Consider the following 45,367-nt stretch of genomic DNA (forward strand, 5'->3'; position numbering starts at 1 on the left):
GGTTGGCAACATCCAAATGGAGACCCTGGCATGCGATTGTCTCTTGCATAGGAGACAATATGCCATATATGGATTTGGAAGTCCAGCAAAAAATGAAACCTTACTTTAGGCGGGGGAGACCTGAGTAGTTACTATTTTTTAATATAAGTTAGCGGGGTTAGGGGTAGTTTTTGGTGAAGATTGAGAAGACTGAAGTACGGATAACCTGTGAAAAAGCCTTGGAAGAAAGCGATGGCACAGCCGTTCTGGTTGGATTCGGGATTGTTAGGACTTAAAGTTTTGTCTGAAATATTCTGCGAGGGAGGTTTTGCTGATTTTGCCTTGGGCGACGCCCAGGACAGTTTTGACGAGGGCGGCATTTGTGACTTGAATATCGATGCCGCTAAGCTTCAGGAACACCAATGCTGCAGCAGTGCCAACACGCTTGTTGCCGTCCACAAATGGGTGGTTCTGTACAATATGAAAGAGGTACGCTGCGGCCATCTCGAAGAGATCGGCATGCAAATACTGACTGCCAAAGCCGGCCTGGGGTGTAGCGACAGCCGATTCCAGGAGAGAAAGATCACGGATGCCAGGGCTTCCACCATACCGTTTGATTTGATCGGCGTGGATTTGGAGAACTTCCTCAAGACTCAGAAAAAGCGGTTCCATTGGTCAGTCTGCGAGTTTTTTGAGAGCCCGGCCATAGCGTTTGTTGACATCAGACAGAACCGCGCGAAAGGCCTTCTGCTTCTTTTCATCCCGGACGGGGCTGATGATCAGGCACTTTCCGTCGGTGGTGACTGAAAGAGGGGTGTCATTATTAATTTCCAGAAGGTCGAGCACAGGCCGGTCGATCACCAGCGCCAGGCTGTTGCCATGTTTGGTCAAACGTTTGATCATAAGAAAACCTCCAGGGAGGATGAAGTAATGTATATCCATTGTAGTACCTCTTTTTCAAGAGGTCAAGAAAGAAACTTTATGGGTTCAGGAAAGAAAGTGCATGCCAGCCAGCAATTAAAGGTTTTAAAAGGGGGGAAGATTCAGTTAGATTTGAATGTCGCGGTCACCCCGGAGTTTACGCAATGGGTTCTGGGCTTCGGAGCGGGGGTAGAAGTCATCAAGCCTCTGGAAGATTATGGGAATTTATCAAAAAATAAATCCCCGTAAGATTTTTTCTAAAGAAAAAAAACAAGAATTTTTGACCTCGGATGTCAAAGGGGTGGAATAAAATAACCACAATTCTATTGTTTTTCTTTCAAGTAGAAAAGTATGGAGAGAAATAAATGACAAAAAAATATGAAATCCAACTTGAAATTTCAGGTCCTACTGCTATTTGGACAAGACCGGACTCTGGGGATTGCCCCGTGAGTTATCCGGCTCCTACGTACTCTGCGGTCAAAGGAATTTTCGAGGCAATTCTATTCATCCAAGCCGTGGAGATAGTGCCGTGCAAAGTCGAAATATGTGCGCCCATCGTATATCACACTTACAACACCAACTACGGTGGTCCACTCCGTAAGTCCGATCAGATCAACAAGGGCGCAAGCTACCAGCTATTATCCTCAGTGCTTGTCAACCCCTGTTATCGATTGTACGCAGTTGCTCAATCCAATGTGAAGACGAATGGCAGAGTTTCAGAAAAAACTTTGGCTTGGCTGAGTCGTACCACTTCTGCCCCTCACGCATATCAAGAAATGTTCAACAGAAGGCTAAAACGAGGGCAGAACCATTATATCCCCTGCTTGGGCTGGAAGGAATTTACGCCTGATTACGTCGGCGCATTCCGGCCCGAAACGCGGGTATACACGGATTTCAACATGACCTTGTCGAGCATGTTGCGGCAGGTGTTTCCGGATGGTTTGAGGTCCGAGGCGCGCTATGTCTTCGATCAAGACGTTGATATTCGAGGCGGTGAGTTGAAATATCATCCGGAGGTGGATCATGCTCAATGAACTTTATGATGCAGCTCGCAGTCTTGAAGCCGCCGGGATAAGCCCTCCGGACTGGCATAAGGAATATGTGCCAGTTCGTGCTCCTAAACTGGCATTCTTCGTCTATATTGACCAGCAGGGTGAAATCACGGCTATCGAGCGCGTCGGCGACAAAGCGGACGTTGCTGATCTCCGGACTTGGGAATCGAAAGGCGACTTAAGGCAGTCTTTCCCCTATTTCAACATCCCTCCCCTGCTATGGATTGAATTCGATCCAGAACAGAATGAGGACGATAAATCTATAAAGAAGGCACTGAAAGCGAACAAGCTGACTAGAGAACAACTTGTTCAACTCTTAGAGAAAACTAGAAACGACGAGCCGACAAAAAAATGGCAAGAGAATTTCCGCAATAAAATAGGGAAATGTTTAGACAAGGGCAGGGTCTTGAAGAGTGTGCTTGGGGAAGCGCCCCAAATGTATCAATCTATCATCGAGTTGATTGATCGTTTGGAAAACACATCGGCAGAAGATCTCTACAATAAACTTTTCAAAACCTTGAAGGACAAGATGTTGACCCAGCCGAAAGCGGCAGGGAAATATTTTGATGGTTTATTTTCTTGGAGTGAAGAAGGTCCCGGCAACGACGTTACGCTCTTTCTTGAATTAGTTGATGGTGCATCTCGTTTCGAATACCCGGTAAAAAATAAAAGCGTCAGAGACTGGATCAACGATAGACTCCTTTCCCAAGTTGAAAACAGGGGTGCCTCGTCTCCGACACTCGATATTTTCGGAAACCACAGCGTAGGATGGGAATTAACCTTCGATGATGTCCGCATGAAGAATACGCTGGGAATTGTAAAGCTGCGAGCAATGGCATCTGCGGCTGTGTGCCAGTATCGCTACGGCAAGGCTGATGCAGAATCCTGCCGGGTAGGCCAAGAGAGCCGCAGAAAGATGAAAGGGGCCCTTGAATGGCTAACCGACCCATCCCATAAAGGCAAGACGTGGGATACTGTGGCGCGTGCAGCGGACAACAAAGAAATCCTCCTATCGTACCCATCAATGTTACCGCCAGAACCGCCAGACATAGCCATCATGTTCGGCGGCGCGTTGGAAAGTGATACTGACAATACAGGACGATTTGAGAATTGCGCTCAAAATGTTACAGGCTCCCTGCGTGGACTCATGGCAAAGAACCCGAATTTGGATATTCGGGTGTTTGTCCTGCGAAAGATGGACACTGCCCGCACGCGAGTGTCCAACCACCGCCGCTATAGCGCGCAACACCTGATCGACTCCGCAAAGAATTGGCAGATGGGCTGTCGCAATCTCCCCCGTATCTTGATCAAACAGTTCGTCCATGGGGGGGGGCGACCAGAGTGGCGGGAAGCTCAAACACCCTTTCCCATGGAGGTGGTCTGGATGCTCAATACCTTTTGGTCGCGTGGCATGAAGGGAACAACAAAGGGAAAAGGCCAGCCGCAATGGTCACCCATAGCAGTTAAAGATATTGCCGCTGAGGATGGCATTAGCCTGCTCCTGGAAGAAGGAGTTTTTCTCCAGCCGATCCTTCACCACGCTTTATATGGTGCTACTCGTAATGGCGTTGGCTTGGTGTTGGCGCTTGGGCAGGCGCACGCACAAGACCAAGTCTTTACTACTGATAAGAACTACGCGCGGCAGGCAGTGATTCTGCCAAGCCTTCTTGGAATTTTACTCTTCAAGATAAATATCACAAAGGAGGATTATATGAAGTCTCCACCCTATTTGATTGGCAGGTTACTGAGCCTCGCCGACCAGTTGCATTACCACTATTGTCAGCATGTGCGGAAGAATAGTATACCCCCTCAACTGATGGGCAATGCGCTGATGCCGACCGCTTTGGAAGAGCCGGTCAAGGCGCTCGCCCTCTATTCGAACAGGATATTGCCGTATCAGGCGTGGGCCAAGACAGTTTCCGGAGATCCGGTAGGGTTGGCTCGTTACTTCCTTTCAGAGTTAGGAAAAACCTGTTCCGAGGTATCGCTGAGTAAAATTTCGGAACGCTGCACTGACGCGGACAAGGCGCAGATGCTGATTGGTTATCTGGCACGCACCGAAAAAACTGACTCTGAAACTAAACAAAAAGGAGAGTGAACATGAACACTGAGATCAAGCGCGCCACCGGTCTGTTGATTATCGAGGTTATCAATTCCAACCCAAACGGAGATCCTGACCGTGAGAGCGATCCGCGTCAGCGGCCCGATGGCAGAGGCGAAATTTCACCGGTTTCCTTCAAACGTAAGTTGCGCGACCTTGCTGAGGACAAGGAAGGCCCAGTCTGGCAGCAACTCAGCCAACAAATGAAACTGGACCAAAAGGAATTTGTCATCCTGGAGTCCCGCGATACAAAAAAAGGGGATTACAAGGGGGCAATAAAAAAAGAACTTGAAGATGGGGCTTCAGCATTCAAACAAAAATATTGGGATGGCCGCATCTTTGGAAATACCTTTCTCGAAGAAGCGATGGACAAAGGGACGATCAAGACCGGCGTTGTTCAATTCGGTCTCGGTCTGTCGATTTCCCCTATCGAGATTGAGCGCCACACCAACACAAATAAAGCAGGTGTTGAGGAGGGGAAAACCGCCGGTATGGCCCCTATGGGGTATCGCTTTGTCCAGCACGGCATTTATTGCATGCCCTTCTTTGTTAATCCCAGCATGGCACACAAGTCTGGTTGCACGGCGGTTGATATCGATCTCCTCAAGAAGCTAATTCCTCATGCTTATGCCCATACCCGCTCGCATGCCCGCCCCTTCGTCGATCTCCGTCACGCTTGGTATTGCGAACACAACAATCCGCTCGGGTCATGCTCCGACTTTGCGCTCATTGATGCTCTCAGACCGAAAAAGAAGGATGATCCCAGCACATCGTCGAAGTCTTGGGATGACTACGATGCTCCTGCTGAACTACCAGCGGACCTTGCGTCAAAAGTGGTCTGTATTGATCTTGTCGGGAGGTAAATGAGCTATCTTGCCCACAGCGCCAGACCGGATCAAAGTATTCCGGCGCAGGGGTACGGCGAGCACATCCGCGCCAGCCGTGACAGCGCACTCCTACATGCCGAAAAATGCGGGCGTTATTCAAAGCGCTTCGGTGAGATGCTGGTTGCAACGGCAACGCTTGCGGGGGAGTTCCATGACTTCGGAAAACTGGACGATGCCAACCAAAAGGTGCTTGCTGGAACCGGCGGCGGTAAGTTGCCGGTTCCTCATGTGGACGCTGGTGCGGCGCATCTGTTAAATAAAGGCGATCAGGCAAGTAAGTACGCGGCTCTTATTTGTTACGCTCACCACCGTGGTCTCCCATCTCTTCCCGAAGAAATCAATAGGTCACAACATTGGATGCGAGATGGCTCGCCGGAGTGGCGGGCATACGCCAACGCCCATCTCGCCGAATATCTACGGAGACATCGTGATTGTGTTGAGGAGGCTAATTCACTATTGCCACCTTCTCTCGAAACCAATCAACTTCAAGTCCTCTGGCGGCTTGCTCTTTCCTGCCAAGCCGACGCAGACCATGGTGATACCGCGCGCCATTACGGAAAGGCCCCCTTAAATACCCCGCCACTACTCAGAGCAAAAGAACGGCTTGCGGTGCTTGATTCCTATGTTGCGGAATTGCGTAATCGGGGTCGTGACGCTCCCCGCACGGAGTTGCGCCAGGCAATTTACCAAGCATGTAAAAGTGCGAGCACGCAGCCTCATCTTTACGCATGTGATGCGCCGGTAGGTTCCGGCAAGACCACGGCGGTGATGGCGCATCTGCTCAAGGCCGCCTCCGATAAAAATTTGCGCCGGATATTCGTCGTATTACCGTATACCAATATTATTACCCAGGCTGTTGAAGTTTACCGTGAGGCGTTGGCGCTGAAGGGTGAAAACCCGGAAGAAGTTGTTGCTGAGCACCATCACAAGGCTGATTATGCCACACCCGAAAGTCGTCGATTCACAATGTTGTGGCATGCGCCCATTGTCGTAACTACTGCTGTCCAGTTCTTCGAAACCCTTGCCTCGAACATGCCGGCCGATCTTCGTAAGCTACATCGATTACCCGGATCGGCAGTCTTTCTCGACGAAGCTCACGCGGCATTACCCGCATATTTGTGGCCACAGGCATGGTTATGGCTAAACGAACTGTCTGAGCATTGGGGATGCCACTTTGTTTTTGCCTCCGGGTCGCTTACTCGATTCTGGGAATTGCCTGATTTTCACCCACAGACGAATTCGCAGCAATCCAGTTTACACGTGCTACCGGAACTGGTTACCCAAGCCCCACGGACACAGGCGTTTGACCGGGAACAAAAGCGTGTAATTTACAGGCCAAAGCCCAAGCCTTTCGATTTAGACGGTTTGGTGAAATGGGTTGGCCAACATCCAGGGCCAAGGTTACTTATAATGAACACGGTCCAATCAACTGCTGTGGTCGCTAGGGAAATGGCGAAGCGCTACGGCTGCGGGAAGGTCGAGCACCTATCCACGGCTTTGACGCCTGCAGACCGCGAAATTACTCTGAACCACGTCAAACAACGCCTTATCAGCAGTTCCGACCCTGACTGGACATTAGTCGCGACTTCATGCGTGGAAGCTGGAGTGGATTTCTCGTTTCGCGTAGGCTTTCGTGAGCGGGCAAGTTTGATGAGTCTCATACAGCTTGGAGGGCGAGTCAATCGAGGCCATGAAGAGGATCGAGCAACGGTTTGGGATTTTCAGATCATCCCCGATGCCTTGCTTCGTCTTCATCCAAAGTTCAGAACGGCGGCTCGCGTGTTAGGGGAACTCTTCGAAGAGGGCAAAGTCGCGCCGGAGTTCTGTATGGAAGCCCTGAAGCGGGAGATTCGCTGGGACAATACGATAAGTGATGAGCTCTTACGAGCCGAAAGTGCCGGCGATGCTAGGAATGCCGACTTTCCGAAGGTAGCAGAACTATTCAAGGTGATAGATAGCAATACCGTAACTGTCGTCGTCGCTAGCAAACTGCAAGAACAGTTGCGGCAGGGAAAATGGTGCGGGAAGGATGAACTACAAAAACATAGTGTTCAGATCTGGGGTTGGCGGGTGGAAGATCTCCGCCTGGAGGAATTCATGAGATCCCCTCGCGTTTACGGATGGCAGTTACCGTACGACAGCTTTCTCGGCTACATGGCGGGGCTGCTCCCCGATATAGAGTTTGTGAGTGGCAAGCCAACGGTGATTTAGCATGGATGAGGCAACTATCCCCATTTCCGCCCTGAATCAATACACATACTGCTCTCGCCGTTGTGCGCTTATTCATGTAGAGCAGACGTTTGAGGAGAATATTTATACCATGCGGGGTCGTGACTTGCATGAGCGGACGGACACCCCGGAAGAAAGTGGATGGGAAGATGGAATCCGGATTGAGCGGGCACTTCCTCTCTGGAATAATCGTTTGGGTTTGATTGGCAAAGCAGATGTGGTTGAATTCCACGGTGAAACTCCCTATCCGGTGGAATATAAACACGGGCGTTTACACAAGTATGAAAATGATGATCTCCAACTCTGTGCCCAGGCATTATGTCTGGAGGAAATGACCGGTCAGCCTGTTCCCCGTGGAGCTATCTTTCACCATAGTTCCCGCAGTCGGCGTGAAGTGGCATTTGACCATGAGCTTCATAATCTCGTTGAAATTACAATTAAAGCAATCAGGGGAATGTTTTCATCAAAAACAATCCCTCCGCCAGTAAATGATGCTCGTTGCCGGAATTGCTCTCTCCAAGAGGCCTGTATGCCTTCCGCGATTGCAGAACAAAAGCGAACCCGTTTACTACATGAAAACTTATTCCGGGTGATAGACCCATAAAGCCAGGTTTAATTTATGGTAATGGAACAAAAATGCATCAACTGTTGAACACTTTATATATTACCACTGAAGGGGCGTATCTCCATTTAGATCATGATACCCTTAAGGTGGAGGTCGAAAAAGAAACAAAACTCCAGGTGCCGATTCATCATTTGGGAGGCGTTGTCTGTTTTGGAAATGTGATGGTGAGCCCATTTGCGATGCACCGATGTGCTGAAGACGGCCGCTTTATGGTGTTACTTGATCGCAATGGCCGGTTTAAAGCTCGTGTTGAAGGTCCTGTTTCGGGGAATGTCCTTTTAAGGAAGGCTCAACATGAAGCCATGACCAATAATCAAATAACAATTTCCATTGCTAAAAATATTGTGGCTGGCAAGATTCAAAATACCCGGCAGGTTATTCTTCGAGGTGCCCGGGACACCGATGATCAGCAAGATGTTTTGACATTAAAAGCCACAGCCGAGTCTCTTGGAGGCGCTTTGTCAAGACTTTCAAATTGCGAGGACCTTGATCAAATTCGGGGTGTTGAGGGGGAATCAGCCCGAACTTATTTTGGATCATTTGACAAGCTGGTTCGAGAAGACCGTGAATCATTTAAGCTGAACGGGCGAACCCGTCGTCCTCCATTGGACAGGATGAACGCCCTTATTTCATTTATATACGCATTGTTAATGAACGATTGCGTGGCGGCGGCGGAGGGAGTTGGATTAGACCCGCAGATGGGATTTTTGCATGCCCTCCGGCCAGGCCGTGCGGCATTGGCGCTCGATTTAATGGAAGAGTTTCGCTCTATCCTGGCAGATCGTTTGGCATTAACTCTCGTAAACCGCAGGCAGATCAATAAAAATTGTTTTATTGAAAGACCTGGCGGAGCGATTCATTTAAATGACGAAGGGAGAAAAGAGGTGGTCATTGCTTATCAAAAACGGAAACAGGAAGAAATTCTCCATCCTTTCCTGGAACAAAAAATGCCGATTGGTTTGATTCCACATGTTCAAGCGCGCTTGCTTGCCCGAACATTGCGTGGGGATATGGAAGAATATATTCCTTTTTTGTACCGGTGAGATCAGATGCATATTTTAATTACGTATGATGTTTCTACAGAGACCTCCTTTGGAGGCAGGCGCTTACGGATGGTTGCTCAGACTTGTAAAAACTTTGGTCAGCGGGTACAGAAATCTGTTTTTGAGTGCACAGTAAACCCCATGCAATATGAAGAATTGGTTCGAAAGTTATCGGACATTATTGAAGCAAAAGAAGATAGTCTTAGAATTTACCGGCTACCGGAACCAAAAGACAAATACATTAAATCCTTTGGGATTAATAAAACAATAGATTTCGATGGGCCTTTATTGGCATAAGCGCGGATATCCAGTGATAGAAAAATGCCGGGGGGTTCGCTAACTCTTTAAATCATTGAAAAACAATGGAAAAGAAGGAAAAACTAACCGGGTATGTTAAGATGAAGTCTGCAAATAAGAAATGTTCGCAAGTTTTTACTGATAACCTATTAAAAATAAAAGTGTTTTTAGATGTACTGTAGCACCCGTCCTTCGGGGCGGGTGAGGATTGAAACAAGTTCTTCCTGAGATTCAATTAGCAGCGCCAGCGTAGCACCCGTCCTTCGGGGCGGGTGAGGATTGAAACGAATGATAAGCGAACTCGGCGGAAGAATAGGCGGCGTAGCACCCGTCCTTCGGGGCGGGTGAGGATTGAAACTATTGGCTAATTTGGCTGAAATCTATTATAATCTCGTAGCACCCGTCCTTCGGGGCGGGTGAGGATTGAAACTGATTAACTGTTTAAGATCTTGTTTAAACCGTTTGTAGCACCCGTCCTTCGGGGCGGGTGAGGATTGAAACAATTTAGACATGAATTTTATCTATCCATTGCCCTGGTAGCACCCGTCCTTCGGGGCGGGTGAGGATTGAAACTAGATTTGGCATTTGTATTTAAATCTAATTCAGAGGTAGCACCCGTCCTTCGGGGCGGGTGAGGATTGAAACACCAAATACCAGGAGATTCTAAGGTCACTTTTTTGTAGCACCCGTCCTTCGGGGCGGGTGAGGATTGAAACCTATTTCTAACCCTGGTTTGTAAGTTGAATACATGGTAGCACCCGTCCTTCGGGGCGGGTGAGGATTGAAACAAGTGAAAGAACAGGAATAAAGGATTCTACTTTAGTAGCACCCGTCCTTCGGGGCGGGTGAGGATTGAAACTTTCAAACCGCGTGATCTATTGCTCTCTGTGCGTGTAGCACCCGTCCTTCGGGGCGGGTGAGGATTGAAACTTAATTTCCCTTCCTTTTTTGATTTCTTATTCTGGAGTAGCACCCGTCCTTCGGGGCGGGTGAGGATTGAAACCAGGCGGATTTATCCCTATCGGAGATAGACTTTCCGTAGCACCCGTCCTTCGGGGCGGGTGAGGATTGAAACGTCCAGCGCTGAGCTTGGTCACTGCTTTTGCGTCTGGTAGCACCCGTCCTTCGGGGCGGGTGAGGATTGAAACCACGTAATGGAGCTTTTGAATTCATCCCCGCAAAAAGTAGCACCCGTCCTTCGGGGCGGGTGAGGATTGAAACAAAAATATTGGAGTATATCCAGCGGTGGGACTTTTGTAGCACCCGTCCTTCGGGGCGGGTGAGGATTGAAACCGTCTGCTGATATAGCCAGGCAGTCGAAGGTCGGGTAGCACCCGTCCTTCGGGGCGGGTGAGGATTGAAACATTTCGCCCGCATCTACCTGGGCGCGCAGGGCTCGGTAGCACCCGTCCTTCGGGGCGGGTGAGGATTGAAACGATTGCAAAGCACCGGTTTGAGTTTGATAATGATGTAGCACCCGTCCTTCGGGGCGGGTGAGGATTGAAACGTGGTCGATGTCGTTGTCGATGTCGAGATCGTTGGTAGCACCCGTCCTTCGGGGCGGGTGAGGATTGAAACTTTCAGTTGCTTCATTCCAGCTTTTAATGGGTCTGATAAGATCGGAGAATATTACGGAGGTGGGAAAAATTGTCATTGGAGATCGCCGCATACTTTGAACCGCAAAAATATTCAGACGTTCCGAATTCGGTCTGTTCTTTCATCCACACCACTTCGGCAACAAATTCAATGGTGAGTGAATAAAAATATAGTTTCATGTCGACTCTGGTCCCAACGGCAAGAGGAACCCGGGAGACAAACAAAAGACCCCCTTCGCCTAAAGTTCTGGCGTTCGAAGTCACCAGCTCATCGGATGAAATGTCGGCTTCCTTTTTCGCTGAGAGGATTTTAAAGTCGGTTTTTAAGTCAACCTCCGCCCGTGGATGTTGCCTTAGGTTCGTAAAATCCGATTTTCCCTGATCTGATAGGCTGTTGGCCATACTTTTGCCCGATGGGGTTTCTTAAGTTAAGTGTATCATATGAACCGTTTTTATAGAAATACTTAACCTCCGGGATTTAGAACCTTGATCTTTAGGTGGTGAGCTTTTTATAGATTTGGGGGAGTTTTTGGGGAAGGGTTTGAATGTCGGAGATGAACGTATAGTTGACGTCCTGATACATTTTCTGGATATAATTGCCGGCCTGTTTGTCCACAGTAATGCAGAAAGGGTGAATTCCTCTGTTTTTGGCCTCCCTTAGCGCCATTTTGGTATCTTCCAGGGCGTAAAGCTCCAGGTAATCGTCATCCAGAGGTTTTCCGTCGCTGAGGATGATCATCAGTTTGATTTTGGCTTCCCGTTGGACGAATTTGTGGGTGAGGTGGCGGATGGCGGTGCCATCCCGGTTTTGCTTTAAAGGTTCCAGGGCCCCTAATTTCTGGTTGAATAAGAGGGCATTCTTGTCGTCAAAACCTTTAATCGTATAAAAATCGATCTGCTCCCGCGACTGCCCTGAAAACCCGAAAATTCCATATTCATCACCGATTGAATTTAAGGCTTCGGCCATTAATTTTAAGCTTTCTTTTTCAATATCGATAATTCTTTTTTCGGCGCCGGGAATAACCTGCCGGGTCGATCCGCTTAAATCGATTAAAAAGGCGACTGAAATTTTCCTTTCCTTTTTTTCTCTTCGGATGTAAAAATTTTCAGATGGGGTAAAACCTGATTGGATGTCTACAACAGCCTCGATTAAACGGTCGAAATCAAATTCTTCACCGTCTTTCTGTTTTTTTGCGTTTCTGTAATTTTCAGGCCGGAGTTTTTCAAAATATCTCCGAAGGGAAAGGAGCGATCCGTAAGGGAGGTCCGGTCCCGTTGGATGAATCGACGGCGGTTCGAAACCTTTTTCAACGAGTTTGCACCAGTCCGGTTTATAGTCCTGGTTCATCCAGTCCCATTCAGGGTATGAGAAAGAGTCCTTTGCCCCCGGTTTAACGGACGTTTTATTTGAAGCCGGCTCTCCGGTTGACTGAGGGGAGAGGGTGATGGTTTCGGATTGGACCTGTTGCGGCAGTGGGTTCTCGGTCATATTTAAATTAAACGAGGAATCAACGGGCGCCGATTCCGTTTGAAACGCCAGGTCAGGAGTGATCAGGCCGTGATTGGAAAAGGCGCTTTCGGGGAGGGTCCCGTAGTTGGGAATATTTTCTGCGGGGGGGATGACATCCGGTTTTTTATCTTCCGGCGCGTTTTGTTTGATCTCTTTACGGAGCTGGCCATAGATCAGGCAGACGGTATGGAGGGTGTCTTCCACGGCGGTCTCCGGATGCCAGAGTGTTTTTAAAATGGAAAATGCCCGGGAGACGGTATTGGCGATGGGAAGGGGAACGACGATATCCTCATTGACCGATAACTGGAATAAGGCCTCCAGAACCCCTTTTTCTTCCGGGAGTTGAAATAAATCAGGCCGTTTTTCTTTTTGGCTCGCCAGGATCGGTTTCAACTCCCGCATCGCCCCCGAATATTTCAGCCGGAGGAGATAGTCGATTCTCGACTCTTCGGCGATCATCCAGAGATTCTGGGCCAGAACCGGGTCAGGAAAATAGCGCCAAACCGGTTGCCGGGGGGAAAAAGTCAGCCCTTCTTTTTCTGACAGGGCCATGAGCTCCCGGATGGAGGCCGGTCCAAGAGGGGTATAGCTTCCAAATTCAATATGGGCGGATTCATGAAGGGTCATTAATTTATAGAGTTTGAGATTATCGTCACGATCCATGTAAACATTGATTTTTTCGGGGAGGGTAATGGTTCCGGTACGATCTTTAAGCCGGCTTGAGGGGATCAAACCCGGCGTGATTTCAACCGTCCGTCCGGTGATCATTTCGGCAAAATATTTTAAACGTTTATGGACATCCGATAAAAAGACGTTATGGGATAAGCTCCGGATGGTGTCGATTGATTTTTGAGATTTAAGAGCAAAGAAGGCCCTGACCAGCTCAGGGTTCTCTTTAATTTTGATTTTGAGGCCGGCTTCGACAAAAACCTTTAGGGAAGTTAAATTCCCGTTCATCATTTTTAAAAGGTCGGTGGCATGGGTTAAAAAGCCGGTCACGGCCGAGGGCGCCTGAAAGCCGATCTCGCCGGCAAGAGAAAAAATAAGATGAATTTCCTCTTTCTGATGGAGGTTTTGAAAAATTTCCGGAACAGCCTTGAAATACCCCAACGTTTCTTTCGGGGCCTGGAGCGCCAGGGCGTGACCAATTTTAAGGATTTGAGGATGAAGCGAAGAGTCCTTTACCCGGGCGAAGATTTCGGGAGAGGTTCTGAAATATTCCAGGGTCAGGAAACTTTTGGCCTGGAGATCTTCTCTGGACAGCAAAAGGCCGATTTTACCCCAGGGTTCCAGCAACCCCGCATCCAGGACGGGGAGAATAGAGGGGCCTGATTTAAAATATTCTGTGCCGGTGAGATAATCTTCTTTGGCCAGAAGGTTCCCTTTACGCGCCCATTCGTCGAGGGTTTCAGGTGGAAAATGGTGGATCAGCTCGGGTAAACGCCGAAAATAGTCCAGAGCCATGCTGTTTTGCTCAAGCCCAAGATGCAGACCGGTTTGAAGAAAAGCCGTCAGGGCCGGGTGGTTTTTGATTTGCTGAAGAATTTCAGGACTGTCATTAAAAAACTTGATGCCATTGGCAGAGGAAGCGTAGGAAATTAGAAAACCAAGATTAAACCAGGGTTGAAAGAGGTTGAACGGGAGTTTGTAAAACAGCTCTTCACTGACCCGGTCAAACGCCCGGGCGGCTTTCGGGGAAATCTGATTGATTTTCGCGGAGAAATCCTCCAGGCGGCTATCCATCAAAGGCCTTTCTTCGTAAATAAAGAGTGACGGTCACGATGATCAGATCATAAGGTTTTTTCATTTATAAGATGGAAGAGACAATTTCCTGGATACTTTTTTGCATTTCCGGATCGTCGGTAAGCGGTTGGGCAAGCGCTGTTTTGCAGGCAAGGTAAGGGTCAATTCCATTTTTGATTAGATGACCGGCATAAATCAGGAGTCGGGTGCTGACCCCTTCATCCAGGCCCTGATTTTTAAGATTTCTTATTTTCTGCCCTATTCTGACGAGACTTTTTGCCATTTCATCTTTGACTCCCGCTTCGTGGCGGACAATCTCGACCTCCTGTTCAAAGGGAGGATAATTAAATTCAAGGGCGATAAATCGTTGTTTCGTGCTCTGCTTCAGCTCTTTAAGAACACTTTGGTAACCTGGATTATATGAAAGCACCAGCATGAAATTTTTATGAGCCTCGATGACCGTTCCTTTTTTTTCAATCGGAAGGATTCTACGGCTGTCCGACAGGGGATGTATAACGACCGTTGTATCTTTCCGGGCTTCCACAATTTCGTCCAGATAACAGATGGCCCCTTCTTTAACCGCAGTGGTCAAGGGACCATCAGACCAAACCGTTTCATTTCCCTTGAGGAGATAACGTCCGACGAGGTCGGAAGCGGTCAGGTCTTCGTGACAGGAGACGGTGGTTAAGGGCACCTTTAAACGATAAGCCATAGACTCTACGAAACGGGTTTTGCCGCATCCTGTCGGCCCTTTTAAGGCCACTGGAATTCGGGATTCAAAGGCGATTTGAAAGAGTTTAACTTCGTCGCCGGTGGGGATATAGAAAGGTTCGATAGCCGGAGTTCCTTTTTTTTAAGGATTGATTTTCGAAAATAAATATAGCATAGTAAGAATTTGGGTTACAAGGACGAAAGGGAGAAAAAAACATGAAAAATTACGAGGTTAACGAGCAGGAAACCATCGCCGTCGCAGATGATCCTCAAGCAAGGGATCTTTTACGGCGGGCCTATGAAACGACTTATCGCTGGAGTCAAGAGTTCAAGGGCTTTTCTTCCTCACTGGAAGTCACCCTGAACGGAAAAAGCGTCAAGGGAAGCGTGACCGTCAGACTGCCTGAGGAGGTGAAGGTTAGTTTAGGCGACCCGGAAATTGAAAAATGGGCAGAAGCGCAAATTGGGATGATGGCAACTCATCGAGGGCACCGAACATTTGACACCAGCGACGGGAAAAATATTTTAACCTTGGGAGAAGCAGATTCTCATCCCCTGGGCCGGCTTGTTCTGATTCACGGAGATGGTTTGAACTCCCGCTACCGTGTGAAAGATAACAGGATTGTTCAAATAAACCGGAATATGGGGCCGGTTCGTTTTACGATAAACGTTCAGGACTCTATCATTACCCGCGACGGAAAATTTTTAAATACCCGATATATTGTTTATTACTTTACTCCCAAAGGAGACTTGAAGCAGGCCGAAAGCTTTAATGATGAGCCGGTTGTGGTCAATGGGGTCTATCTCCCCGGAAAAAGGAGAGTATTTTTCTCCGAGGGCGGAGAAGCCTGTGTTAAAGAATTACTTTTCTCGAATCATCTTCTTTTATGATTCCGTGGGTGTTTTTCTTGTTTTTGTTTGTCTTTCCAGTGACCGCTGGCGGGGACGACGTTTTGGATAAGGCTTATGATTTAAATCGTCAAGGAATGATTGATATGTCAGAGGCCAAGTTTGAAGAAGCGATCGTCCTGTTTCAAGAAGCGGCAAAATTAAAATTCGATTATGAGATTACAGAAAAACCGTTATTATACACGCCGACGTTTTTGACAGCCTGGGCATTTGAAAAAATCGGAGACCGCGAGAAAGCGTGCGAGGAATTCCGCCTTTTTTTAAAACGAGCAGGTTCTCATGTTGAGCCCACCAAAAAAGAACATGCCGATGATTTTATCAAAAACCATTGCCTGTAAAATGATATGAAGATCGGTTTATGGGTCCAGGACTCTTCCGGTAAAGAGTTTTTAATTACAAAAGATGAAAGGGCATATCCTCATCTGATTCAGTTTTCTCAAAAAGATCTATTTTTTGGGGGGAGTAAAGAACCGTTGGACTTAACTCTCGAAGAAGGAAAGAGGATTTATCAGGAAGTAACCGGAAAAGCTTATCCGTTTGGTCATGCGACGACCCGGCAGGTGTTGTGGGATTTGATTGAAGCGGCCGCCAAACTCCTCCCTTGACCGATGGGTTTAACGAGTTAAGAAAAAAGGTATTTATCAGATGAAGAAGAAATTGTTAAAGGGAATTTATTTTGTTGCCCTGGGTCTTTTAGGGCTTGGTTTGACGGCGATTATGGCTCCTAAAGAGTGCTCCAAAGAGGAGGTTAAATATCTGGAGCAGTTCCAGTACATTACAAACCGCATGGGTTATCAAAAGCCGAAAAAGGGAGAAATTACGTTTTATCAGACAAACGGACCTGTTTCGGGCGGAAGCATATCGGCTTTATCGTTAGATGATGACAACACGATTTTTGCGGGAGTCTTTGGAGACGGAATTTACAAAAAGAAATCTGGAGACGATAAATGGGAGTCCGTGAAGTCAGGGATTAAGGATCCTTTTATTTTGTCTTTATTCGTTTCGAAGGAAGGAACCCTTTATGCCGGAACCATCAGGGGAGGGATTTTTAAGAGCGATGACAAAGGGAAAACCTGGAGCGAGTCCAATCATGGCTTGACCAATCTTGAAATTGCCACGATTACGGAATACCAAAAAGAAATTTTTATTGGAACCGGGGCGGGCGTATTTAAAAGCAGTGACCAGGGAAAGCAGTGGGAGCCTGTCAATAAAGGTATGGAATCAATGCTGGTCAGAGCTATCATTTTTGATCATTCCGGAGCTCTGTTCGCAGGAACTGCCGGACAGGGGATTTTTCACAGCCGGGATATGGGAAAGAGCTGGCAGGTGATTAACTTCAAGCTCCAGGGAGAGTCCGGTTTAAATGAAAATTATATTCGGGTGATGGTCAAATCTCCGAAGGGTCATTTGCTTGCCGGGACCTTTGGCGGCGGGATTTTTAAATCGACTGATGGCGGACGAAAATGGATTCCTTTTAATAACGGTCTGTCAAATATTTCGATTCGAAGCATTCGGGCGGCCCAGGACGGAACCCTGTATGCCGGGACCGGAGAGGGAATTTTTAAAAGCTCAAACGAAGGTCAAAGCTGGAGTTCAATCAATGGAGATTTGAGAGAAAAAAGTATTCAATCCATGCTTTTTACCCCTGACAGTCATTTATATGCGGGAACCTCAAATGGTGTATTTTTAAAAAATACCAATGAATCCCATTGGTTAGCGTTGGAGAAAGGAATCTCGTTCCCGGCGGTTCAGTCGATTTTGGGCAATCCCGAAAAAGGGTTTTATGCGGCAACGGAAGGCGGAGGGATTTTTAGAAGTAAAGATGGGGGTAATTCCTGGTATCAGATGAATGAAGGGCTTTCCGATTATAATATCCAAACGGTTCAAGAGGACGCGACCCACACTCTTTATGTTTTGTCTGGAGATGGGGTCTTCTTAGGAGACCGGTTAAAAAAGCGTTGGGTCCCGTTGGATGAAGGAATCGGCAAGTCGGGAATTCATGCTCTTTTCATTGATCCGTCTGACATTTTATATGCGGGAACGGAAAAAGGGTTGTTCAGGCGGGACAATACCGCGAATTATTGGGAAAAGGTGTTTCTTCCCGTCGATGTCCCTATTCAATGGACCGTCGGCGACCGCCAAACGTTATTTGCCCTTTCCAGGCAGGAATTTTTTATGATTCCCAAAACAGGGCCTGTCCTTCTCCAGCCATTGACCTACCCAAACCACCCATTTGAGATTCGGGGAGCTTATTTCAAAGAAAATTTGTATCTATGGACTGACAGGGAGATTTTTGAGGGGACGGTTTTAAAACATGATGTCCGGTGGAAACCCCTTACAGCGCTTCCTGGCGGGCTTAACTGTCAGACACTTGCGGTTGAAAATGTGGACGGGAAAAAGGTCATTTTTGCGGGGACTGAAAAAGGAATTTTTTGGAGTAAGGATCAGGGTAGTACGTGGACCAAAGCGTCCGGAAAAGGGCTTTTATCCGATACCAAAAGTTTCTTTTCTCCCTATCCCGGGACTCTTCTCGCAGGGACGGCTGACGCGGGGGTCCTTGTGGGAATCGGTTTGTAATGAAATCCCTTCCCGTGGTTCTTATTTTATTCCTTTTGGGACTGACAGGTTGCACCCATCAGGAACCGACAGTTTTTGCTATTTCGATTCATCCCTCCAACTCTCAGATCATGTATGTCGCGACAATGAAAGGGGTTTACAAAAGCCGGGACGGGGGTGAAACATGGGAGTTTCGGAGTGAAGGTTTGAGCGATGCCCATGTGCTCTCTTTGGCGATTGACCCTTCCTCCTCTTCGACGGTATATGCCGGGACCTTTGGCGACGCCATCTATAAAACTCAAGATGGGGGACAACAATGGCATTCGGCCAATATTGGATTGAAAGGGCATGTTTCCGTTGTCAACGGTCTGACCTTCTACCCTAAAGATCCTAAAACTATTTTTGCGGCGACAACCGTCGGGGTTTTTAAAAGCATCGACGCGGGTTCGGAATGGGTTGAAAAGGTGGGGGACATGGAGAGTGTTTATACCGTCAGTCTCGTCTTTGATCCCGAAAATAGTGAAATGCTCTACGTTGGTACCAGTGGAGGTATCTATAAAAGCAGAGATTTGGGTGAGCACTGGGAAAAGAAAAACCAGGGTTTAATTGAAAATGAAGTGGGAAGCGCGATGTCATTAGGCGTCAACAGCATTTTAATTAATCCCAAACAAAACAATGAAATCCTGATCGGAACCTCCCTGGGAGTCTTTAAAAGTTCTGATGGGGGAGACCGCTGGATAAAAATGACCAAAGGGGTGGACTCCCGTTTTGTGATTGCCCTGGCATTGAATGGGAATGACCTTAAGACGGTGTATGCCGGCACTGACATGGGTATTTACAAATCAACTGACGGAGGAGAAAGCTGGATTCCTGAAAACCGGGGTTTAGAAAGTAAAGTCATCCGGGCGTTGGCCCTGGATAAGTCGAGGCCTGAAATCCTTTTCGCGGGGACACAGGGAGGACTGTATAAGTCGGTCAACGGCGGTGAGCATTGGACCCTGCTTAAAGGATTTGATCAATCTTCTGTAAAATAAAGGAAAAAATATTTGAATCATTTCGATAAGGCGCCGACCGGAGTCCTTTTAATTAATTTAGGAGGCCCGGATTCGTTGGAGGCGATTGAACCATTTTTATTTAACCTCTTTTCAGATGAGGACATTATTACGCTTCCTTTTGGATTCCAATGGCTTCTCCCGGCCCTTGCTGCCTGGATTTCAAAACGCAGAAGTTCGGTGGTCAAGGAGTATTATCGGTTAATCGGAGGGAAATCACCGATCAGAGAATTGACCGAGGCCCAACGGGAAGCTCTTGAAAGGCTTCTTTCAAAAGAAGGAAATTACAAAGTTTTTGTGGGGATGCGTTATTGGAAACCCAGTATCGAAGAGGCCCTTGATCAGATTGCGAAAGAGAGAATTGAAAAGGTGATCGTTCTTCCGTTATTTCCTCAATACTCCATTACTTCATCGGGTTCCGGAATGAATGAACTTAACCGGTTGATTAAGAAAAAAGGGCTAAACCTCCAGATTCAACCCATTTATGAATGGTATAATCAGCCATCTTATATTCAGGCGGTGTTCGAAAATATTCAAGAGGGGAAAAAACTTTTTCCCAAAGAGGCTGTCGGAAAGCTTCATGTGTTGTTTTCTGCCCATGGTGTGCCTGAAAAGGTAATTTTAAAAGGAGACCCCTATCAAAAACAGATTAAAGAGACGGTGAATTTGTTGGCACCCTATTTAAAGGAAGAAGTTCTTCATTTGGCTTATCAAAGTAAAATTGGGAGGCTCAAGTGGATTGGTCCATCCGTTGAGGAAAAACTAAAAGAGCTGGCGGAACAGAAAGTTCAAAAGATTCTCGTGGTTCCGATTAGTTTTGTGTCGGACCATTCCGAAACCCTTTATGAAATCGATATTTTATTTAAAGGAATCGCCACGGAACTTGGAATTCCTTATTTTTATCGAATGCCCTCCTTAAATACTTCACCTACGTTTATAAGAGCGCTTAAAGAAACTGTGGCTGGGAAATAAAGGCTAATAAAAATGGAATCATACCTGAGACCCGCAGAAATCAAAAATATCAGAGGTGTTGGAATTGAAATGACCTGGGAAGACGGCCATAAGGGAAATTATTCTTATGAATATCTGAGGCTTTCCTGTCAATGTGCATCGTGCGTGGACGAATGGACGGGTGAATCTCTCCTTAAACGGGAAACGATTCCCGGAGATATTCATCCGGATGACCTTTTTCCGGTTGGAAATTACGCCATTCAGGTCAATTGGAGCGATGGGCATAGCACCGGGATTTATTCGTTTGATTTACTTAGAAAGATATGTCCCTGCGAGTCCTGCATGTCCTTGAACCGATGAGAATGCAGCAGATGACCCCTTCTCATTGGTTCAAAATGCCAAAGGTTTTTTAAAAAAGATTTAATTGATGGGTTTGCCGGGGATGGGGATGATGACTTTAATCCCCCGGCCTCGTTTACTTAAGGCAGTTTTGAAGTCGGCGGGTTTTCCGGGAAGGTTAAAGGTTCCGCCATAATGCATGGGAATCACATATTGAGGATGGACAAATTCAGCCGCCATGGCCGCGTCTTTGGGTCCCATGGTGAAAACTCCACCAATCGGCAACATCATTAGATTAGGGTGATAAAAAGTGTTGTAAGATTTCATTTCACCAAATAAAGCCGTATCGCCGGCATGGTAAATTTTAAAGCCGTTGGTAAACTCAATGATAAATCCCGCCGCTTCACCCCCGTAGGTTAAACTTTTCGGTGAAAACGGTCCTATTCCGGAACTATGGACCGCCTTGACCATTGTAATCTGGATGCCATCAATGTTAGCGGACCCGCCTAAATTAAGCGCCATGAGTTTGTTCTGATCAACGCCCTCCTGCCACAAATAGGTCATTAATTCAAAAATGGTGACAATTTTTAAATCTTTTTTGGCGGTCGGATCTTCCGCAATGGGAAGGGTATCGCCTAAATGATCAAAATGCCCGTGGGTGATCAGAATAATATCTGCCTCCAACAAAGGGGTTAAATCGGGCTCCCCGCTGGAGGTTTTATAGGGATAAAGGGTATTTCCTTTCGCCCAGGGGTCAATGAGAATAATCTTTCCGTTAGGGGCGACAATTTTAAACCCGGATTGACCGAGCCATGTGATTTGAACCCCTTTCCCGATTTCAGCTCCAAATGAAGCTTTAGTAAAGAAGAAAAACGCGATAAAGAAAAGGGCGAGCTTAAAAACTCTGTACATATTTGACAGTTTCATTTGCGACGTCTAGTTAAGTTTTTTTAAGGCTTCTTCGTTAATTTTAACTTTTCCTTTAGATTTTAATTTCTCAATCTCATTATTCATAATGCCCGTTTGAATCGTTCTTTTGTTTTCCTGGGTTAATTCTTCAAATTTAGGGTTTTTGACTTCCATGACTTTTATAAGATGGTAACCAAATTGAGTCTTGACAGGTCCTCCCATTTCATTTGGTTTTAACGAAAAAGCAAGGTCAGCAAAGGGTTGTACCATCTGTTTTCGGTTAAAAAAGCCAAGGTCGCCTTTCTTTTGGGCGGACCCTGGATCAATAGAGTATTTTTTAGCAAGTTCTTCAAAATTACCGCCCGCCGAAAGTTCTTTTTTAACTTTTAGGGCTTCTTCTTCTGTTTTAACAAGAATATGACTTGCCCGAACAAGTTGAAAGTCTTTGATATTCTTATTAAAATAAGAGTGAATTTCCTCTTCGTTTATTTTTTCCTGGCCGATCTTCTGTGCAATCAGGTTGACTAAAATTTGTTTTTTTGCCTGTTCAACTTCTTCTAAATAGACAGGGTCTTTATCCAATCCTGTTTTTTTTGCTTCCTGTGAAAGAAGTTCCCGTTCGACAAGAAAATTCAAAACCCTTTTCTTCCCCTCCGGAGAAGAATACTGACTCTTTTCTTGAGGTGGGACTTGAGCCATATTTTTCATGAATTCTTCTGTCGTAATGGATGTCCCGTTTACATTTGCAAGCTCGTCCGCAAGGGCTGTTTTAAGAAAAAATAATGAAACCAGACAAAAAATAAATAGACTCATTCTTTTCAAAGCTTTCTCCTTATTTTAAGTTAAATTTAAGTTATAAATGTAGCATGGCTAAGTTATTTAGGCAAGCTAAGCGTTTATCCCAAGACCAGCGATAGACTTCGCATCCACTTATTAATCATGTCATTGCGAGCACCGAAGGGTGCGTGGCAATCTTATCGTAAAGTCTTGAGATTGCTTCACTTTGTTCGCAATGACAGCTTTCTAACTCTGTTCTTGGGTTAATTCAATGCCTCTGGATTTATTAATTGCCGTAATCATATTTCGGATGGCGGATTTCTGTTCGTTCGAGATATCGCTAAATTCTATTCCCATTCCAGGGAAATGCAGGACTTTTTCAAACTGGTTTCTTGTCCAAACCACTTTCCCCTTGGCTTCTATTAGTTGGAGCGGGGTATCGGGGAGGTTAAATTTTATTGCCACGTCTGATCCTTTCTCAAGCGGCACCGGAGTTTCAATAAAAAGTCCGCCTGTACCCAAAGTCCCGGTAATACTTTCTTCCCAGTTTCCTGGCGCACTTTGATATTTTATCTTTAATGAAAGGGAGGTCCTGAGATTTTTTCTGCGGGTGCTTCCATTGGATTCTAATAAGAGGGAGACCAGATCCTCCAGTTTGACCGATTTTATAAAATCCCCGTCCGATTTAAATAAAGAAAGGATTTCCTCTTTAGGGTCCAGACGAAGGAAATATCCCTTATACTCAGGAGAATTTAAAATCGGAAAATCCATCAAAAATCGATCCAGGGTTCCGATTCAGTCAGGTAATTTTTCCCTTTGAAATTTATTTTTGCTCTTAATTTAGAGAAATCTTTTTCTTGGAGAGTTCGAACGAGCTCTCTGACAGCTTCGATGGGGGTTAGGAAATGCGGCGTTTCAAAAGGAACAGTTTCGTAGGTAAACTGGGCCAGATAATTTTTGTCTTTTTTATGAATAAAAAGATTTCTGTTGAAGTAGCGTTTTTTTGGGTCAAAACCTTCAATCTGATAGATTTCAGCCGCTGTCATGTGTTCTCCAAAATAAATGATCGAAAAAATAAATTGTAAAAAACAAAGAGTTAAAATAAAGTAGATTTTATACATGAATTTGACTAACTTGTAAAGGAAAACTTGAATCCCAAGATCAGCGATAGACTTCGCACCCACTTATTAATCATGTCATTGCGAGCACCGAAGGGTGCGTGGCAATCTTATCGTAAAGTCTTGAGATTGCTTCGCTTCGCTCGCAATGACAACTTTCTATCGCTGTTCTAGGATGATGAACGTCCCGAATTTTCTTACTCTCCTACGGATTTTACTTATTCCATTTTTCATTAATTGCCTGATTTATAAATATTATTCTCTGGCACTGGGGATCCTGTTTTTTGCTTTTGCGACAGATGGTCTGGACGGCCTGATTGCCCGCCTGGCGGACCAAAGGACGTTGCTCGGAACCTATCTGGATCCGATGGCGGATAAACTCCTGCTGACGGCTTCTTTTGTCACTTTGTCGGTTACGAAAATTGTTCCGGTCTGGGCCTCTGTGACCGTCGTAAGCCGGGATATCGTTCTTATTTTCGGAACGATATTAATGGATATGGTTCAAATGAAGGTTAACATCACGCCGACCCTGGCCGGAAAAAGTTCGACTGTTCTTCAATTCCTTTATCTTTGTTTGGTTTTACTTTTTGTGATTTTCAACAAGAATCTAAATTCCCTTTTTCCGCTGCTCGTTGTGACCCTGGCCCTGACGGTAGGTTCGGGACTCCAATACTTATATCGAGGCTTTTTAAAATGATCGTTAACGACGAAAAAAAATTATCTCAAAAAGGTTTGTTAATCAATTACGTGGAACCTGGCAGTATCGCCGAAGAGGTTGAAATCGAAACGGGAGATGAGCTTTTATCGATTAATGAAAAACCCCTGAGAGATGTCATTGACTATAAATTCTTTATCACCGAAGAAGAATTGAAAATTGAAGTGCGAAAAAAAGACGGTGAAATCTGGGAGATTGAGATTGAAAAAGAATATGACGAGGAACTCGGCCTTGATTTTATCCCTATGCGGATACGCCAGTGTCCTAATGAATGCGAGTTTTGTTTTGTCGATCAAATGCCGGGAGGGTTTCGCCAATCCCTTTACATCAGAGATGAGGACTACCGGTTTTCGTTTATGTATGGGAATTACATTACTTTAACGAATTTATCCAAAAGAGACAAAGAGAGGGTGTTCGAACAGAAACTCTCTCCTCTCTACATTTCCGTCCATACGACGGATGTTGAGCTAAGAAAAAAACTTTTAAAAAATGAACATGCTCCGCCTATCCTTTCCCAGATTGAAGAACTTACCGAACATGGAATTTGCCTGCACACCCAAATCGTGTTAACGCCAGGGTTTAATGATGGTCCGTATTTGGAGAAAAGCGTATTTGATTTGGCGAAATTTTATCCAAAAGTCATGTCTTTAGCCATTGTCCCGGTAGGATTGACCAGGCACAGGGAAAATCTTCCTGCCCTGGAAGTTTTCACGCCGGACTATGCGAGAGAGTCCATTCAGAAAATTCATCAATGGCAGGAGACATTTAAAAAAGACCTGGGATATCCGTTTCTCTATCCGGCCGATGAAATGTTTATTATTGGAAATATGCCGATTCCATCCCTTGAATATTATGAGGATTTCCCCCAGCTTGAAAATGGTGTGGGGATGGTTTCAGCATTTTTATCTGAATGGGATCTTTTTGTGGAAACATTACCCCGGAAATTAAAAAAGAAAACAAGCATTTCTCTTGTTACCGGGACCTCTTTTTACCCTTTTTTGAAAAAAGGTTTGGAGCAATTAAAGGTTCAAGGGCTGACCTTTCATTTATATCCCATTTTGAATGACTTTTTAGGACAGACCGTGACGATGACCGGTTTAATCGTCGGCCGGGATATTATTTCACAACTAAGCGGAAAAAATCTGGGAGATCACCTGTTGATACCGTCTGTTGCCCTAAACGAAGAAAGCCATTTGTTTTTAGACGAAACCCCTTTTGACGCGATAGAAAAAGAGCTGGGAGTTTCAACGGTGATGGTTGACTCAAACGCGAAGGGCCTTTCTCGTTTTATAGAAAGTCTGGCTTTATGACGGGAAAAACCCGGTGCGTGGCTATTATCGGCCATCCGGTCTCCCATTCGTTATCTCCCCAAATGCACCAGGCGGCTTTTGACGCGCTGGGGCTGGACTACTGTTACATTCCCTTTGATATTTTGCCAAAAGATTTAGAACAAGCCGTTTATTCCTTAACACTCCTGGGATTTCTTGGATTTAACGTAACGATTCCGCATAAGGAGAAGATGGTTTCCCTCGTGGACAAAATTTCTCCGGAAGCTTCCATCATAGGGGCAGTCAATACCGTTCGAATTCACAAAGGAAAATTATGGGGATTTAATACCGATGGCCCGGGGTTTGTTGAGTCTCTCAGGAAAAAATGGAGTTTTTCTCCAAAAAACAAGAGAATTGTTCTCCTTGGCGCGGGTGGTGCGGCCAAAGCGGTTGCGACACAGCTCTGTTTTGAGAAAGTAAAATCGATCGGGATTGTTAACCGAACCCCGTCCAAAAGATCAGTTCTGAAAAAACAACTCAACCAATACTTTCCGGAAATCGAGGTTGTAACCTTTTCTTATCATGAGCCGGATTTAAAGACTTTTATACAATGCTCCGACCTCTTAATCAATGCCACTTCTGTCGGCCTTCACGCCGGGGCTGCCTCGCCCGTTCCCCCTGATTTTTTTCACAGGAAACTCAAAGTCTACGATTTAATTTATAACCCTCGAATGACACCGTTTTTGGAAGAGGCAAAACAAAACGGGTGCCCGATTTTAAATGGCTCAAGCATGCTGGTTTTCCAGGGGGCTTTAGCCTTTAAAATCTGGACCGGAAAGATGCCTCCGGTATCCTTAATGGCAAAATCCATCCAGTAAAAATAACAACCATTCCTGATTTCAAACGGTCCTTCAATTTTTAAAAATCCTGACGTTTTGACGACTTGAAACTGGAAAAAATCCAATTTCGGGTGGTTTGACAAAAATGGGGTTCACGGATAAACTTCAGACGTAGCATAACCTGTGGTTTTTTTCTGTATTGTAGCAAAAACCCCGCGTTTAAAAGCCCTGTTTTGTTTGGAGTATTAATGAATGGTTCCTGAAAAGTTAGGTAAGTTACTCGTCCAGGCGAAGCTCCTCACCGAAGAAAATTTTCAGAAAGCGCTCGTTTCTCTTAAAAAAGACGGGGGAGTTTTCACGTCAATCCTGACGAAAATCGGGGCGATTGAGGAAATTAAACTTCTTCAATTTTTAAGTACCCAACTTCGTCTTCCCTATATAGACATTTTAAAAACAGAAATAGACGCCTCGGTGATTAAGCTGGTGCCATCCGAACTGGTGCAGAAATATAAGGTTATTCCGGTCAAGCGGTCAGGAGGCCTTCTTCATGTCGCTATGATCGATCCTTCCAATGTTTTTGCAGTCGACGATATAAAATTTATGACAGGGTACGACATTTCTCCGGTATTGGCTTCCGAAAGCGGGATTCTGACGGCGATGACCAAATATTACAATTCGTCTCAGCAAATTCAAACGATGCTTCAAAATATTGAAGATGAGAATGTCGACGTCCTTCATGATGATGAAGAAGAAGACGTCGATGTCGTCCAATTGAAAGCAGAGGTCGAAGACGCTCCAGTCGTCAAGCTGGTCAATATTATCCTTACGGAAGCTATCCGAAAGGGAGTTAGCGATATTCATATTGAAGCCTATGAAAAGAAATTTCGTGTTCGTTACCGGATGGACGGCTCCCTCAGTGAAGTGATGGCGCCCCCTTTGAAGTTCAAGGCAGCTTTGACCTCCAGGATTAAAATCATGGCAAACCTCGATATTTCTGAACGACGGCTTCCGCAGGACGGCAGAATAAAATTAAAACTTACCGATAAAGAGGTTGATCTCCGTGTTTCGATTCTTCCCTGTCTTTTTGGTGAAAAAATCGTGATGAGAATTTTAGACAAGTCGAGTTTAAATGTCGATCTGACCAAACTCGGTTTCGAGCCTAAAGCCATGGAAAATTTCATGAAAGCGGTTTCAAGCCCGTGGGGAATGGTTCTGGTCACCGGGCCCACCGGTTCTGGAAAAACGACCACGCTGTATTCTGCGATGAATTACATTAATACCGTTGATATTAATATTATGACGGCGGAGGATCCGGTTGAGTACAACCTGGAAGGCATCAACCAGGTTCAGATGAAAGAAAGTATCGGATTGAATTTTGCCGCCGCGTTGCGTTCCTTTTTAAGGCAGGATCCGGATGTGGTCATGGTCGGAGAAATCAGAGACTTTGAAACGGCCGAAATTGCCGTCAAAGCGGCTTTAACGGGACATCTTGTCCTTAGCACGCTACATACCAATGACGCTCCGGGTACTATTAATCGTTTGCTCAACATGGGCATCGAACCTTTCATGGTGGCTTCTTCCTGTGTTTTGATTCTGGCCCAGCGTTTGGTCAGAAGGATCTGCCTTCAGTGCAAGGAAGTTGAAAAAATCCCCCCGGAAACTCTGGTTTCCATGGGATTTTCAACCGAAGACGCGAATTCGATTGCCTGTTATAAAGGGAAAGGATGTGGCGCATGCAATAACACCGGGTATAAAGGAAGATTAGGGCTTTATGAAGTGCTTCCTATAGGGGATGAAATCCGTGGATTGATTCTGCAGGGAGCCAATGCGGATGAAATTAAAAAGAAAGCGATTTCCCTGGGAATGAAGACGTTGAGAGTGAGCGGACTCGAAAAAATCAAAGCCGGTTTAACAACCGTTGAAGATGTCGCGGAGTCTACCTTTACCGATTAGGAGAAATTAACTCATGGCAAATTTACAGCAACTTTTACAAGGTTTATTGGAAAAAAAGGGATCTGACCTGCATATTACAACCGGTACGCCTCCTCAGATGAGGATTGATGGATCGATGGTTGCGATGAACCATCCACCCCTTACGCAGGTTGATACCAAGCAGCTTATTTACAGTATTCTTACGGATTCTCAAAAACATACGTTTGAAGAAGAAAATGAATTGGATTTTTCGTTCGGTTTACAAGGGTTAAGCCGGTTCCGGGTTAATGTTTTTATGCAAAGGGGCTGCGTTGCGGCCGCCATTCGGGTGATTCCTTTTAAAATCGAAACCTTTGAAGAATTGGGATTGCCAAAAATTTTGAAAGACCTGAGTGAGAAACCGCGCGGACTCGTTTTGGTGACCGGGCAGACGGGAAGCGGCAAGTCTACGACTTTAGCGGCGATGATTGACAAAATTAACAGTGAAAACCATTTCCATATTATCACCATTGAAGACCCGATCGAATATATTCATGCTCATAAGAAAGCGGTGGTAAACCAACGAGAAGTAAAAATGGACACCAAGTCCTTTAAAACAGCTCTTAAATATATTTTAAGGCAGGACCCGGATGTTGTTTTAGTGGGGGAAATGCGCGACCTGGAGACGATCGAAGCCGCTTTGACCATTGCGGAAACGGGACACCTCACTTTAGGGACCCTTCATACGAATTCGTGTGCCCAGACCATGAACCGGATTATAGACGTTTTTCCTCCGGGTCAGCAACCCCAGGTGCGCGCTCAGCTTTCCTTTGTCCTGGAAGGGGTGGTTTCCCAACAATTGATTGAGAAACAGGGAGGGGGAAGATGTCTTGCTTTAGAAATCATGGTTCCAAATCCCGCTATCCGGAATTTAATCAGAGAAGACAAGCTTCATCAGATTTATTCGACGATGCAAACGGGTCAGGCGAAATATGGAATGCAGACCATGAACCAATCTCTCTATGAACTGGTGATGAGAAAATATATAACCAAAGAGACAGCCGTGCAACGGTCAAGCCTTCCCGATGAACTTTTAGCGATGTTTAATCGGGGGGGGATGACCTCTTCTTCAAATGGGCTGAGAGAAGGAAAGCTTACTAACGCTTAGAAAAGGTCAGGTCAGGAGTCGTTATGGCAACATTCGTATGGACAGGCAAAACAAGGCAGGGGGGGATCCAGAAAGGGGAGGTCGCAGCTGGAAATAAGGATGAGGTGATTTCTATCCTGAGAAAACAAAATATCTTGGTGACCTCTGTTAATCCTAAACCGGCGGGAATCACTCTTTCCTTTGGAGGAGGCGGAAGGGTCAAGGAAAAAGACATTGTGATTTTTACCCGGCAGTTTGCCACCATGATAGACGCGGGTTTGCCGCTTGTTCAATGCCTCGAAATTCTTTCCGCTCAAACCGAAAATAAAACACTGGCAAAAGCCCTGGTTCAGGTACGCCAGGATGTTGAGGGAGGGGCGACCTATGCCGATTCTTTAAGAAAACATCCGAAAGTATTCGATGATTTATATGTCAACATGGTGGCGGCCGGCGAAGCGGGGGGTATTTTGGATACCATTTTAAACCGTTTGGCAAAACATATCGAAAAGTCGATGAAACTAAAAAAACAGATCAAATCGGCAATGGTCTATCCGGGTGTGATCGTCAGCGTGGCCATTGGCGTTATCACGATTTTAATGGTGTGGGTAATACCGACTTTCGCGAAAATGTTCGTTGATTTTGGAGGAACCCTTCCCCTTCCGACGGTTATCGTCATCGGAGCCAGCGAATTCATGCAGCACAATATTATTTTTATTGTTATCGGGTTGATGGGGCTATCTTTTGCTTTTAAAAAATATTATAAAACCACGAACGGCAGAAGGCTTGTTGATTTGTATCTCCTCAAGCTTCCCGTGGTGGGAGATTTGATCCGAAAGGCCTCGGTGGCAAATTTTACCCGGACCTTGGGAACATTAATCAGCTCAGGGGTTCCCATTTTAGATGGTTTAGGCATCGTGGCAAAAACGTCGGGCAATAAGGTCGTTGAAGAAGCTTTGCTGTCGGTTAAACAGAGCATCAGTGAAGGGAAAACTATTGCGGAACCGCTAAAGAAGACCAATGTATTTCCTCAGATGGTTGTCCAAATGATTGGCGTGGGAGAGTCGACCGGGGCTCTGGATGCGATGTTGGAGAAAATTGCGGATTTTTATGACGATGAGGTCGATTCCGCCGTGACTGCCCTGACATCACTTCTTGAGCCGGCGCTAATGGTATTTTTGGGGGTCACGATTGGATTTATCGTCATCGCCATGTATCTGCCTATCTTTAAGATGGCTTCCGTTGTCGGTTAGCCCCGATCCCAATTTTCAATTCAATTGCAAGAGTTTTAAAACCCCATGATTGGTGTGAATGGCGTAATTGATGACTGTTGTTGACAATAAAGGTTCTACGCATCGGGTCAAGGAAGATTTTCGGGAGCGAATCAAATGGCTCATCATCCTTCGCGTGGCTTTGATGACCCTTCTTCTGGGAGGGTCTCTCCTTTTTCAGATTGGCGGCCAAAGCCGCCCCTCCTCATGGTTCATTCCCTCGATCTTGCTGGGAATCATTTATTTTTTATCCGTACTTTATGTTTTTTTACTGGGTCGGGTCAAAAACCTCGTTATTTTTTCCATCGGGCAGATGATCGTCGATGTGTTCATTGAAACCATTCTTGTGATGTTTACCGGTTCGGTTGAAAGTCCGTTTTCCTTCCTTTACATTATTTCCATCATTTCAGGGGCGCTCATATTAAACCGGTCGGGCGGAATATTTATTGCTTCACTCGCGTTTATTTGTTACGGGTCGGTCGTTGACCTGGAATATTATCAATGGGGATGGTTTGCTTATTTTACCCCGCCAAATATGACTGAAAAAGAGGCTTTTTATTCATTTTTCCTTTACCTTGTGATTTTCTTCACTGTGGCTATTGTAAGCGGAACACTTTCAGAAAAACTACACGACACCAGGAAAGCTCTCGATGACCGCGAAAAAGGATTGACGGTCTTCCGGGCGTTTCATGAAAATGTGGTAAGGAGTATGGGGAGCGGCCTTTTGACGTCTGATTTGGACGGGAATATCCTTTCTTTTAATGCTTCTGCCCAAAAAATTACCTGTTTTTTGAGTTCCGAAATTATTGGAAATAAGTGGTGGAACGTGTTCGGGTGGGAAAAGTCTCCTGTTTCTCTTTTTGAAAAAGGCGCGGAAGGGGAAAATATTCGTTTTGATAAAGAGGGTCATAAAAAAGACGGTAGCCGGTTATTGGTTGGGATGACGTTTTCACCCCTCAAAGATGATGAGGGGTTTAAAAAGGGGTACGTGGGAATTTTCCAGGATTTGACGAAAATTAAAGAGTTGGAAGAGGCGATGAAATTAAAAGAACGGCTCGCCCATCTGGGAGAAATGGCGGCGGGAATTGCTCATGAAATTCGAAATCCTTTGGCCTCTTTAAGCGGCTCAATGGAGATTTTAAGCCAAGAGCTCAACCTGAAAGATCATCAGAAAAAATTAATGCAGATTGCGTTAAATGAATCGGAGAGATTGAACCATTTGATCGCCGATTTTTTAAACTATACGCGTCCGAGACCGCTTCAGAAAAAAGAGACTTTTTTAAAATCCTTTCTTGAGGAGGAAATTTTTCTTTTCAAACATTCAGTAACCTTTCCGAAAGATATTCGGATTGACCTGGCGGTGGACCCTCTGATTAGCGTTGTCGATCTGGATCAGGATCAAATGAAGCAGGTCTTTTGGAATCTTTCTCTTAACGCTTGTGAAGCCATGAGTGACGGGGGAAGGTTAAAAATTTCCGCAAAAGGATGGCCTTCCAACGAAAAAAAAATGGAGGAATGGTTTTTGATATTCGAGGATAACGGCGTCGGAATCAGTCCTGACGCCATTGGGAAGATTTTTAATCCATTTTTCTCAACAAAAGACCATGGAACCGGGCTTGGGTTGTCGATCGTCCATCGAATTATTGAGGAACATGGCGGAAAAGTCCGCGTAAAAAGCGCTCCTGGAGTTGGGACTCGATTTACGCTGATCTTCCCGTTTAGGGAATTTGAAAGATTCCCCGCTTTGGATCAGAGGAAGGAGTCGGTCATTGGCTAAAATACTGATTGTCGATGATGAAAAGAGTATGCGGGAGTTTCTCCAAATCGTCCTGACCAAAGAGGGATATCATGTCGTTGCCGCTTCTGATGGGGAAGAGGCAATTGAATTGATTGGAAAAGATATTTTTGATTTGGTGATCAGTGATTTAAAAATGCCAAAAGCCAGCGGCCTTGACGTGTTAAAAGCAGTGAAGGAGGTCTCCCCGGATTCGATCGTTTTGATGATTACGGCCTTTGCAACCACCGAAACGGCCATCGAAGCGATGAAACAAGGGGCCTATAATTACCTTATTAAACCCTTTAAAATCGAGGAAGTAAAATTAATCATTAAAAATGCTTTGGAAAAGCAAACGCTTCGCAAGGAAAATAACAAGCTTCGTCAGGAGCTCAAAGAGCTGGTTTTTCCGCGGAATATCATAGGAAAAAGCGAGCCGCTTCTTAAAATACTCGAATTAGTCAGCAAGATTTCAGAAACCTCCAGTAATATTTTAATCACCGGAGAAAGCGGGACGGGGAAAGAATTAATCGCCCGCGCGATTCATGATCAATCTCCGAGGCGGAACAAGCCGTTTGTTACGGTCAATTGCAGCGCGCTCCCTGAAAATCTTCTCGAAAGCGAGCTGTTCGGGCATATGAAAGGAGCCTTCACAGGCGCCATATTGAACAAACAGGGGCTGTTTGAGATTGCTGACGAGGGGACTTTGTTTCTGGATGAAATCGGGGATACCTCTCTGACCATTCAGGTTAAATTATTAAGGGTGCTCCAGGAGCGGGAGTTTAGACGGGTTGGCGGATTAAAGGATATTAAAGTCGACGTTAGAATTGTCGCCGCGACGAACAAAAACCTTCTCCAGGCTGTGGCTGAAAACCGCTTCAGAGAGGACCTCTATTACCGTCTGGATGTTATTCCTGTTTTCCTTCCTCCGTTACGCGAACGGACAGGAGATGTTCCTTTGTTGGTCGATTATTTTCTAAAGAAGTTCGACAAGACCCTGAATAAAAATATTTCAGGAATAGAACCGGACGCGTTGCAGCTGTTAATGGAACAGGAGTGGAAGGGAAATGTAAGAGAACTTGAAAATATAATGGAACGCGTCATCTCGCTTTCCTCCAATCCAAAAATCACAAAGGAAGATGTTTTATCATGTGTCCGGTCTCTTCCGTTAAAGGATTCCATTAAAATCCGGGAAATTCCCAATGGCGGTTTTGATCTTGAAGAATACATCAATGAAATCGAAAAAGACCTTTTGATTAAAGCGCTTGAAAAAACCCATTGGGTGAAAACCGAGGCCGCGAAACTTCTTCACTTGAATTTTCGCTCGTTTAGATATCGTCTTTTGAAATATCAAATCGAGAAAAACCTTTCTTAATTCCCTTTTCTTTCTAAAACCATTCCCTCATGGCTTTGAACAAAACCAAACTTCTCATAAAAGTCTGGCTGTTTTGTATTTAACCAGAAACGATCGACTGTTTTCAAAAGAGGATGAAATATGATTTTTTCAATCATCATCGAGCCGACACCCTGCTTTTGATAATCCGGAAGGACAATGACATCCCATAACGTCGCACGAAAAACTTTATCGGATAAAACTCGGGCAAAGCCTACCAGAAGATCTCTATCCCAGGCGCTGATGACCAGGGTAGAGTTTGAAAGGGCTTTCTTAATCTCTTTCAGGTTGCGGTCTTTGGCCCAGGGTGCGTACTGATAAAGTTCCTTGACCAGCGTAAGATCAATTGTTTTGGTTTCTTTAAGCGTAATGTTCATGCCTGCATTATATAGAAATATTTTGAATTTGAACAGGGGGAGACGGAAAGGAGGCGTTTAGGAAGCCAGTTTCGCGTCCACGGTGATTTTTATGTTGCTTAAAAGACGAGAAATCGGACAGCCCGTTTTTGCGTTTCCGACCGCAGTCTCAAATTTCGCCTTATCCGCGCCGGGGATATTGGCAACCAGGTCGAGATGAACGGCTGTAACGGTAAAACCGGCATCAAGTTTTTCCATGCTCAAAGTGGCGGTTGTGTTAATACTATTGGCGGTCATCCCAGCGTTTCCTAATTGCCCGGAAAGAGCCATAGAAAAACAGGAGGCATGCGCTGCCGCAATGAGTTCTTCCGGATTAGTTCCTGCTCCGTTTTCAAAACGGGTGCCAAAGGAATATTGGGTGTTTTTTAGAACGCCGCTGTCGGTTGAAATGGCGCCTTTTCCTTCTTTAAGCGTTCCCTGCCAAATGGCAGAAGCTTTACGTTTTATTGACATCGTATCCTCCCTTTTAATGATTTTTTACAGGTTAGTTTTATTTTTACCCAATTTAAACCTAAGTTGATACTTAATATTGATGACGTAGGTTAACATAACACCCTGCTCCTTGACTACAAAAAAATGGGGCTGTTAAGCCGCGCCGAGAACCCTGGACGCCTTTGAAACATCAGGAGGCTTTACCCAGAGGATTGCGCCAAACCGTCTTTCACCGGCACAAAGGGCATCAATCGCCGTGATGTTAATGTTTGCCTCGGCAAGGCGAGTCACAATGTCTGCAACCGCTCCCACGTGATCATCTCCCTGAACTAAAAAACCGGTTTTTTTTGCGCCGGTTTTTAATCCAGCTTTTCTCGCCGCCTTTTTAAAAACCATCGTATCTTCAGGAATAAAATCCAACTGGGCCCGACGACCTTTCGGGAATCCGCTGAAGGCAAGTAAATTGACTCCCCCTTTTTTTAAAGCCCCCAGGATTCTAGCGGCCTCTCCAGCTTTATTAGCGGCTTCCATTTTAAAATAATCGACTTTTCTTATTTTTTCAGGCATTTTCCCCTCCTTTAAATTTGACCGGCGTTCTGCGTGGTTATTTAAACTTTATTGTTCAAGAATTTATCAAAAATGGTATCACAACCGGGGTTGCGGAAAAAGAGGTTTAAGTTATGGTAAGATTAAGCCAAAATGATTGATCCTAATTTATTCTTTTTTTTATTTTTATAATATAAGATGTCATTATTACGAAAAACAAACCAGCCGGGTGACTGGATCGAAGTGGATGGCACTTACGGCGAAGTGAAATTCATCGGCGCCCGGGCCATGCACCTTGTGACGCCGGACGATACCGAAGTGATCATTCCGCACTCCCGGTTCTGGTCCGCCAGCATTTTCAACGCCAGTAGCGGCAGTCGAAGCCTCCTTTGCGTGGCAGATTTCTATCTTCACCCCCACCATGACGGCTTCGCGGCACGGCAGCGGTTGACGGAGATTGCGGAATCCAGTTCGTACCGCAAACCGGAAACGCCGGTTACGGTGATTGTCCTGGAAAAGCCCTGGGGCACACACTACCGCTTGAAGACCTACGTAAAAGAGAGCCGGGAACAGTTCCTTTTGATAACAGACCTGACGATCCGGAGTAAAGAGGCGCTTCTGGGCATGAATATACGATTTGCACAGGCCCCTTACGCAGAACTCGGAAAAAGCTGATTTTCATAGAGTTTATTTTCGTTACAGGTTTATCTCCTCTTAACCCTGCCCTAGCAACTTTGCCGAAGAAATTGTTACGGATTCCTTACACCAGATTATTAAAAAGTGGCTATTTATCGTGTATACTTAGTAGAGTTAAAGGCTATTCAAAGGGAATAATCATCAAATTTACAGTAAAGGAAATTCCAGATGAGTTTAAAGCTTCCCGGCATGCTAACCCAAAATGAGTTGGCCCAGAAAGTGCGTAAGGGTGAAATTGAGACAGTGATGCTGTTGTTTACTGATCACTATGGTCGCTTCATGGGAAAGCGATTGGATGCAGACTTTTTCCTTGAAGACGCGGCAAAGCAGGGAACCCACGCATGTGATTATCTTCTGACGGTTGACATGGAAAATGAACCGGTGCCAGGTTATCGTTTTGCTAATTGGGAAAAAGGGTATGGTGATTTTCATATGGTTCCTGATTTTTCAACGTTGCGTACGGCCAGTTGGTTGGAAAAAACGGCTATTCTCATCTGCGATTTGAAAAACGAAAAAAATCATAGATTGGTAACAGAAGCTCCCCGTTCTATTTTAAAACACCAACTTGAACGGGCTGCCGGTATGGGGTATACCGTTATGGCTGCGTCGGAATTAGAATATTACATTTTTCAAAATTCCTATCGGGATGCAGCCGCCAAACATTACCAGGGCCTTGAGCCGGCAGGCTGGTATCTGGAAGACTATCATGCCTTGCAAGGAACCCGCGAGGAAGCTTTTAATGGCGCGGTGCGCCGTCATTTAAAGCGTTCCGGCGTGCCTGTTGAAAATTCGAAGGGTGAGTGGGGATTAGGACAACACGAGCTTAATGTGCGTTACGCGGATATTCTCGTGATGGCTGATCGCCATGCGATTTACAAACAGTGTCTGAAGGAAGTGGCAGACCAGATGGGAATCAGTGTGACTTTCATGGCCAAATATGCGACTGCGCAAGCGGGTTCCAGCTCTCACATCCACTTGAGCTTGTGGAAGAAAAATCATAACGTGTTTCCCGGGAGAGCCAAATTAGGACCGGTATCCTGCTCCGATGTTTTTCGCTGGTTTCTCGGGGGCTGGATTGCCCATGTGCCGGACTTAATGGTTTTCTATGCTCCCACTGTGAATTCCTATAAACGGTATCAAAGCGGTTCCTGGGCGCCTACCCGTCTTGCATGGAGTTATGATAACCGAACGGCGGGCTTTCGTGTCGTGGGAAAGGATGAGAGTCTGCGAATGGAATGCCGGATCCCTGGCGCTGACTGTAATCCTTACCTGGCCTATGCGGCGGCCCTGGCTTCCGGTCTGGATGGCATTGAACATAAAATTGAACCTCCTTCAATATTCGAGGGAGATATTTATGCCGCGGAGAATTTGCCCCGGGTGCCTCATACGCTTCGGGATGCGGCAGATCTTTTCGCAAATAGCTTGTTTGCCAAAAAAGCTCTGGGGAAAGAGGTCGTGGAGCATTATCTCCACTTTTACCGGACGGAACAGGAAGCCTATGATAAGGCCGTTACCGACTGGGAGCGGCGGAGATATTTTGAGAGAATTTAGGAAGAATGAGGGAGGAGCTTCTATGCGTTTAAAAAATAAAGTGGCTCTCATTACCGGAGGAGGGAATGGGATTGGGCGGGAATCGTCTGTCCTCTTTGCGAATGCGGGGGCCTGTATCGTTGTGGTGGATAGGGATGATAGCGCCGGGAATCAAACTGTCAAGATGATCGAAGCGGAAGGCGGAAAAGCGATTTATGTCCATGCCGATGTATCTCATAAAGCGGATTGCGAAAATATGGTGGCAGTGGCCGAGAAGGTCTACGGTCGATTAAATATCCTCTTCAATAATGCGGGGATCATGCATGGCCAGGATGACGATGCCATGAAAACTGAGGAAGATGTGTGGGATTTAACGATGGCAATAAACCTCAAAAGCGTTTTCCTGGGTTGCAAATACGGTATTCCAGCTCTACGCCGGGCGGGAGGCGGCTCGATTATCAATACAGCCTCCTTCGTAGCGCTATTAGGAGCCGCCACACCCCAGGTGGCTTACACGGCCAGTAAGGGGGGAGTTCTGGCCATCAGCCGTGAATTGGCTGTCATCCATGCCAGGGAGAAAATTCGGGTCAACGCTCTCTGCCCGGGGCCTCTACGAACAGAACTGTTGATGAAATTCCTTAATACAGAGGAGAAAAAAAAGAGGCGCCTGGTTCATATCCCGATGGGACGTTTTGGAGAAGCTAAAGAAATAGCAAAAGCCGCCCTTTTCCTTGCTTCTGACGATTCATCTTATGTCACGGGAACAACTTTTATGGTGGATGGGGGGATAACTGCCGCCTACGTCACCCCCGAATAAACTTGAGGAGATCCTATGGCTCTGCCGCCGCTCAAAGTCATCAATCCTTACGATCAGGAGGTTGTCTGTGAACTTTCCTGGGATGAGGGAAATCTATTGAATAAAAAAATAGCCGATGCGCGGCATGCCTATGAAATATGGCGTCATGTTCCGATTGATGAACGGATACGTATCATCAGACAAGGTTTGGAACGTTTCAGAAGCAACGCCGGGAAGATTGCTAAAGATATTACTGTTCAGATGGGAAAACCGTTGCAACAGGCAAGAAGGGAAGTGGAGACTTTCTTTGAACGGGCCGAGTACATGATTTCGATTGCCAGGGAGTCTCTTGCTCCGGATATCCTTCCTTCGATCGAGGGATTTCATCGTCGTATTGAACACGCTCCGTTAGGGATTGTTTTGAATATTGCGGCCTGGAATTATCCTCTACTGATCCCTGTTAACGTGGTCATACCCGCTCTTTTGGCCGGCAATACAGTTCTTCTTAAGCACAGCGCTAAAACTCCTCTCTGCGGGCAATACTTTGAAAGTGCCTTTGGAAAGCTTGAGCCGTCCAATCTGGTCACTCATCTTGTCCTGACTCATGAACAAACTTCACGTCTCCTCGAAGATAACAGGATCAATTACGTGGCCTTTACCGGGTCGGTTCCCGGCGGAAGTCATATTTATCGCCAGGCAGCAAAGCGTTTTCTCGATGTGGGGCTTGAGTTGGGTGGAAAAGATCCCGCTTATGTGGCTGAGGATGCGGATATTGATTTTTCGGTCGAGAATATCGTAGATGGCGCCTGCTACAATGCCGGACAATCCTGCTGCGCTGTGGAGCGTGTTTACGTTCATCACAAACTTTATAACGAGTTTCTTTCAAAGGCAAAAACGGTTCTCGAAAGTTACCGGCTCGGGGATCCTCTTGATGACCAGACCACAATGGGGCCGTTAGCAAGCCGCTCTGCCCTGGAGATATTGGAACGCCAGATAAAGGATGGAATAAGCCGGGGAGGGCGGTTGCTCTTAGGCGGTAAACGCCTTGAGGGAGTAAAAGGCAACTTTTTTCTGCCTGCTCTGCTGGCCGATGTTCCCAACGATGCTGAAGCCATGCAAGAGGAAAGCTTTGGCCCGCTGGTTCCTGTAATGGCAGCGGCAAACGACGAGGAGGCTCTTTCTTGTATGGCGGATTCCCGGTATGGCCTTACTGCTTCTGTCTGGACAAGCAGCCGGGAGCGGGCTGAACGCTTTGCGCGCGACCTGGAGGCGGGGACGATCTACCAAAATCGCTGTGATTATCTCGATCCTGCTCTTCCATGGACAGGAATGCGGGATAGCGGTATGGGTTCAACCCTTTCCCGCTATGGATTTTACCACCTGACAAAACGGAAGAGCGTTCATTTTAAAAGAAGAACGTAAAAAAACAAAGAAACTCAGCCCGAACTTTAGCGTGCGCTTATCTCGGAGTTTTTTTCAGACGGTTTGGGAGAATTTAGGTTTTTCTATTGTGGATCGCTTCAGATAAAAATCAAATACCATCGCAATATTCCTGAGAAAAATCTGTCCGGTTTCGGTTACCCGGATCTTCTGCGGAGTGATCTCCGTCAGACCATCTTCTTCCAGTTTTTTTAATTCCGGAAGAGCATCGGAGAAATAACCGTCAAAGTCAATAGGCCATTTTTTTGAGAAGGAATCTTTGTCCAGCATCAGGTCGCACATGATCTGCATAATGGCTTCCCGGCGGATTTTGTCGTCAAGGGTCACACGGAGGCCCCGTTCTGTTGCCAGTTTCCCCTGGCTGATCCGTTCATTGTAGGCGTCGAGAGTTTTCAGGTTCTGGGCATAAACCTCTTCGGTCTGGCTGATTCCAGAAACGCCAAAACCGAATACGTCGCATTCTTTATGGGTGGTATAGCCCTGGAAAGTCCTCCAGAGAGTTTTATTCTGGCGGGCTTTAAACAGTTCGTCTCCGATCCTTGCAAAATGGTCAAGGCCGATATCGGCGTAGCCGGCGGCAGACAGCTTTTCATGAATCAGGATCTGCAATTCAATACGGGCGGAAAAAGGGGGGAGATCGGCCGTCTGGATCAGCTTCTGATGTTTAATCTTTTCCGGCAGATGGGCATAATTAAAGACCGCGAGCCGGTCCGGGGAGATGTCAATGATTTTATCCAGAGTCTTCGAAAAACTGGCGGCGGTTTGATGGGGCAAGCCTGCCATTAAGTCGATGTTGATGCTGTTGAAACCGGCTTTTCTCATCCAGCTGTAGACCTGTCGGACCAGACTTTCCGGTTGAATCCGGTTTACGCTCTTTTGTACCCGGTCATCCAGGTCCTGAACTCCCAGACTCAGACGGTTAAAACCGCTCTCTTTAAGAGCGATGATATGGTCCTCTGTAAGCTCGCGCGGGTCAACTTCACAGCCGATTTCCGCATCAGGCGCAATCGTAAAACGTCTGCCGATATGTTGAGAAAGGCGGCGGATATCGTCAGGTCTGAGATAGGTCGGGGTTCCTCCCCCCCAATGAATCTGCCGAACGATCCTTCCGGACGAAATCAAATCCGCCGTCAGGTCTATTTCTTTCATCAGCAGATGGAGATACGACTCTGCTCTGGAGTAATTCCGGGTTGCCACCATATGACAGCCGCAGTAATAACAGAGGGTATCGCAAAAGGGAATATGAAAATAGAGCGACAGACCCCGCTCTTTGTTCTGGTTTGTCTCCAGCTCTTCGCGCCATGTTTTTTCATTGAAACGTTTCGAAAAATAGGGGGCGGCCGGATAAGAGGTATATCGGGGACCGGGGAGGCTGTATTTTTCAAGTAACCGGTGAATTGTTTTCATGGAGATTAAAGGATCATTTTAAAAAAATCAGTCTTGTTTGAATTACCCAAGACCAGCGATAGACTTGGCACCCACTTATTAATCATGTCATTGCGAGCACCGAAGGGTGCGTGGCAATCTTATCGTAAAGTCTTGAGATTGCTTCACTTTGTTCGCAATGACAGCTTTCTAACTCTGTTCTTGGGAATTATCTCATATTACAGCCATTCATAGGAACAAAATTTTTGCACGCCGCATTTTGCGCTTCTTTGGCATATCGAAGGGTTTCGATGCGCTCTGGTCGTCCTTAAGGAGATTCCACGATTGTTCGGAATAAGGAATGAACAGGCTTATCACATGATCAGCAGGGAAGGGATCAACCAGAATAAAAGAATGGGGGGCCTATTTTAGGCCCCCCATGAATTGCAGATCATTTATTTTCAGTCAGAATTTTTACTGAACCAGTTTTCCTTCCGAATATTTAACGATGGTGATATTTGGTATTGTTCCCATCGCGGGATCGACAAGAGTCGGGACTGTCGTCAAATCCGCGCTATCCGCTGTCGCGATACTCAGCGTTCCAGTATAGGCTAAAAACGCCTTTACGGTTCCTGGCCTGGGGAAACTGGTTATGGTTAACCGGAAAGCCCGGATGGGAAGAAACCCCGCAACCGGTGAAGCGATCAAGATCCCGGCAAAGAGAGTCTTAAAGTTCCGGATCGGAAAAGCCTGTAAAGATTCTGTTTTAGGAAAGAAATAATGAATTTTAGCCCGGTCTTTTCTTAAGAACCATTTTATGACAAAATTCCAATTGTGGCGACAGTGTCGCGACAATAGAAGAGAAAAGAGATAAATATTACCGCATCGAGGTTCCAGGGGGCACCGAATTTCAGATCATTTTTTTGAAGGTTCTTTTAATCCCAGAAGATTCAAAAACTTTGCTACCGAAAGAACGGAAATATCATATTTTGAAAGGTATGCGGAGACATCCTTGTCGAACTTGATATCATCATCCCTTGTGACAAGGTATCCGGCTTTTCCTTTGACAGCGGTCTCTATGATGAGGTCATCGTCTTTGTCTCGGCAGATGTCAATATCTCCGGAAAGAAGGACATGTTCCGAGCGTTCTTCTATCAGTATCAGGAGTTCCTGAACGTTATGTTCACTAACGCCATACCGCGACTTTATCCTCGGGCGGCTCAAGACATCGCTGATTTCTTTAATAATAGGTTCGGATACCACAGCATGGAAGGCCCCTTCCTCAAAAGCTTTTCTTAATCTGGCGGGGAAACCAAAGGGGTTAAGTAATGCGGATACCCAGATATTCGTGTCAATGACAGCCCTAACAGGCACGCTTCTTTTCCCTGACCTCTTTTATGGCCTGGGTGATATCGGATTCTATCTCATTTGGGGAGTATTTTGAGGCTTTTTTATGAATTTTTGCTATAATCCGGTTAAACCGCTTCTGCCATTCATCATGGGCAAGTATCTTTATTTCAACTTTTTCATGCTCTTTAATCTGCACATCCTGGAGAGGTTTAAAAACCCCGTCTTCAAATATGGCTGTAATAACATGGGACATGGTATTTCACCTCGCTTTTGCGATCGTAAATCGATGATAAAGTAAAGCTCAATAAAAAAATAACATAGCGAGATATTAAAGTCAAACCTCTTGAATAACCCAAGACCAGCGATAGACTTCGCACCCACTTATTAATCATGTCATTGCGAGCACCGAAGGGTGCGTGGCAATCTTATCGTAAAGTCTTGAGATTGCTTCACTTTGTTCGCAATGACAGCTTTCTAACTCTGTTCTTGTTCCTCTGCGCGGAATGAGGTCTCCATTACTCCAGCAAAACATGGCCGGCTCAATGCAAAGCATGGTGCAGGAGCCCATCGATGTTGCAACTTGGTCTAGGAAAACTGGTTATGGTTAACCGGAAAGCCCGGATGGGAAGAAACCCCGCAACCGGTGAAGCGATCAAGATCCCCGCAAAGAGGTAGATTTCTGCAATCAATACTTAGGAATCGTAATTTTTTACCCGATTTGCTTTAAAAGCTCCCGGAGCTAAGAGACCCTAGATCGTGGAATCAAAAATCATCGAAACTCTAAACCGAATCGAAAGGGAGCAAAACATCCGTGTTCTCTATGCGGTCGAATCGGGAAGCCGTGCTTGGGGCTTTGCCTCGACCGACTCGGACTGGGATGTTAGATTCATCTACCTCCACCGTCCCGAATGGTATCTTTCTGTCCAACATCGGCGTTATGTTTTGGAGTACCCATTGGTGGATGGGCTGGATATCAGTGGTTGGGACCTTCATAAGACGTTGGGCTTGTTCATGAAGTCCAATCCACCACTTCTGGAGTGGCTGAGGTCTCCGATCGTTTACAAGGAAGCGTATTCGACCGCACAACAGCTTCGGGATTTATCACTTCAGTACTTTTCCCCTCGCTCTTGCATTTACCACTATTTACACATGGCGGAAGGAAACTATCGGGAATACCTTCATGGTGAGGAAGTCCGAGTTAAGAAATATTTTTATGTGTTGCGGCCTCTTTTGGCATGCCGCTGGATTGAGGCGCATAAGAATATGCCTCCTATGGAGTTTGCAAAATTGATTGGAGATCAATTGCCCCAAAGCCTTCAAACGGTTGTGGGTGACCTGCTTAACCGAAAGCGCTCCGGTGAAGAACTTGATAAGGGACCCCGAATAAGAGAAATCAATGAATTTGTAGGAGGGGAAATTGAGCGGCTAAATCAACTGCCAATTGGAACGCCTTCGAACGAAATGCCAGACTGGGAGGTACTCGACGAGGTATTCCGGGGGTCTTTGTCTGACGCATGGGGAAAATAGTCGGATAAGAGGACTGGAATGGCAATTTTCAGATCTCTATCTTTAAATTGCAATGTATTTGTCCCTTGCAAAAAAAATGATAAATTCCGATAATTAAATAAACAAGATGAAACTGCCAAACTCTGAATTTGCTGAATTCGACATAAGGAAGCTAAACGAATATCTTTTGTCTGCAACTCATCCAATTGGAAGATCAAAATCGGTATTTTTCAGTGAAATAGGCTGTAATAAAAATAACACAGAGGCCCTTAAACAGGTATTGCTAAATATAGCTAAGAATGGAATGGTTCTTGAAAAGAGTGAGACCGCTCACGGCACTAAATACATCATTGATGGATTAATTTCGTCGCCAAAAGGAAATAAAAAGGCGCTGAGAACGGTGTGGATTATAGATAAAGGCCACGATCACCCTCGTTTTGTAACAGCGTATCCGGCATGAGAAATAGTAAGGAGAAAAATATGATTCAAGAGCTTGAAATGGTAGTTCTCACACATGATATTCCAGAACATGGCCTTCAGCAAGGAGATATCGGAGCCGTTGTCCATCTTTATTCAGATAAAAAAGGATTTGAAGTGGAATTTGTAACGGCCGAAGGAAAAACTGTGGCTGTTTTGACCTTAAATGAAACTGACGTGCGCTCCTTAAATCGGGGAGAGATACTCCATGTCAGGAATCTAGCCGCCGCCTGAAAAGAAAAAGAAGTTTTTTGACTAGCACCTGCTTCCAGAAGTCCACAGGTTTGGCATCTCACATTTCACCCAACCTTACATCGGCATACCTCAATCCGGCTGCGTTTGACCGTTTCCAATCTGTAAGATAACCTTAATGTTATAAAACGCCAAAAGTCCGAAATCACAAGTGAGCGAATGTCAGGAGGGAGGTCGCCGGTCATGAAATATGTCATTTTTTCTGTAATACTGTTCCCAGCCATAGTTTTTGCAGCAGACTTCCAAAATATTTCAGATAAGGATTCTAATTTAAAGTCGGGTTTAGTCTACGGGAAGGACCACTCCTTTTTTATTGATAATCCGGAGGGATGGATTCTAGATAATACACAAGGAAAAGAATTTGGTCTGTTGGCTGTATTATATCCAAAAGGATCTTCATTTAAGTCTGCAGAATCCGTAATGTATGAAAATATTGCAACCAAATCACCTGAAAGAGGAAATAATATTGAAGAAATTATGAGGTTAGACAAACTAAAATTTCAAAAAGGTAAACCAGAGATGCGTGTTTCAGTTGGGAATGATATTGTCACTCAAGATAAAAAAAATGCAAAGGTACTCATTTTTTCTGGAGATAATCTGGGAATTCAAACAAATGAAGCTGTTGCTTATATTGATGAGACAAAAATAGTAGTCCTATTAGTATTAAGTTCACAATCTGAAATGTCTTTTAAAAAGGCGTATCCAGATTTTCAAAAACTCGTATCTTCATATGGTTTCTTCACGGATCAAGTTCAGTTTTCAAAGGAAAATAAGAATTCAAAACCAATCAAATAACTTTCATTTTATGGCTCCTCAGCAGAATTTGTGGGTTGTTTCCGGTTCTGGCAGATTACCAAGTGTATGATATAAGGCGATTTGTAGGTTTTCTACCGACCGAAAACCGTATGCTTTTCTCATGGTCAGTTTCGCCTTGAGGTTAAA

The 45,367-nt window shown here is 45.6% G+C and carries 49 protein-coding genes, 1 pseudogene and 1 CRISPR repeat array; of the genes and pseudogenes, 33 read left to right on the forward strand and 17 right to left on the reverse strand.

The window, feature by feature from the left end; translation table 11 throughout:
• Nucleotides 1-264: 264 nt before the first annotated feature.
• Entirely contained in the window at nt 265-651 is a 387-nt protein-coding gene (locus HYR79_08210; protein MBI1821678.1) for a type II toxin-antitoxin system death-on-curing family toxin, read from the reverse strand.
• 3 nt (nt 652-654) lie between these two features.
• Nucleotides 655-882 (reverse strand): AbrB/MazE/SpoVT family DNA-binding domain-containing protein, encoded by a 228-nt coding sequence (locus tag HYR79_08215; GenBank protein MBI1821679.1) that lies wholly within the window; start codon nt 880-882, stop codon nt 655-657.
• Between HYR79_08215 and HYR79_08220 the strand changes: the two genes are divergently transcribed.
• The 8 genes from HYR79_08220 to cas2 all read left to right on the forward strand — a co-directional run bounded on the left by HYR79_08220 (nt 859) and on the right by cas2 (nt 9,134).
• Complete coding sequence (locus HYR79_08220; GenBank protein ID MBI1821680.1) at nt 859-1,149, forward strand: WYL domain-containing protein; 291 nt, start codon at nt 859-861, stop codon at nt 1,147-1,149. The genes HYR79_08215 and HYR79_08220 overlap by 24 nt on opposite strands.
• A gap of 116 nt (nt 1,150-1,265) precedes the next feature.
• On the forward strand, nt 1,266-1,934 hold the full coding sequence (gene cas5, locus HYR79_08225) for a CRISPR-associated protein Cas5 (GenBank protein MBI1821681.1): 669 nt from the start codon (nt 1,266-1,268) through the stop codon (nt 1,932-1,934).
• Nucleotides 1,924-4,050, forward strand: coding sequence for a hypothetical protein (locus HYR79_08230; GenBank protein MBI1821682.1), 2,127 nt, complete (start codon nt 1,924-1,926; stop codon nt 4,048-4,050). Before cas5 ends, HYR79_08230 begins: the two co-directional genes overlap by 11 nt.
• 2 nt (nt 4,051-4,052) lie before the next feature.
• Complete coding sequence (locus HYR79_08235; protein MBI1821683.1) at nt 4,053-4,916, forward strand: type I CRISPR-associated protein Cas7; 864 nt, start codon at nt 4,053-4,055, stop codon at nt 4,914-4,916.
• Entirely contained in the window at nt 4,917-7,151 is a 2,235-nt protein-coding gene (locus HYR79_08240; protein MBI1821684.1) for a DEAD/DEAH box helicase, read from the forward strand.
• 1 nt (nt 7,152) lies between these two features.
• A complete protein-coding gene (gene cas4 / locus HYR79_08245; protein MBI1821685.1) occupies nt 7,153-7,773 on the forward strand; it encodes a CRISPR-associated protein Cas4 in 621 nt (206 codons plus the stop codon).
• Between the two features lie 32 nt (nt 7,774-7,805).
• Nucleotides 7,806-8,837, forward strand: coding sequence for a type I-C CRISPR-associated endonuclease Cas1 (gene cas1c, locus HYR79_08250; GenBank protein MBI1821686.1), 1,032 nt, complete (start codon nt 7,806-7,808; stop codon nt 8,835-8,837).
• A gap of 6 nt (nt 8,838-8,843) precedes the next feature.
• The gene (gene cas2, locus HYR79_08255; GenBank protein MBI1821687.1) at nt 8,844-9,134 is read left to right on the forward strand and encodes a CRISPR-associated endonuclease Cas2; all 291 of its coding nucleotides are present in this window, start codon (nt 8,844-8,846) and stop codon (nt 9,132-9,134) included.
• A gap of 178 nt (nt 9,135-9,312) precedes the next feature.
• Nucleotides 9,313-10,712: direct repeats of the CRISPR family, unit length 37 nt; unit sequence GTAGCACCCGTCCTTCGGGGCGGGTGAGGATTGAAAC.
• 23 nt (nt 10,713-10,735) lie between these two features.
• Here the strand turns inward: cas2 and HYR79_08260 are convergent.
• From HYR79_08260 to HYR79_08270, 3 genes are all read right to left on the reverse strand, one after another.
• On the reverse strand, nt 10,736-11,131 hold the full coding sequence (locus tag HYR79_08260) for a PilZ domain-containing protein (protein MBI1821688.1): 396 nt from the start codon (nt 11,129-11,131) through the stop codon (nt 10,736-10,738).
• 91 nt (nt 11,132-11,222) lie between these two features.
• Nucleotides 11,223-13,982 carry a VWA domain-containing protein gene (locus tag HYR79_08265; GenBank protein MBI1821689.1) on the reverse strand — a complete coding sequence of 920 codons (2,760 nt, stop codon included), beginning with the start codon at nt 13,980-13,982 and terminating at the stop codon, nt 11,223-11,225.
• A gap of 64 nt (nt 13,983-14,046) precedes the next feature.
• Nucleotides 14,047-14,817 (reverse strand): CbbQ/NirQ/NorQ/GpvN family protein, encoded by a 771-nt coding sequence (locus tag HYR79_08270; protein MBI1821690.1) that lies wholly within the window; start codon nt 14,815-14,817, stop codon nt 14,047-14,049.
• Nucleotides 14,818-14,909: 92 nt separating this feature from the next.
• Between HYR79_08270 and HYR79_08275 the strand changes: the two genes are divergently transcribed.
• Genes HYR79_08275 through HYR79_08305 form a run of 7 tightly spaced genes read left to right on the forward strand, consistent with a single transcriptional unit; the run spans nt 14,910 to nt 20,521 of the window.
• Nucleotides 14,910-15,584, forward strand: coding sequence for a DUF3386 family protein (locus HYR79_08275; protein ID MBI1821691.1), 675 nt, complete (start codon nt 14,910-14,912; stop codon nt 15,582-15,584).
• A gap of 17 nt (nt 15,585-15,601) precedes the next feature.
• Nucleotides 15,602-15,940 (forward strand): hypothetical protein, encoded by a 339-nt coding sequence (locus HYR79_08280; protein MBI1821692.1) that lies wholly within the window; start codon nt 15,602-15,604, stop codon nt 15,938-15,940.
• 6 nt (nt 15,941-15,946) lie between these two features.
• Nucleotides 15,947-16,207, forward strand: a complete 261-nt coding sequence (locus HYR79_08285) for a hypothetical protein (GenBank protein MBI1821693.1) — start codon at nt 15,947-15,949, stop codon at nt 16,205-16,207.
• A 40-nt stretch (nt 16,208-16,247) separates the two neighbouring features.
• Nucleotides 16,248-18,179 carry a hypothetical protein gene (locus HYR79_08290; GenBank protein ID MBI1821694.1) on the forward strand — a complete coding sequence of 644 codons (1,932 nt, stop codon included), beginning with the start codon at nt 16,248-16,250 and terminating at the stop codon, nt 18,177-18,179.
• A complete protein-coding gene (locus tag HYR79_08295; protein ID MBI1821695.1) occupies nt 18,179-19,192 on the forward strand; it encodes a hypothetical protein in 1,014 nt (337 codons plus the stop codon). Before HYR79_08290 ends, HYR79_08295 begins: the two co-directional genes overlap by 1 nt.
• A gap of 12 nt (nt 19,193-19,204) precedes the next feature.
• Nucleotides 19,205-20,182 carry a ferrochelatase gene (gene hemH / locus HYR79_08300; GenBank protein MBI1821696.1) on the forward strand — a complete coding sequence of 326 codons (978 nt, stop codon included), beginning with the start codon at nt 19,205-19,207 and terminating at the stop codon, nt 20,180-20,182.
• 12 nt (nt 20,183-20,194) lie between these two features.
• Nucleotides 20,195-20,521 carry a DUF971 domain-containing protein gene (locus HYR79_08305; GenBank protein ID MBI1821697.1) on the forward strand — a complete coding sequence of 109 codons (327 nt, stop codon included), beginning with the start codon at nt 20,195-20,197 and terminating at the stop codon, nt 20,519-20,521.
• A gap of 60 nt (nt 20,522-20,581) precedes the next feature.
• Here the strand turns inward: HYR79_08305 and HYR79_08310 are convergent, their stop codons facing one another.
• The 4 genes from HYR79_08310 to HYR79_08325 all read right to left on the reverse strand — a co-directional run bounded on the left by HYR79_08310 (nt 20,582) and on the right by HYR79_08325 (nt 23,370).
• Nucleotides 20,582-21,427, reverse strand: coding sequence for a metal-dependent hydrolase (locus HYR79_08310; GenBank protein MBI1821698.1), 846 nt, complete (start codon nt 21,425-21,427; stop codon nt 20,582-20,584).
• A 9-nt stretch (nt 21,428-21,436) separates the two neighbouring features.
• Nucleotides 21,437-22,222: a peptidylprolyl isomerase gene (locus tag HYR79_08315; GenBank protein ID MBI1821699.1), complete on the reverse strand. Its 786-nt coding sequence runs from the start codon at nt 22,220-22,222 to the stop codon at nt 21,437-21,439.
• Between the two features lie 210 nt (nt 22,223-22,432).
• Entirely contained in the window at nt 22,433-22,957 is a 525-nt protein-coding gene (locus tag HYR79_08320) for a PilZ domain-containing protein (GenBank protein MBI1821700.1), read from the reverse strand.
• Nucleotides 22,957-23,370, reverse strand: coding sequence for a hypothetical protein (locus HYR79_08325; GenBank protein ID MBI1821701.1), 414 nt, complete (start codon nt 23,368-23,370; stop codon nt 22,957-22,959). The genes HYR79_08320 and HYR79_08325 overlap by 1 nt, the downstream gene beginning before the upstream one ends.
• Before the next feature lie 109 nt (nt 23,371-23,479).
• Here HYR79_08325 and HYR79_08330 point away from each other — a divergent pair, with 109 nt between their 5' ends.
• The 8 genes from HYR79_08330 to HYR79_08365 all read left to right on the forward strand — a co-directional run bounded on the left by HYR79_08330 (nt 23,480) and on the right by HYR79_08365 (nt 33,601).
• Nucleotides 23,480-24,001: a CDP-alcohol phosphatidyltransferase family protein gene (locus HYR79_08330; GenBank protein ID MBI1821702.1), complete on the forward strand. Its 522-nt coding sequence runs from the start codon at nt 23,480-23,482 to the stop codon at nt 23,999-24,001.
• Nucleotides 23,998-25,329 carry a DUF512 domain-containing protein gene (locus HYR79_08335; GenBank protein ID MBI1821703.1) on the forward strand — a complete coding sequence of 444 codons (1,332 nt, stop codon included), beginning with the start codon at nt 23,998-24,000 and terminating at the stop codon, nt 25,327-25,329. Before HYR79_08330 ends, HYR79_08335 begins: the two co-directional genes overlap by 4 nt.
• The gene (gene aroE, locus HYR79_08340; protein ID MBI1821704.1) at nt 25,326-26,165 is read left to right on the forward strand and encodes a shikimate dehydrogenase; all 840 of its coding nucleotides are present in this window, start codon (nt 25,326-25,328) and stop codon (nt 26,163-26,165) included. The genes HYR79_08335 and aroE overlap by 4 nt, the downstream gene beginning before the upstream one ends.
• Before the next feature lie 213 nt (nt 26,166-26,378).
• Entirely contained in the window at nt 26,379-28,079 is a 1,701-nt protein-coding gene (gene pilB, locus HYR79_08345; GenBank protein MBI1821705.1) for a type IV-A pilus assembly ATPase PilB, read from the forward strand.
• A 13-nt stretch (nt 28,080-28,092) separates the two neighbouring features.
• Complete coding sequence (locus HYR79_08350) at nt 28,093-29,205, forward strand: type IV pilus twitching motility protein PilT (GenBank protein MBI1821706.1); 1,113 nt, start codon at nt 28,093-28,095, stop codon at nt 29,203-29,205.
• A 23-nt stretch (nt 29,206-29,228) separates the two neighbouring features.
• On the forward strand, nt 29,229-30,434 hold the full coding sequence (locus HYR79_08355; protein MBI1821707.1) for a type II secretion system F family protein: 1,206 nt from the start codon (nt 29,229-29,231) through the stop codon (nt 30,432-30,434).
• Between the two features lie 70 nt (nt 30,435-30,504).
• Complete coding sequence (locus HYR79_08360) at nt 30,505-32,229, forward strand: PAS domain S-box protein (protein MBI1821708.1); 1,725 nt, start codon at nt 30,505-30,507, stop codon at nt 32,227-32,229.
• Nucleotides 32,222-33,601 carry a sigma-54-dependent Fis family transcriptional regulator gene (locus tag HYR79_08365; GenBank protein MBI1821709.1) on the forward strand — a complete coding sequence of 460 codons (1,380 nt, stop codon included), beginning with the start codon at nt 32,222-32,224 and terminating at the stop codon, nt 33,599-33,601. Before HYR79_08360 ends, HYR79_08365 begins: the two co-directional genes overlap by 8 nt.
• On the opposite strand, the gene HYR79_08370 is transcribed toward HYR79_08365, so the two are convergent.
• From HYR79_08370 to HYR79_08380, 3 genes are all read right to left on the reverse strand, one after another.
• Nucleotides 33,598-33,996: a GNAT family N-acetyltransferase gene (locus HYR79_08370; GenBank protein MBI1821710.1), complete on the reverse strand. Its 399-nt coding sequence runs from the start codon at nt 33,994-33,996 to the stop codon at nt 33,598-33,600. The two genes, HYR79_08365 and HYR79_08370, sit on opposite strands and share 4 nt — an antisense overlap.
• Before the next feature lie 57 nt (nt 33,997-34,053).
• A complete protein-coding gene (locus tag HYR79_08375) occupies nt 34,054-34,488 on the reverse strand; it encodes an OsmC family protein (GenBank protein MBI1821711.1) in 435 nt (144 codons plus the stop codon).
• A 132-nt stretch (nt 34,489-34,620) separates the two neighbouring features.
• Nucleotides 34,621-35,034: a hypothetical protein gene (locus tag HYR79_08380; GenBank protein MBI1821712.1), complete on the reverse strand. Its 414-nt coding sequence runs from the start codon at nt 35,032-35,034 to the stop codon at nt 34,621-34,623.
• A gap of 177 nt (nt 35,035-35,211) precedes the next feature.
• Here HYR79_08380 and HYR79_08385 point away from each other — a divergent pair, with 177 nt between their 5' ends.
• The 4 genes from HYR79_08385 to HYR79_08400 all read left to right on the forward strand — a co-directional run bounded on the left by HYR79_08385 (nt 35,212) and on the right by HYR79_08400 (nt 39,457).
• Nucleotides 35,212-35,688 carry a mechanosensitive ion channel family protein gene (locus HYR79_08385; protein ID MBI1821713.1) on the forward strand — a complete coding sequence of 159 codons (477 nt, stop codon included), beginning with the start codon at nt 35,212-35,214 and terminating at the stop codon, nt 35,686-35,688.
• 189 nt (nt 35,689-35,877) lie between these two features.
• Nucleotides 35,878-37,260 carry a glutamine synthetase gene (locus HYR79_08390; protein MBI1821714.1) on the forward strand — a complete coding sequence of 461 codons (1,383 nt, stop codon included), beginning with the start codon at nt 35,878-35,880 and terminating at the stop codon, nt 37,258-37,260.
• Between the two features lie 22 nt (nt 37,261-37,282).
• Complete coding sequence (locus tag HYR79_08395) at nt 37,283-38,056, forward strand: glucose 1-dehydrogenase (GenBank protein MBI1821715.1); 774 nt, start codon at nt 37,283-37,285, stop codon at nt 38,054-38,056.
• A gap of 15 nt (nt 38,057-38,071) precedes the next feature.
• Nucleotides 38,072-39,457 carry an aldehyde dehydrogenase family protein gene (locus HYR79_08400; protein ID MBI1821716.1) on the forward strand — a complete coding sequence of 462 codons (1,386 nt, stop codon included), beginning with the start codon at nt 38,072-38,074 and terminating at the stop codon, nt 39,455-39,457.
• 54 nt (nt 39,458-39,511) lie between these two features.
• On the opposite strand, the gene hemN is transcribed toward HYR79_08400, so the two are convergent.
• The gene (gene hemN, locus HYR79_08405; protein MBI1821717.1) at nt 39,512-40,882 is read right to left on the reverse strand and encodes an oxygen-independent coproporphyrinogen III oxidase; all 1,371 of its coding nucleotides are present in this window, start codon (nt 40,880-40,882) and stop codon (nt 39,512-39,514) included.
• Between the two features lie 432 nt (nt 40,883-41,314).
• Nucleotides 41,315-41,548 carry a hypothetical protein gene (locus HYR79_08410; protein ID MBI1821718.1) on the reverse strand — a complete coding sequence of 78 codons (234 nt, stop codon included), beginning with the start codon at nt 41,546-41,548 and terminating at the stop codon, nt 41,315-41,317.
• Here HYR79_08410 and HYR79_08415 point away from each other — a divergent pair.
• Complete coding sequence (locus HYR79_08415) at nt 41,493-41,621, forward strand: HU family DNA-binding protein (GenBank protein ID MBI1821719.1); 129 nt, start codon at nt 41,493-41,495, stop codon at nt 41,619-41,621. The genes HYR79_08410 and HYR79_08415 overlap by 56 nt on opposite strands.
• Nucleotides 41,622-41,755: 134 nt before the next feature.
• On the opposite strand, the gene HYR79_08420 is transcribed toward HYR79_08415, so the two are convergent.
• Both HYR79_08420 and HYR79_08425 read right to left on the reverse strand, forming a co-directional pair.
• Nucleotides 41,756-42,214 carry a putative toxin-antitoxin system toxin component, PIN family gene (locus HYR79_08420; protein ID MBI1821720.1) on the reverse strand — a complete coding sequence of 153 codons (459 nt, stop codon included), beginning with the start codon at nt 42,212-42,214 and terminating at the stop codon, nt 41,756-41,758.
• A complete protein-coding gene (locus HYR79_08425) occupies nt 42,204-42,443 on the reverse strand; it encodes an antitoxin family protein (GenBank protein ID MBI1821721.1) in 240 nt (79 codons plus the stop codon). Before HYR79_08425 ends, HYR79_08420 begins: the two co-directional genes overlap by 11 nt.
• 329 nt (nt 42,444-42,772) lie before the next feature.
• On the opposite strand from HYR79_08425, the pseudogene HYR79_08430 reads away from it, so the two are divergent.
• The 5 genes and pseudogenes from HYR79_08430 (at nt 42,773) to HYR79_08450 (ending at nt 45,220) form a co-directional block, all read left to right on the forward strand.
• Nucleotides 42,773-42,865, forward strand: a pseudogene (locus HYR79_08430) (HU family DNA-binding protein).
• A gap of 81 nt (nt 42,866-42,946) precedes the next feature.
• Nucleotides 42,947-43,717 carry a nucleotidyltransferase domain-containing protein gene (locus HYR79_08435; protein ID MBI1821722.1) on the forward strand — a complete coding sequence of 257 codons (771 nt, stop codon included), beginning with the start codon at nt 42,947-42,949 and terminating at the stop codon, nt 43,715-43,717.
• Between the two features lie 106 nt (nt 43,718-43,823).
• Nucleotides 43,824-44,156, forward strand: a complete 333-nt coding sequence (locus HYR79_08440; protein ID MBI1821723.1) for a hypothetical protein — start codon at nt 43,824-43,826, stop codon at nt 44,154-44,156.
• A 20-nt stretch (nt 44,157-44,176) separates the two neighbouring features.
• Nucleotides 44,177-44,407 (forward strand): DUF4926 domain-containing protein, encoded by a 231-nt coding sequence (locus tag HYR79_08445; GenBank protein MBI1821724.1) that lies wholly within the window; start codon nt 44,177-44,179, stop codon nt 44,405-44,407.
• A 201-nt stretch (nt 44,408-44,608) separates the two neighbouring features.
• Complete coding sequence (locus HYR79_08450) at nt 44,609-45,220, forward strand: hypothetical protein (GenBank protein MBI1821725.1); 612 nt, start codon at nt 44,609-44,611, stop codon at nt 45,218-45,220.
• Nucleotides 45,221-45,238: 18 nt separating this feature from the next.
• Here HYR79_08450 and HYR79_08455 read toward each other — a convergent pair.
• A partial coding sequence (locus HYR79_08455; GenBank protein ID MBI1821726.1) for an ISL3 family transposase occupies nt 45,239-45,367 on the reverse strand: 129 nt, incomplete at its 5' end.

Source organism: Nitrospirota bacterium, from assembly GCA_016178585.1.
Lineage (GTDB): Bacteria > Nitrospirota > Nitrospiria > JACQBW01 > JACQBW01 > JACOTA01.

Bases quoted from the DNA above. Each gene is read 5' to 3' on its own strand.
- HYR79_08210 (MBI1821678.1), bottom strand. From the start codon at position 651: ATGGAACCGCTTTTTCTGAGTCTTGAGGAAGTTCTCCAAATCCACGCC.
- HYR79_08220 (MBI1821680.1), top strand. From the start codon at position 859: ATGTTTGGTCAAACGTTTGATCATAAGAAAACCTCCAGGGAGGATGAA.
- HYR79_08215 (MBI1821679.1), bottom strand. From the start codon at position 882: ATGATCAAACGTTTGACCAAACATGGCAACAGCCTGGCGCTGGTGATC.
- cas5 (MBI1821681.1), top strand. From the start codon at position 1,266: ATGACAAAAAAATATGAAATCCAACTTGAAATTTCAGGTCCTACTGCT.
- HYR79_08230 (MBI1821682.1), top strand. From the start codon at position 1,924: ATGCTCAATGAACTTTATGATGCAGCTCGCAGTCTTGAAGCCGCCGGG.
- HYR79_08235 (MBI1821683.1), top strand. From the start codon at position 4,053: ATGAACACTGAGATCAAGCGCGCCACCGGTCTGTTGATTATCGAGGTT.
- HYR79_08240 (MBI1821684.1), top strand. From the start codon at position 4,917: ATGAGCTATCTTGCCCACAGCGCCAGACCGGATCAAAGTATTCCGGCG.
- cas4 (MBI1821685.1), top strand. From the start codon at position 7,153: ATGGATGAGGCAACTATCCCCATTTCCGCCCTGAATCAATACACATAC.
- cas1c (MBI1821686.1), top strand. From the start codon at position 7,806: ATGCATCAACTGTTGAACACTTTATATATTACCACTGAAGGGGCGTAT.
- cas2 (MBI1821687.1), top strand. From the start codon at position 8,844: ATGCATATTTTAATTACGTATGATGTTTCTACAGAGACCTCCTTTGGA.
- HYR79_08260 (MBI1821688.1), bottom strand. From the start codon at position 11,131: ATGGCCAACAGCCTATCAGATCAGGGAAAATCGGATTTTACGAACCTA.
- HYR79_08265 (MBI1821689.1), bottom strand. From the start codon at position 13,982: ATGGATAGCCGCCTGGAGGATTTCTCCGCGAAAATCAATCAGATTTCC.
- HYR79_08275 (MBI1821691.1), top strand. From the start codon at position 14,910: ATGAAAAATTACGAGGTTAACGAGCAGGAAACCATCGCCGTCGCAGAT.
- HYR79_08285 (MBI1821693.1), top strand. From the start codon at position 15,947: ATGAAGATCGGTTTATGGGTCCAGGACTCTTCCGGTAAAGAGTTTTTA.
- HYR79_08290 (MBI1821694.1), top strand. From the start codon at position 16,248: ATGAAGAAGAAATTGTTAAAGGGAATTTATTTTGTTGCCCTGGGTCTT.
- HYR79_08295 (MBI1821695.1), top strand. From the start codon at position 18,179: ATGAAATCCCTTCCCGTGGTTCTTATTTTATTCCTTTTGGGACTGACA.
- HYR79_08305 (MBI1821697.1), top strand. From the start codon at position 20,195: ATGGAATCATACCTGAGACCCGCAGAAATCAAAAATATCAGAGGTGTT.
- HYR79_08310 (MBI1821698.1), bottom strand. From the start codon at position 21,427: ATGAAACTGTCAAATATGTACAGAGTTTTTAAGCTCGCCCTTTTCTTT.
- HYR79_08315 (MBI1821699.1), bottom strand. From the start codon at position 22,222: ATGAGTCTATTTATTTTTTGTCTGGTTTCATTATTTTTTCTTAAAACA.
- HYR79_08320 (MBI1821700.1), bottom strand. From the start codon at position 22,957: ATGGATTTTCCGATTTTAAATTCTCCTGAGTATAAGGGATATTTCCTT.
- HYR79_08330 (MBI1821702.1), top strand. From the start codon at position 23,480: ATGATGAACGTCCCGAATTTTCTTACTCTCCTACGGATTTTACTTATT.
- HYR79_08335 (MBI1821703.1), top strand. From the start codon at position 23,998: ATGATCGTTAACGACGAAAAAAAATTATCTCAAAAAGGTTTGTTAATC.
- aroE (MBI1821704.1), top strand. From the start codon at position 25,326: ATGACGGGAAAAACCCGGTGCGTGGCTATTATCGGCCATCCGGTCTCC.
- pilB (MBI1821705.1), top strand. From the start codon at position 26,379: ATGGTTCCTGAAAAGTTAGGTAAGTTACTCGTCCAGGCGAAGCTCCTC.
- HYR79_08350 (MBI1821706.1), top strand. From the start codon at position 28,093: ATGGCAAATTTACAGCAACTTTTACAAGGTTTATTGGAAAAAAAGGGA.
- HYR79_08355 (MBI1821707.1), top strand. From the start codon at position 29,229: ATGGCAACATTCGTATGGACAGGCAAAACAAGGCAGGGGGGGATCCAG.
- HYR79_08360 (MBI1821708.1), top strand. From the start codon at position 30,505: ATGACTGTTGTTGACAATAAAGGTTCTACGCATCGGGTCAAGGAAGAT.
- HYR79_08370 (MBI1821710.1), bottom strand. From the start codon at position 33,996: ATGAACATTACGCTTAAAGAAACCAAAACAATTGATCTTACGCTGGTC.
- HYR79_08375 (MBI1821711.1), bottom strand. From the start codon at position 34,488: ATGTCAATAAAACGTAAAGCTTCTGCCATTTGGCAGGGAACGCTTAAA.
- HYR79_08380 (MBI1821712.1), bottom strand. From the start codon at position 35,034: ATGCCTGAAAAAATAAGAAAAGTCGATTATTTTAAAATGGAAGCCGCT.
- HYR79_08385 (MBI1821713.1), top strand. From the start codon at position 35,212: ATGTCATTATTACGAAAAACAAACCAGCCGGGTGACTGGATCGAAGTG.
- HYR79_08390 (MBI1821714.1), top strand. From the start codon at position 35,878: ATGAGTTTAAAGCTTCCCGGCATGCTAACCCAAAATGAGTTGGCCCAG.
- HYR79_08395 (MBI1821715.1), top strand. From the start codon at position 37,283: ATGCGTTTAAAAAATAAAGTGGCTCTCATTACCGGAGGAGGGAATGGG.
- HYR79_08400 (MBI1821716.1), top strand. From the start codon at position 38,072: ATGGCTCTGCCGCCGCTCAAAGTCATCAATCCTTACGATCAGGAGGTT.
- hemN (MBI1821717.1), bottom strand. From the start codon at position 40,882: ATGAAAACAATTCACCGGTTACTTGAAAAATACAGCCTCCCCGGTCCC.
- HYR79_08415 (MBI1821719.1), top strand. From the start codon at position 41,493: ATGGTTAACCGGAAAGCCCGGATGGGAAGAAACCCCGCAACCGGTGAA.
- HYR79_08425 (MBI1821721.1), bottom strand. From the start codon at position 42,443: ATGTCCCATGTTATTACAGCCATATTTGAAGACGGGGTTTTTAAACCT.
- HYR79_08440 (MBI1821723.1), top strand. From the start codon at position 43,824: ATGAAACTGCCAAACTCTGAATTTGCTGAATTCGACATAAGGAAGCTA.
- HYR79_08445 (MBI1821724.1), top strand. From the start codon at position 44,177: ATGATTCAAGAGCTTGAAATGGTAGTTCTCACACATGATATTCCAGAA.
- HYR79_08450 (MBI1821725.1), top strand. From the start codon at position 44,609: ATGAAATATGTCATTTTTTCTGTAATACTGTTCCCAGCCATAGTTTTT.